The organism is Campylobacter sp. S4:11, from assembly GCF_024723695.1.
GTDB classification, from domain to species: Bacteria; Campylobacterota; Campylobacteria; order Campylobacterales; family Campylobacteraceae; genus Campylobacter_D; species Campylobacter_D jejuni_C.
The window spans coordinates 57,672-100,459 of sequence record NZ_JANQDC010000006.1; the positions used below are offsets into that span (position 1 = coordinate 57,672).

At 28.5% G+C, this 42,788-nt stretch carries 48 protein-coding genes and 1 pseudogene (1 of these 49 only partly in view); 13 read left to right on the forward strand and 36 right to left on the reverse strand.

Annotated elements, in window-relative coordinates; genetic code table 11:
• The 3 genes in view from dnaK to CAMP5053_RS03290 are tightly spaced (at most 22 nt apart) and all read right to left on the reverse strand, a layout consistent with a single transcriptional unit that may run on beyond the window.
• Window positions 1-621, reverse strand: the 5' end (the start) of a protein-coding gene (gene dnaK, locus CAMP5053_RS03280; protein ID WP_337217253.1) for a molecular chaperone DnaK. It extends 1,242 nt beyond the left edge of the window; only the first 621 of its 1,863 coding nucleotides appear in the window; it begins with the start codon at window positions 619-621; its stop codon lies beyond the left edge, outside the window.
• A 22-nt stretch (window positions 622-643) separates the two neighbouring features.
• Window positions 644-1,153: a nucleotide exchange factor GrpE gene (gene grpE, locus CAMP5053_RS03285; protein ID WP_214136024.1), complete on the reverse strand. Its 510-nt coding sequence runs from the start codon at window positions 1,151-1,153 to the stop codon at window positions 644-646.
• Window positions 1,150-1,932: an HrcA family transcriptional regulator gene (locus CAMP5053_RS03290; protein WP_087700643.1), complete on the reverse strand. Its 783-nt coding sequence runs from the start codon at window positions 1,930-1,932 to the stop codon at window positions 1,150-1,152. Before CAMP5053_RS03290 ends, grpE begins: the two co-directional genes overlap by 4 nt.
• 239 nt (window positions 1,933-2,171) lie before the next feature.
• On the opposite strand from CAMP5053_RS03290, the gene CAMP5053_RS03295 reads away from it, so the two are divergent.
• Window positions 2,172-2,303, forward strand: a complete 132-nt coding sequence (locus tag CAMP5053_RS03295; protein WP_256374638.1) for a hypothetical protein — start codon at window positions 2,172-2,174, stop codon at window positions 2,301-2,303.
• On the opposite strand, the gene CAMP5053_RS03300 is transcribed toward CAMP5053_RS03295, so the two are convergent.
• From CAMP5053_RS03300 to CAMP5053_RS03320, 5 genes are read right to left on the reverse strand one after another with little or no spacing between them, the layout of a single operon-like run.
• Complete coding sequence (locus CAMP5053_RS03300; RefSeq protein ID WP_337217254.1) at window positions 2,292-2,921, reverse strand: hypothetical protein; 630 nt, start codon at window positions 2,919-2,921, stop codon at window positions 2,292-2,294. The genes CAMP5053_RS03295 and CAMP5053_RS03300 overlap by 12 nt on opposite strands.
• Entirely contained in the window at window positions 2,918-3,154 is a 237-nt protein-coding gene (locus tag CAMP5053_RS03305; protein WP_337217255.1) for a hypothetical protein, read from the reverse strand. The genes CAMP5053_RS03300 and CAMP5053_RS03305 overlap by 4 nt, the downstream gene beginning before the upstream one ends.
• Window positions 3,138-4,190 carry a DHH family phosphoesterase gene (locus tag CAMP5053_RS03310; RefSeq protein WP_214100374.1) on the reverse strand — a complete coding sequence of 351 codons (1,053 nt, stop codon included), beginning with the start codon at window positions 4,188-4,190 and terminating at the stop codon, window positions 3,138-3,140. Before CAMP5053_RS03310 ends, CAMP5053_RS03305 begins: the two co-directional genes overlap by 17 nt.
• Window positions 4,191-4,199: 9 nt before the next feature.
• Entirely contained in the window at window positions 4,200-6,359 is a 2,160-nt protein-coding gene (gene flhA, locus CAMP5053_RS03315; RefSeq protein WP_337217256.1) for a flagellar biosynthesis protein FlhA, read from the reverse strand.
• Window positions 6,352-6,756 (reverse strand): Rrf2 family transcriptional regulator, encoded by a 405-nt coding sequence (locus tag CAMP5053_RS03320; RefSeq protein ID WP_214125483.1) that lies wholly within the window; start codon window positions 6,754-6,756, stop codon window positions 6,352-6,354. The genes flhA and CAMP5053_RS03320 overlap by 8 nt, the downstream gene beginning before the upstream one ends.
• Before the next feature lie 179 nt (window positions 6,757-6,935).
• On the opposite strand from CAMP5053_RS03320, the gene rpsO reads away from it, so the two are divergent.
• On the forward strand, window positions 6,936-7,208 hold the full coding sequence (gene rpsO, locus CAMP5053_RS03325; protein ID WP_039618506.1) for a 30S ribosomal protein S15: 273 nt from the start codon (window positions 6,936-6,938) through the stop codon (window positions 7,206-7,208).
• Window positions 7,209-7,396: 188 nt separating this feature from the next.
• Here rpsO and CAMP5053_RS03330 read toward each other — a convergent pair whose 3' ends face one another.
• From CAMP5053_RS03330 to ilvC, 5 genes are read right to left on the reverse strand one after another with little or no spacing between them, the layout of a single operon-like run.
• Complete coding sequence (locus CAMP5053_RS03330) at window positions 7,397-8,290, reverse strand: RsmB/NOP family class I SAM-dependent RNA methyltransferase (RefSeq protein ID WP_337217257.1); 894 nt, start codon at window positions 8,288-8,290, stop codon at window positions 7,397-7,399.
• Window positions 8,277-8,663 carry a Holliday junction resolvase RuvX gene (gene ruvX / locus CAMP5053_RS03335; RefSeq protein WP_337217258.1) on the reverse strand — a complete coding sequence of 129 codons (387 nt, stop codon included), beginning with the start codon at window positions 8,661-8,663 and terminating at the stop codon, window positions 8,277-8,279. The genes CAMP5053_RS03330 and ruvX overlap by 14 nt, the downstream gene beginning before the upstream one ends.
• Window positions 8,660-9,427, reverse strand: coding sequence for a DNA-processing protein DprA (locus CAMP5053_RS03340; protein WP_337217259.1), 768 nt, complete (start codon window positions 9,425-9,427; stop codon window positions 8,660-8,662). The genes ruvX and CAMP5053_RS03340 overlap by 4 nt, the downstream gene beginning before the upstream one ends.
• Complete coding sequence (locus CAMP5053_RS03345) at window positions 9,414-10,472, reverse strand: divergent polysaccharide deacetylase family protein (RefSeq protein WP_442863255.1); 1,059 nt, start codon at window positions 10,470-10,472, stop codon at window positions 9,414-9,416. Before CAMP5053_RS03345 ends, CAMP5053_RS03340 begins: the two co-directional genes overlap by 14 nt.
• Before the next feature lie 10 nt (window positions 10,473-10,482).
• Window positions 10,483-11,505 carry a ketol-acid reductoisomerase gene (gene ilvC / locus CAMP5053_RS03350; RefSeq protein ID WP_337217261.1) on the reverse strand — a complete coding sequence of 341 codons (1,023 nt, stop codon included), beginning with the start codon at window positions 11,503-11,505 and terminating at the stop codon, window positions 10,483-10,485.
• 107 nt (window positions 11,506-11,612) lie between these two features.
• On the opposite strand from ilvC, the gene CAMP5053_RS03355 reads away from it, so the two are divergent.
• From CAMP5053_RS03355 to CAMP5053_RS03380, 6 genes are all read left to right on the forward strand, one after another.
• A complete protein-coding gene (locus tag CAMP5053_RS03355; RefSeq protein WP_261544807.1) occupies window positions 11,613-13,553 on the forward strand; it encodes an RNB domain-containing ribonuclease in 1,941 nt (646 codons plus the stop codon).
• Window positions 13,546-14,511: a DNA polymerase III subunit delta gene (gene holA, locus CAMP5053_RS03360; RefSeq protein WP_337217262.1), complete on the forward strand. Its 966-nt coding sequence runs from the start codon at window positions 13,546-13,548 to the stop codon at window positions 14,509-14,511. Before CAMP5053_RS03355 ends, holA begins: the two co-directional genes overlap by 8 nt.
• A gap of 90 nt (window positions 14,512-14,601) precedes the next feature.
• The gene (gene rpsF, locus CAMP5053_RS03365) at window positions 14,602-14,976 is read left to right on the forward strand and encodes a 30S ribosomal protein S6 (RefSeq protein ID WP_012661658.1); all 375 of its coding nucleotides are present in this window, start codon (window positions 14,602-14,604) and stop codon (window positions 14,974-14,976) included.
• 3 nt (window positions 14,977-14,979) lie between these two features.
• On the forward strand, window positions 14,980-15,507 hold the full coding sequence (locus CAMP5053_RS03370) for a single-stranded DNA-binding protein (RefSeq protein WP_087700632.1): 528 nt from the start codon (window positions 14,980-14,982) through the stop codon (window positions 15,505-15,507).
• 11 nt (window positions 15,508-15,518) lie between these two features.
• Window positions 15,519-15,779 carry a 30S ribosomal protein S18 gene (rpsR, locus tag CAMP5053_RS03375; protein ID WP_039618521.1) on the forward strand — a complete coding sequence of 87 codons (261 nt, stop codon included), beginning with the start codon at window positions 15,519-15,521 and terminating at the stop codon, window positions 15,777-15,779.
• Window positions 15,780-15,827: 48 nt separating this feature from the next.
• Window positions 15,828-16,469: a MarC family protein gene (locus tag CAMP5053_RS03380; protein ID WP_087700631.1), complete on the forward strand. Its 642-nt coding sequence runs from the start codon at window positions 15,828-15,830 to the stop codon at window positions 16,467-16,469.
• Here CAMP5053_RS03380 and CAMP5053_RS03385 read toward each other — a convergent pair.
• The 5 genes from CAMP5053_RS03385 to fliW are packed head-to-tail and all read right to left on the reverse strand — an operon-like array spanning window position 16,445 to window position 18,998.
• On the reverse strand, window positions 16,445-16,873 hold the full coding sequence (locus CAMP5053_RS03385) for a hypothetical protein (protein WP_087700630.1): 429 nt from the start codon (window positions 16,871-16,873) through the stop codon (window positions 16,445-16,447). The genes CAMP5053_RS03380 and CAMP5053_RS03385 overlap by 25 nt on opposite strands.
• Complete coding sequence (locus CAMP5053_RS03390) at window positions 16,870-17,598, reverse strand: type II secretion system protein (protein ID WP_087700629.1); 729 nt, start codon at window positions 17,596-17,598, stop codon at window positions 16,870-16,872. Before CAMP5053_RS03390 ends, CAMP5053_RS03385 begins: the two co-directional genes overlap by 4 nt.
• The gene (locus CAMP5053_RS03395; protein WP_337217263.1) at window positions 17,582-17,878 is read right to left on the reverse strand and encodes a hypothetical protein; all 297 of its coding nucleotides are present in this window, start codon (window positions 17,876-17,878) and stop codon (window positions 17,582-17,584) included. The genes CAMP5053_RS03390 and CAMP5053_RS03395 overlap by 17 nt, the downstream gene beginning before the upstream one ends.
• Entirely contained in the window at window positions 17,875-18,603 is a 729-nt protein-coding gene (locus CAMP5053_RS03400; RefSeq protein WP_337217264.1) for a pyrroline-5-carboxylate reductase, read from the reverse strand. The genes CAMP5053_RS03395 and CAMP5053_RS03400 overlap by 4 nt, the downstream gene beginning before the upstream one ends.
• Window positions 18,603-18,998, reverse strand: a complete 396-nt coding sequence (gene fliW, locus CAMP5053_RS03405) for a flagellar assembly protein FliW (protein WP_012661666.1) — start codon at window positions 18,996-18,998, stop codon at window positions 18,603-18,605. Before fliW ends, CAMP5053_RS03400 begins: the two co-directional genes overlap by 1 nt.
• Window positions 18,999-19,175: 177 nt before the next feature.
• Between fliW and CAMP5053_RS03410 the strand changes: the two genes are divergently transcribed.
• Together CAMP5053_RS03410 and lon are read left to right on the forward strand one after the other, a co-directional pair.
• A complete protein-coding gene (locus CAMP5053_RS03410; RefSeq protein WP_214125471.1) occupies window positions 19,176-19,832 on the forward strand; it encodes an outer membrane protein assembly factor BamD in 657 nt (218 codons plus the stop codon).
• Window positions 19,832-22,210 (forward strand): endopeptidase La, encoded by a 2,379-nt coding sequence (gene lon / locus CAMP5053_RS03415; RefSeq protein WP_337217265.1) that lies wholly within the window; start codon window positions 19,832-19,834, stop codon window positions 22,208-22,210. The genes CAMP5053_RS03410 and lon overlap by 1 nt, the downstream gene beginning before the upstream one ends.
• Window positions 22,211-22,226: 16 nt before the next feature.
• On the opposite strand, the pseudogene CAMP5053_RS08625 reads toward lon, so the two are convergent.
• The 11 genes and pseudogenes from CAMP5053_RS08625 to CAMP5053_RS03470 form a co-directional block, all read right to left on the reverse strand.
• Window positions 22,227-22,928, reverse strand: a pseudogene (locus CAMP5053_RS08625) (methyl-accepting chemotaxis protein); the annotation flags it as partial.
• A gap of 687 nt (window positions 22,929-23,615) precedes the next feature.
• Window positions 23,616-24,107, reverse strand: coding sequence for a PAS domain-containing protein (locus tag CAMP5053_RS03425; protein ID WP_214125470.1), 492 nt, complete (start codon window positions 24,105-24,107; stop codon window positions 23,616-23,618).
• An 85-nt stretch (window positions 24,108-24,192) separates the two neighbouring features.
• On the reverse strand, window positions 24,193-24,684 hold the full coding sequence (gene cetC / locus CAMP5053_RS03430; RefSeq protein WP_087700622.1) for an energy taxis response protein CetC: 492 nt from the start codon (window positions 24,682-24,684) through the stop codon (window positions 24,193-24,195).
• 43 nt (window positions 24,685-24,727) lie between these two features.
• The gene (ilvA, locus tag CAMP5053_RS03435; RefSeq protein WP_337217266.1) at window positions 24,728-25,939 is read right to left on the reverse strand and encodes a threonine ammonia-lyase; all 1,212 of its coding nucleotides are present in this window, start codon (window positions 25,937-25,939) and stop codon (window positions 24,728-24,730) included.
• Window positions 25,936-26,304, reverse strand: a complete 369-nt coding sequence (locus CAMP5053_RS03440; RefSeq protein WP_337217273.1) for a CoA-binding protein — start codon at window positions 26,302-26,304, stop codon at window positions 25,936-25,938. The genes ilvA and CAMP5053_RS03440 overlap by 4 nt, the downstream gene beginning before the upstream one ends.
• Window positions 26,305-26,378: 74 nt before the next feature.
• Entirely contained in the window at window positions 26,379-27,551 is a 1,173-nt protein-coding gene (locus CAMP5053_RS03445; RefSeq protein WP_337217267.1) for an MFS transporter, read from the reverse strand.
• Window positions 27,552-27,564: 13 nt separating this feature from the next.
• The gene (locus CAMP5053_RS03450; protein WP_337217274.1) at window positions 27,565-27,987 is read right to left on the reverse strand and encodes a MarR family winged helix-turn-helix transcriptional regulator; all 423 of its coding nucleotides are present in this window, start codon (window positions 27,985-27,987) and stop codon (window positions 27,565-27,567) included.
• A gap of 54 nt (window positions 27,988-28,041) precedes the next feature.
• Entirely contained in the window at window positions 28,042-29,082 is a 1,041-nt protein-coding gene (gene trmA / locus CAMP5053_RS03455; RefSeq protein ID WP_087700617.1) for a tRNA (uridine(54)-C5)-methyltransferase TrmA, read from the reverse strand.
• Window positions 29,083-30,795 carry a Na+/H+ antiporter NhaC family protein gene (locus CAMP5053_RS03460; protein ID WP_261544801.1) on the reverse strand — a complete coding sequence of 571 codons (1,713 nt, stop codon included), beginning with the start codon at window positions 30,793-30,795 and terminating at the stop codon, window positions 29,083-29,085.
• 16 nt (window positions 30,796-30,811) lie between these two features.
• Window positions 30,812-31,558, reverse strand: a complete 747-nt coding sequence (locus CAMP5053_RS03465; RefSeq protein WP_261529677.1) for an SDR family NAD(P)-dependent oxidoreductase — start codon at window positions 31,556-31,558, stop codon at window positions 30,812-30,814.
• Window positions 31,555-32,802, reverse strand: coding sequence for an ankyrin repeat domain-containing protein (locus tag CAMP5053_RS03470; RefSeq protein ID WP_337217268.1), 1,248 nt, complete (start codon window positions 32,800-32,802; stop codon window positions 31,555-31,557). Before CAMP5053_RS03470 ends, CAMP5053_RS03465 begins: the two co-directional genes overlap by 4 nt.
• Window positions 32,803-32,912: 110 nt before the next feature.
• On the opposite strand from CAMP5053_RS03470, the gene CAMP5053_RS03475 reads away from it, so the two are divergent.
• Both CAMP5053_RS03475 and CAMP5053_RS03480 read left to right on the forward strand, forming a co-directional pair.
• Complete coding sequence (locus CAMP5053_RS03475) at window positions 32,913-33,365, forward strand: methylated-DNA--[protein]-cysteine S-methyltransferase (protein ID WP_214125462.1); 453 nt, start codon at window positions 32,913-32,915, stop codon at window positions 33,363-33,365.
• A 1-nt stretch (window position 33,366) separates the two neighbouring features.
• Window positions 33,367-34,245, forward strand: a complete 879-nt coding sequence (locus tag CAMP5053_RS03480) for an EamA family transporter (protein WP_087700612.1) — start codon at window positions 33,367-33,369, stop codon at window positions 34,243-34,245.
• On the opposite strand, the gene truA is transcribed toward CAMP5053_RS03480, so the two are convergent.
• The 7 genes from truA to glmU are packed head-to-tail and all read right to left on the reverse strand — an operon-like array spanning window position 34,199 to window position 40,440.
• Window positions 34,199-34,933 (reverse strand): tRNA pseudouridine(38-40) synthase TruA, encoded by a 735-nt coding sequence (gene truA, locus CAMP5053_RS03485; RefSeq protein WP_261529676.1) that lies wholly within the window; start codon window positions 34,931-34,933, stop codon window positions 34,199-34,201. The two genes, CAMP5053_RS03480 and truA, sit on opposite strands and share 47 nt — an antisense overlap.
• On the reverse strand, window positions 34,933-35,958 hold the full coding sequence (locus CAMP5053_RS03490) for an LptF/LptG family permease (RefSeq protein WP_214100351.1): 1,026 nt from the start codon (window positions 35,956-35,958) through the stop codon (window positions 34,933-34,935). The genes truA and CAMP5053_RS03490 overlap by 1 nt, the downstream gene beginning before the upstream one ends.
• Window positions 35,955-36,704 (reverse strand): prepilin peptidase, encoded by a 750-nt coding sequence (locus CAMP5053_RS03495; protein ID WP_214100350.1) that lies wholly within the window; start codon window positions 36,702-36,704, stop codon window positions 35,955-35,957. The genes CAMP5053_RS03490 and CAMP5053_RS03495 overlap by 4 nt, the downstream gene beginning before the upstream one ends.
• A complete protein-coding gene (gene uppS / locus CAMP5053_RS03500) occupies window positions 36,701-37,369 on the reverse strand; it encodes a polyprenyl diphosphate synthase (protein WP_087700608.1) in 669 nt (222 codons plus the stop codon). The genes CAMP5053_RS03495 and uppS overlap by 4 nt, the downstream gene beginning before the upstream one ends.
• 1 nt (window position 37,370) lies before the next feature.
• A complete protein-coding gene (locus CAMP5053_RS03505; RefSeq protein ID WP_039626453.1) occupies window positions 37,371-37,991 on the reverse strand; it encodes a hypothetical protein in 621 nt (206 codons plus the stop codon).
• Window positions 37,988-39,151 (reverse strand): bifunctional phosphopantothenoylcysteine decarboxylase/phosphopantothenate--cysteine ligase CoaBC, encoded by a 1,164-nt coding sequence (gene coaBC / locus CAMP5053_RS03510; RefSeq protein WP_337217269.1) that lies wholly within the window; start codon window positions 39,149-39,151, stop codon window positions 37,988-37,990. Before coaBC ends, CAMP5053_RS03505 begins: the two co-directional genes overlap by 4 nt.
• Entirely contained in the window at window positions 39,148-40,440 is a 1,293-nt protein-coding gene (gene glmU, locus CAMP5053_RS03515) for a bifunctional UDP-N-acetylglucosamine diphosphorylase/glucosamine-1-phosphate N-acetyltransferase GlmU (RefSeq protein WP_214136183.1), read from the reverse strand. Before glmU ends, coaBC begins: the two co-directional genes overlap by 4 nt.
• A gap of 161 nt (window positions 40,441-40,601) precedes the next feature.
• On the opposite strand from glmU, the gene CAMP5053_RS03520 reads away from it, so the two are divergent.
• Window positions 40,602-42,788: autotransporter outer membrane beta-barrel domain-containing protein (locus CAMP5053_RS03520; RefSeq protein WP_337217270.1), on the forward strand; the 2,187-nt coding region annotated here is incomplete at its 3' end.

Here is a 42,788-nt window from a genome sequence, read left to right on the forward strand (position 1 = left end):
ATCACCAGTTTCAAGCACAGTAACATCAAATGTACCACCACCTAAATCATAAACTACAATTTTTTCACTTTCTTTTTTATCAAGTCCATAAGCTAAAGCTGCTGCAGTTGGCTCGTTGATAATTCTTAATACATTCAATCCTGCAATTTGCCCTGCTTCTTTTGTAGCTTTTCTTTGCGCATCATTAAAATACGCTGGAACAGTAATAACCGCATCTTCTACTTTTTCGCCCAAGAAAGCCTCTGCATCTTCTTTTAATTTCATTAAAACTTTTGCTGAAATTTCTTGTGGAGTATAAATTTTACCTGCTATTTCAATCGCACAAGCTCCATTTCTTTCTGTGATATGATAAGGTAAGCGATTTTTAGCTTCTTTTGCTGCTTCTTCATTGATCATCAAACCCATGATTCTTTTTATAGAATAAATAGTTTTTTCAGGATTAGTCACAGCTTGACGCTTAGCACTATCTCCAACTAAAACTTCACCTTTATCTGTAAATGCGACTACCGAAGGAGTAGTATTTTTACCTTCTTTATTTGGGATAACTTTACTCTCACCTCTTTCATACACACTCACACAAGAATTTGTTGTACCTAAATCTATACCTATAACTTTTGCCATTTTTTATCCTTTTTATTAAATTTTATTTTGCAACACTAACTTTTGCTGATCTAATTACTCTATCATTCATCATATAACCCTTTTGTAAAAGTTGGACGATATGATTGCTTTCATGATCAGCACTTTCAACATGAAACATTGCTTCATGTAAATTTGGATCAAACTCACCATTTGCTTCTATTACTTTAACCATATGCTTTTCAAGTTTTTTCAAAAGCAAGTCTAAAGTGTTTTGAACCCCTTCTTTGATTTTCAAACTTAATTCATCATTAGCTTCTACATTAATAGCCGCCTCTAATGCATCAACTACATCAAGCAAATCTTTAGCAAAACTTTCATTTGCATAAATTGTTGCTGAAATTTTTTCTTTTTCCATTCTTTTTTTGATATTTTCAAATTCAGCATTTGCTCTTAAATAAGTATCTTTTAACTCATTATACTCTGCTTGAAGTTTTTCTAATTCATTGTTTTGACTTTCTGAACTTTCCACTGCTTCTTCTTGCATTTGCTCATTTTGCTTTTCTTCGCTCACGCAGCCTCCTTTATAATATTTAACATTGTTTTAAAATCAGAATACACACTACCGGCAAAAACCACATTAGATTCTTTGCCTAAAAATGTACTCTTAAGCTTTAACCCCATAAAACCCTCTTCAAATAAAGGATCAAATTGCAATTTATCGTTAAAATAAAATCCAATTTGAGGAGATAAAAGCTTAGCAAATTCATCATTTTGATAAATTTGATAAGCTTTACTCTCATTATATCTATAATAAACCATAGCTTCTTTTAGCATAGTTATTTTTTCCAATAACTCTTTAAACTCAACTCTAAAGGCTAAATTTTCAATACTTTTTAGATCAAGCCCTACTAGCCTTTGTAAGAAAACCAGACTATCTTGGCTAAATCTTAAAACCAACTCATTTTGTCCAAAATCAAGTATGATAAATTTATCATTAACCTTGGTAATATCTTGCAAAATAAGCTCATCGCCACCATAAACTAAGGTATAAATTTCAAACTTATCAAGCAAAAACTCTAATAATGCAAGATCGTTAATCACAATCTCATCTTCGCAAAGTTGCTCATACCAATAAGCCTTCATAGCACTAAAAGTTGGTATGCGACCACTGCTAATATGAAGTTGTGTTAATACACCCTCATCGCTTAATTTTTTAAAATAAACTCTTATAGTAGAAGCAGGTATGCTAACTTTATGATTTAATTCATTAGAACCCACAGGATTATTACCCTCTAGATAGGTTTCAATGATAGTTTTTAAAATTAAATCTTTTTTACTATAAGATTTCACTATAAAACCTTAAATTTTTATTTTAGCACTCAATGTTTTTAAGTGACAAAGTAATTATACAACTTTAGTATAATAATGTCAAGTTATTTTTAAATAAAAATATTTAAAATTATTTAGTCTATATAACTAAAGTTTATTTAGTCATTTATATATAATATATAAAAACTTATTTTTCAGTTTTTTTAAAAGAAAAGATAATATAATTGCATCTAGCAATATTTTTTAAAAGGTTTATAATAATGAAAAATCTTACTTTAAGAGAAAAGCAAGATCTTGAAGCATATGTGTTTTCTAATATAGAAAGAAAAAAAATGGCTTTGAGTAGAATTTTAAAGTTATATTACTTAAGATTTTTTAGATTAGTTTTTTAATTTATATTTTCTCATACCCTCTTTTGTAAAAGATAAGTCTTTAAAATCAGGGGATGAGATTAACTCCATACAAGTTTTATCCAAATTTTCCATTCCGCTTACTTGCATACTAGCTTGCAAATTTTCATCTAAATATAAATCAAAAACTACACAAGCTTGATTATTAACCTTGTAAAGAATTTTTCCACCTTTTTTCTCATCTAGTTCATACGCTTGTAATTTATCATTTTTACTCATTTTCTTAATTTCATTTGCAAAAGATTGATGCAAGGTATAATAAATCATAAAATCACGCATAATATTTTTAATATCAGCAATTTCTTTTCTTAGTTTTGATAAATCTTTAGTATATAAACTTATAAATTGCGTATTTAAGTACTCATTTAGACTTTTTTCGCTTAAATTTTCACACAATGGATAAATTTTAACCACGAAAGCCTTATTTTTAGCAAGCACTATATCCACACAAGCTTGTTTGTTTTGTTTGTATTCTAAAAATAAAGCTTGACTTGAGCTTAAATTTAGCGTGTTTTGTTTATTGTAAGCAAAATCACTTAAATCTTCATAGATATTTGCATAAGAAAAAATTCCCGCAAAAAGCAATAATAAAATTTTCATTCAAATAAATCTTTATGATGATTTTTTAAGTGCTCTACCACTTCTAAAATCTCATCAACTCCTTCTTTTTGAGTATTTTGGCAAACCTCATCAATACAATCAATATAAACTCCAATTGCTTTTTCTAATTTTGCTCTTTTTACCCCAGCAAACAAGAGCATTGCTTCTAAAACTATGCTTAATTCATATTGTAAATTTTCTATTTCTTCTTTGAGATCATGATTTGTTTTCATTATTTTCCTTTAATTCTTTGCTTTTAATCAAATCCACAAATTGTGCTTTTATAAAATCATAATTAGAGCTATCTTTATACGCAGCAAACAATCCTCCGCTAGCATTTTTATGCCCTCCCCCATTAACTAAGCTTTTAGCCATCAAACTCACATCGATTTTATTATTTGCTCTAAAGCTTAAGGTTTTTCTTGAACTAAGATCAACAAAAAAATCAAAATCAGGATTTTGCATTAAAAAATCATTTCCAATTACAGAAGTATTGCCTATATTTGAAGTTAATAAACCTTTACTTCCTTTATAAAATACACTAAATTTTTCCTTATTTACACTTAGTCTTTCTACCACAAATTTAGAAATTAAATTGCTTAAGGTGTCATCATTTTCTTTTTTGAAAAAAGATTTTTTTAAGCCATGTAAATCATCATCTAAATTAATATGAGCATTTTTTTGATGAATGTATTTTCTACAAACATCAAAAAGATAAAAAAGATATTTGATATTTTCTTGTGCAAACATTACTCTATTGATTTCTTTTGCTCCAGAAACCATACCAAGCAATACTTTTCCAAGTTCAAAATTCCCATCTTCACTCAACCAAATATCTACTGCATTTACCACATCTACAAATTCTGACAAAGCTTTATTTTCGCCATAACATTTACTAAAAAAATCATAAACAATCTTAGTAGCACATCTTTTATCATCTAAAAAATACCAAGGATATTTTTGCATACATTCTAAGCCACTTTGATGATGATCTAAAAGTAAAAGTTTGATTTTTTTACCTTCTATAGCTTTTTGAAAATCTTCGCATTGACTTAAAGTTAAATTTAAATCCGTGATTAAAATCACAAATTCTTCATTAGGATTTTGCTTTAAATCTTCCTCTATATTTTTAAAAATCACATTAAAATTTTCATTAATCTCTTTACCATAATTAGAATTATAAAAATAACAATTCTTAAAATAAAAATCTAGCACATACTGACAAGCATAGCCATCTAAATCTGTATGTGAAAGATGATAAATTTTCATATTTTTCCTTTATAAATTATCAACTTTTATGATACCTTCTGTTTCAAATTTGGTATTTTCTGCAATCTCAGCAAAACTTAAAACCGTAATATTAATACCAAAATTAGAACAAATATCAGCAATAAATTTTCTAAGTTGTGGCTCAACACAAAGCAAGAAAGGCTTAATTCTTGTATTTGCTACACTTGCAAGTTCAGCTTTTAAAGCTTCTACTAAAGCACCAGTTTGAGCTACATTTATCATTAAATGATACGAACCATCTTTAAACTGCACATGCTCCATTAACTTTGCAGCAGCAGCTGCATCAAAAATATAAAAGCTAATTTGCCCTTTTTCATCTACATATAAATTTGTAATTGCTCTTGCTAAAGAAGCTCTTACATGCTCAATAATCATATCCAAACTCTTGCTTACTTCAGCTATATCACTAATTGATTCTAAAATCGTAAGCATATCTTTAATAGGAATATGCTCTTTAAGTAAAGCTTTTAAAACTTTTTGAATCAAACCTATACTAGCAACTCTTAAACAATCATCTACCACGATAGGATAATCATTTTTGATTTTATCCAATAAATTTTGAACCTCTTGTTTAGTTAAAAGCTCTGAAGCATTAGCTTTTATAAGCTCACTCATATGGGTTGAAATCACGCTTGCTGGATCAATTACAATATAACCATTCAGTGTTGCCTCATCTTTTAAAGATGATTCTATCCACAAAGCATCAGAATTAAAGGCAGGTTCTTTAGTAGCTATACCCTCGATAGGTTCAGTGATAAATCCACTATCCATAGCTAGATATTTATCAGGATAAATTTCAGCACTAGCTATACCCACACCTTTGAGTTTAAAAGTATATTCATTAGGCTTTAATTGTAAATTATCTCTAATTCTAATTTTTGGCATTAAAAAGCCTAAACTTTGAGCTATATTGCGTCTTGTTGATCTAATACGCTCTGTTAATTCACTTTCTGCTAACTTAATAAGTCCATAGCCTAATTCTAATTCTAAAATTTCTAATTTTAAAATATCTGTGATTTTATTTTCTTCTTCTTTTAAAATTTCTTCCTCGCTACGTTTTTGAGGTTTAGCTTGCTCTTGATCATCAGCTTCTTGGGATTTTTTAGCTGAAATTGCATTGATTTGAATTTTACCTTCTTGTACTTGTTTTATCATATAACCAAGTCCTAAAAACACTAAAGCCATAAAGCCCAAAGAAAAATGTGGTAAACCAGGTACTAAAGCAAAAATAAATAAAACAAAGCCTACAATTAATAGTGTTTTGTATTCCCCTAAAAGCTGATTAATAGAACCTTCAGCAAAATTATCCTCATCTTTACTAGCACGCGTGATGATAATTGCAGTTGCTGTTGAAGTTATAAGTCCAGGAATTTGAGAAACAAGTCCATCACCTATTGTTAATATAGTATAAGTTGAAGCACATTCTCCAAGCTCCATATCATGCTGAAAATAACCTATCATAAACCCACCAATTAAATTTACAATGGTGATAATAATCCCAGCAACAGCATCCCCTTTTATAAATTTAGAAGAACCATCCATCGCTCCATAAAAATTTGCTTCAGCTATGATTTCTTGGCGTCTTGCGCGTGCAGTTTTTTCATCAATCAAACCCGCATTTAAATCCGCATCAATAGCCATTTGCTTACCTGGCATTGCATCAAGAGTAAATCTTGCTTGAACCTCAGAAACCCTTGTACTACCTTTGGTTACAACCATAAAATTAATCAAAACCAAAATACAAAAAACAACCATACCTATAACATAATTACCACCAACAACAAATTCTCCAAAACTTGCCACTATATCACTAACAGCAGTTGGACCTTGGTGACCCTCACTCAAAATCATACGCGTTGTAGCAATATTAAGTGAAAGCCTAAAAAGTGTGATAATCAAAATCAACGTTGGAAAAGTCGTTAAATCCGTAGGCTTTGGTATATACAAAGAAATTAAAATAATTAAAACTGAAATTGCAATACTTAAAGCAAGAAAAAAGTCTAAAACTATACTTGGTAAAGGCACTATAATAATTGCTAAAATTGCAATAATTACAGCTACTATAGTTAGACTCTTTGCCTTTAAAATAGGTGTAACAAGCGGAGCAATCCAAGGCAATACTAAGCTAAAAATATCCCTTTTAGCCATTATTTTGAATAATATCCTCTAGAGTAATAGAAACTAAAAAATCATCGATTTTATTTTGAAGTTTCACCAAAATAGGCATAATTTTGCAATTATCTTCTTTTTGAGAAGGACAAATTCCATTGCTACACTCAAATACATTAATAGATTTTTTCTCTACACTATTAATAATTTCTTTTAAAGTATATTCACTTGGCTTTTTAACAAGCATAAATCCACCTTTAGCACCCTTATAAGATTTCAAAAGTGCATCTTTGGCAAGAGCTTGTAAAATTTTTGCTAAAAAACTTTTTGGTATATCCAAAACGTTTGACATAGTATCTACATCTTGTGGTTCTTGGGATTTTGCTATATGAATTAAAGACAATAAAGCATATTCGCTAGCTTTGGTAAATAACATTTGTTCCTTTCAAGTTATAAATATAATATATTATTTTTGGTTATTAATAAAAATTTTTATTATATCAAAAATAAGTATCGATAAATATTAAATTTCATATTTTTTAAAATTCAGCATTTTTTTTGGTTTTTTAGTTATAATTACACCTTTTAATTTAAATACCGCTCAGGAGGTCTATTATGGCTTTAGATTCGGCTAAAAAAGCAGAAATAGTTGCAAAATTTGCTAGAAAAGAAGGAGATACAGGTTCTCCAGAAGTTCAAATCGCACTTTTAAGTGCAAGAATTTCAGATTTAACAGAACACTTAAAAATCTACAAAAAAGATTTTTCTTCTCGTTTAGGTCTTTTAAAGCTTGTTGGTCAAAGAAAAAGACTTTTATCTTATCTAAAAAGAAAAGATTATCAAGCTTACACTAAATTAATCAGCGAATTAAACTTAAGAGATAAATAAGCCTCGTGCTTATTTATCTTTAATATATTTTTATTATATTTATTTACTACTACTTTAATTTAAGCTTTCAAAATTTTGATATTTTATTCACAAGAGTTTCACAATGTGAATTTGTCTTCTAAGTATCTAAAAATAGCACTTTAAGTTTTATAAATAAAAATATTTTTCACATTTAAATTTATTGATTTTTAATGTTTTTTCACTTTTGCTATAAAAAACCCATCTGCATAGTCATCTGGCAAAACTCTTTTAGCAAGTGATAAATCAAATTCATCACTTCTTGAGTAAATAAAATTAACATTAGCTAAATCAAAATCAAGCAATTCTAATTTAAAATTTTCATTTCTTAGTGCGTTTTCTAAAACTGCTTCATTTTCTTCTCTTAAAAATGTACAAGTGCTATATACTAACTCGCCACCATGTTTTAAAGCTAACAATGCTGAATGCAAAAGTTTTTTTTGTAAATTTGCTATCTGCTTAATTTCTTTTGTATTTTTTTGTATTTCAAAACCCATTTTTGCAAAAGTTGAGCAAGGTGCATCAAGTAAAATTTTATCAAATTTCAAAGGACAAGCTTTACCTATAGTACGTGCGTCTTTTAAGAAGCATTTTACAATTTTAACTTGATAATTTTCCATAGTTTTTTTTAAGGTAAAAAAACGTGTTTTAGATAATTCACAACTTGCTAAATAACCCTCATTTTGCATAAAATTAGCTAAATTTAAGCTTTTTCCACCAGGAGCTGCGCACATATCTAGCACATTCTCACCGGCTTTAGCACCTAAAGTTTTAGCACATAAGTATGAAGAATAATTTTGTATATAAAACTTGCCCTCATCAAAAGCTTTCATTGAACTTAATTTGCTTTTGAAAATACTAGGTATTTTATAGCAATATGGATCAATTTTTTCAAATTTTATATTTTCATTATTTAAAATTTCTTCTAGTTTTTCATTATCAACAAGTAAGGAATTTCTAAAAATATTAATATATTTTTCTTGATTAAAACTTTGAAGGATTTGTTCTTTTTGCTCTTTTGTATAAATTTCATCTAAAGCTGTATTTAAATCAAGTAAGGCCATAAAAATCCTTTAAAAATAAATACGCAGCTAAAGAATCAAGTTTGCCATCTTTTTTCTTTAAATTCACCATGCCAAGTTCTTGTGCATTTTTAGAACTAAAACTCTCATCAACAAAAAAAATTTCTTTGTCAAATTCAAGTAAGGATATGAAATACTCTATCCTTTTTCGCATTTCATCTTCACTAGATCCACCTAAAGGAATTCCTACTACTAAAGTATTAATATCATACTCTTTGATATATTTTTTTACCTCATTTGCTGCTTGATTACGATTTTTTCTAATAATAGCTTCAAGTGGCATAGCTATACTTTTATTAACACACAAAGCAACACCAATACGCTTTAAACCTATATCTAATGCTAAAGTTTTCATAAGCAAGCTCTTATTTTTACTCCAGATATTTCTACCAAACCCTCAAGTTCATACTCATAAACTCTATCGCCAAATTTTTTTAAAACTTTTTCTAAATCATCTTCATGCTTTAAAAAACTTAACAAATCATCTTCACTTTGCTCTTGATGAAACTCTCCAAACATTTTTACAAATTCTTCAAAATCATGAATTAAATTTGCTTTTTTTGTAGCTAAAAGTAGATTTGTCCCTTCGCTTTCATTTTTCCTATGAGGTAATACATATATAGGTTTATTCATGCTTAAAGCAAGCCTTGCACTTTGCATAGAACCACTTTTTAAATCAGCTTGAGCTATTACAACAACCTCACTTAAAGCAATGATAAGTCTATTTCTTAGTAAAAAATCATAGGGCTTTGCCTTGTAATTTCCTTCATTTTCACTTAAAGCCAAAGCATTTTCATAAATATTTAAAATTTCATTTGTGTTTGCTTTTGGATAAATCTCATCAAGCCCATTAGCAAATATAGCTATAGTTTGAGGATAAGCTATTTTAGCTGCTTGGATATCCACCCCCAAAGCTCCGCCACTTACCACACAAACCTTAGCTTTTTTTAACAAAGTCACCAATTCAACAAGACAATTTTTAGTATAAACACTCATTTTTCTAGAACCTATAATAGCTACTTTTCTAGCATTTAAAAGCTCTAAATTACCTTTATAATAAATCTTTGAAGGTGGATTTAAAAGATTTTTAAAATCTTCAATATTCTCAATAAATTTCATTTAAATACACAAGCTCAACTGAATTTAACAAATCTTTACTTTGCACCAAAGCTTTAAAAGTCTTTTCTCTTGGGTGACCAATAGCGATAGCAAAACCTTTCTTTTTTGCCTCTTCTACTGCTTGTCTGAGTTGGTTTTTAATATATGCTATATCATCTTCATTATCCAAAAAAACATCTCTAGCTATATAAGGTTGTTCAAAATGACTTACTAAATTTTTAGCTTTAGAATTTCCTATGGTTCTTGAATCCACAAAAATAAAATCATTTTGCTTAAAAGCATTAAATAATTTATCCATAGCCTGCTTATTTGCAGTAAATAAACTTCCTGTGTGGTTGTTAATAAATTTTACTTTTGGAAATTGTTCTTTTACAAAAGCTACGCGCTTGCTTATTTTTTCCATATCATCACTAGGGTGTAAAGTATTTAATTCTGCCTTGTCATATTTTATAGCAGCAAGAGGCAAATGTACCATAAAAAAGTCAAAATCCTTTGCAAACTCAGCTGTATAAGGATGGCGTTTATCAGGTGGAAAAAAAGATGGGATTAACTTTAAATTTGTTTTTTTAAGCATATCTACATGAGTGTGACTTGCCATATCATCTATAATAATTGCTAGACGAGGTTTGCTATTTTTTTGCACTAGGGTTTGAGTTTTATTATCCTCATTTTTATCTGATATATTTTGCTCTTTATTGATTAATTCTTTGCTTGTATTTTGATCTATTACTTCTAAAATTAAAGTTTGATTATCCTCTTTAGTTTGATTTAACTCTATATTTGCAGGGCTTAAGTTTAAAATTTCACTAATATTTTTATCTAAAAATTCTAATTTTTCATTTTCTAAAGTTAAATTTATATCATTAAAACTAAAATTATTTTCTTGCTCTATTGTAGGTGACAATGGTTCTTTTTCAGCTATGGTTTGATTGAAATCTAAAACTTTATTTTCTTCTTTTTTTAAAAACAAAGCTCCAAATGCAAAAAGAAAAATTCCAAATATAACAAGACAAAGTGCTAAAAGCACTTTGTGTTTTTTATTTATAGTTTTCAAATTAGTTTTTATCTTTATCAACTAATTTTTTAGCGCTAATCCAAGGCATCATAGCGCGAAGTTCGCGTCCTGTTTTTTCTATCAAAGAATCATTCATTAATTTACGCTCTGCGTGCATTCTTGCAAAATTTGCTCTTCTTTCTAAGATAAAATCTTTAGCAAAACTTCCATTTTGTATATCTTTTAAAACACCTTTCATAGCCTCTTTAGTTTCTTTGGTAATAATCTTAGGCCCTGTGATATAATCTCCATATTCAGCTGTATTAGAAACAGAATATCTCATATCAGCAATACCACCTTGATAAATCAAATCTACAATTAATTTCATTTCATGCAAACACTCAAAATACGCCATTTCAGGTTCATACCCTGCTTCAACTAAGGTTTCAAAACCAGCTTGGATTAAAGCACTAAGTCCTCCACAAAGTACTGCTTGCTCACCAAATAAATCTGTTTCAGTTTCAGCTTTAAAAGTCGTTTCTATAATACCTGTTCTACCACCACCTATAGCACTAGCATAACTTAAAGCTAAATTTTTAGCATTTTTACTCTCATCTTGGTGGATAGCAATTAAACAAGGAGTACCCCCACCTATACTAAATTCATGCCTTACAGTATGACCTGGAGCTTTAGGAGCTATCATAATCACATCTATACCTTTTGGAGCAACAATTTGTCCATAGTGGATATTAAATCCATGTGCAAATGCTAGAGTTTTACCTGCTTTTAATTCAGGTTTAATTTCTTCATTAAAAATTTCACTTTGAATTTCATCAGGAGCTAAAATCATAATCAAATCTGCTTCTTTAGTAGCTTCTTTTACGCTTTTTACTATAAAATTTGCTTTTTGAGCTTTTGCCCAACTTTGCCCACCCTCTTTTAAGCCTATGATAACATTTACACCACTATCTCTTAAATTCATAGCGTGAGCATGACCTTGAGAGCCAAAACCTATAATAGCTACTTTTTTTGATTTTATTAAATTAATATCACAATCTTTATCATAATAAATTGATACAGCCATTATGCACTCCTAAAATTAAAATTAAAGCAAAGATTATAACTAAAAAATATAAATTTAATCCTTTTATGATAAAATTTAAGTTTTGAAAAATTACTATAAAGAGTCTTATGAAAGAATTATTTAATCAACTAAGCTATGGTCTAAATGCTGATGAAATTACCAATAAAAACAAGCAAATCATTAGAGAATTATTAACTTGTGATATTATTAAATTTTATAAAAACAAGTACTATTTAAAAGATGGCTTTACTTTTGGTAAGATTGATATTTCAGTTAATGGAACGGGATTTTTAGAAAGTTTTGATCCTGCTTTTAAGCGTGATTTGCTCATAGAAAATAAAAATTTAAAAGGAGCAAATTATGCTGATATAGTTGTAGCAAAATTACTCCCTCTTAAAAAAAAGCGTCCAAGTGCTAAAGTTATTTTAATACTTAAAAGAGCCCATGAAACTTCTTTGGTTATAACTAAAAGATACGGCGAAGCAGTCCTTGGAGTAAATATTCAAACAGGACTTACATGTGCCTTAAAAGCCTCTCAAAAATCCTTAAAAGCTCTGCCTTTAGGAACTATTTTAAAAGTAGAAAATCATGATAATAATATCACTGAAGTGATAGGGCATATTGATGATGATTTTGTAGATGAAAAAATTTCCTTAGCACTTTTTAATAAAAATGCAGTTTTTGATAATTTATGTGAAAATGAAGCAAGAGCCTATGGAAATAAAGTTGATGCGAGTATGTATCCATCAAGAAAAGATCTTAGAAATTTAAATTTTTGCACCATTGATCCAATTGATGCAAAAGATTTTGATGATGCAATTTATTATGATAAAAACGAGCATGCTATTTATGTAGCCATAGCTGATGTAAGCGCTTATGTGCATGCTTATAGTGCTATTGATAAAGAAGCAAGATCAAGGGGTTTTTCGATTTATTTTCCTCATATTGCCATACCTATGCTACCAAGAGCTTTGAGTGAAAATATTTGCTCACTAAAACCTAACGAAGATAGATTAGCATTTTGTTTTAAAATAAGTTTAGATCAAAACAATGAAGTGATTAAAGAAGAGCTTTTTGAGGCTATTATCAACTCAAAACGCCGTTTTAATTACGATGAAGTTGATGAGTATTTACAAACGCAAGAAGATTTAGGCGCAATCAATTGGCTTTATGAAGTTTTTAAAATCACTCAAAATTTACGCAAAAAACGATTAAAAAATGCTTGTGAGTTTAAAACCCAAGAGCTAAGAATGACTTTAGATGAAAATAATAAACTCATAAAAACACACCTTGAAAATGACACAGCCTCGCATAATTTAATCGAAGATTGCATGCTTTTAGCTAATAAAGCTGCAGCAAAAATCATTGATATAGGAGTTTTTAGAAATCATTTAAGTCCTGATTATAAAAAAATAGATCAATTGCTAGCTGATCTTTCAACACTTAGCATAGATATTAATCCTAAAAATAATGTCATAGAATTATTTAAAGACATTCAAGTCTTAGCAAATGAGCTAAATATAAGAGAAGAAGTAGATAAACTCATCATCAAAGCACAAAAAAAGGCAGAATATTCTAGTGAAAATGCGGGACATTTTGGCTTAGGTTTTGATAAATATACCCATTTTACAAGCCCTATTAGAAGGTATTCTGATCTTATTTTACACAGACTTTTAAAAGCTAAAATCAACAATGATGAAAAAATGTTTAATTATTTGCTTTTAAATATACAAAGTACTTGCGAGGAATTAAGCTTACTAGAAAGAGAAGCAGATAAGGTTGCTTGGTATTTTATGGATAGAAAATTTGCAAGATGGGCAAAAGAAAATATAAGGAAAAAATTTAAAGCTTTGGTGGTTGAAAATCAAAGTTCATTGCAAGTAAAATTAAATGATGAAATTAAAGGAGCTTTGATTACCATCATAGACTCAAGGGCAAATTTATTAGAAAATGTGGAAGTAGAAATCACTGAAGTAGATATTGTTAGTGCTAAAATTTTTGGTAAAATCACTAAACATTTTAGTTTAGAAAGAAACCAAAATGTATAAAAATCAACTCCAAGGCTTACTTAATAGCAATAATTTTCCTAATTATTTCTTACTTTATGGAGCAGATAATTTCCAAATAGAGCTTTATACTAAATTTATTAAAGACAAATACTCTTTTGATGAGAGTTTAAGATTTTATTTTGAAGAATATGATTTTAAGCAAGCCTATGATTATTTATCTAGCGCTTCCTTATTTAGCGAAAGAAAACTATTAGAAATCAAAACTCAAAAGAAAATCCCAAGTAAAGAACTCAAGCAACTTTTACAGCTTTGTCAAAATTCACAAGATAATTATTTTTTACTTGAAATTTATGATGAAAGCTCTAAACAAAGTGAAGCGGAGAAAATTTTTGCTAATAATTTTTGTAGATTTTATAAAGTAAATTCAGCTAAGGAGGGTATGGAATTACTAGCTTTAAAAGCTAAAGAGTTAAATATCAATATTACTCAAAATGCCCTTTATGCTCTTTTTTATAATTTTAATGAAAATTTATATTTAGCAGCTAATGAGTTAAATAAATTTAGTGGTTTAAATATCGATGAAAAAATCATTCAAGAGCATTGTTATAGTTTAAGCACTATTAGCTTTGAAAATTTTTTTGACAAACTAATGCAAAAAAAAGATTTAAGAAATGAACTTGAAAATATTTTAGAAAATTACAATGAAATAGCATTGATTAATGCCTTATATGCAAATTTTTATAGACTTTTTAAAATAGCTTTACATATTAAAATTTATGGAAATTTAGACTTAAAGGAAATTTTAGGCTATGCCCCGCCTATTTCTGTGGCACAAAATCTTCAAAAACAAGCTCTTATGATCAAAATATCGCAATATAAAAATATCTTTTTAATACTTTGTAATTGCGAATACGAATTAAAAAAGAATTCTAAAATAGAAAAAAAAGAGTTTTTAATCGCAACACTTTTGCAACTTAGCTCCATGTTAAAAAGTTAAATTAAGAAAACTTATGGTAGAATAAAATCCGCATTTTATGCGAAATCCTTGCCTAAAAATTTAGGCTTTATATCCACAAGGAGAAATTAAATGAGACATTATGAAGTTTTATTCATATTAAAACCAACACTTACAGAAGAAGAAGTAAGTGCTAAGTTGGAATTCGTAAAAGAAGTCCTTACAAAAAATGGCGCAGAAATTGAAAGCGTAGTTCCAATGGGAACAAGAAAACTTGCGTACAAAATTAAAAAATACGAAAGAGGAACTTATTTTGTAATTTATTTCAAGGCTCCTACAAATTTAATTGCAGAGCTTGAAAGGGTATTAAGAATCACTGAAGAAGTAATTAGATTTTTAATCGTAAAATATGAAAATAAAAAAGAAATTGCAGCTTGGGAAAAACTAAGCAAAGGTATCAAACAAAATAAAAAAGAAATCAAAGCTAGTGAAAGTACAGAAGGCTAATTAATGTTTAATAAAGTCGTTTTAGTAGGTAATCTTACAAGGGATATAGAAATGCGCTATGCTCCATCAGGTAGTGCAATAGGCTCTTCTGCTATAGCTGTAACAAGAAGATTTAGTACAAATACAGGAGAAAAAAGAGAAGAAACCTGCTTTATCGACATTAGTTTTTTTGGTAGAACAGCAGAGATTGCTAATCAATATCTTAACAAAGGTAGTAAAGTTTTAATTGAAGGTCGTTTAAGATTTGAGCAGTGGAGTGATCAAAATGGACAAAATAGATCAAAACACAGTATTCAAGTTGAAAATTTAGAAATGTTAGGTTCAACCGTACAAAATAGTCAGCAAAACAATTTTGACAATCAAAATTATGGTTATAATCAAAATTTTAATCAACAACAAAGCTTTGATCCTTATGCTCAAGTACAAACCAGAACAAACCCATCAAATACTTATCAAAATCCTCAAAAAGAAACTCCTATGAAGGAAATTGATATTGATAAATATGATGATGACACAGAATTACCATTTTAAAGGAAAAAATCATGGCAGAAAAAAGAAAATATTCACGTAAATATTGCAAATACACTGAAGCTAAAGTTGATTTCATCGATTATAAAGATACAGCATTGTTAAAACATGCTTTATCAGAAAGATTTAAAATCATGCCACGCCGTTTAACAGGCACTAGCAAAAAACACCAAGAAATGGTTGAAGTTGCTATTAAACGCGCAAGACATGTAGCGCTGATCCCTTATATCGTAGATAGAAAAGAAGTTGTTACTAATCCTTTTGAAGGATTATAATTAAATCAATCCCAAGCTTTTTAGCTTGGGAAAATAAAAGGTTGTTTTATGTTTTCAGATATAGAATCTGAAATTTATGTTATTTTGCTTGCTTCTGTTGCTATTATAGCAGTTTTAAATCCTTTTGGAAATCTTCCTCAATTTCTCGCAATGACTGAGGGCTTAGATGCTGATACAAGAAAAAAACTTTTTAGAAATATCATTTATACTGCATTTTGTATTGTTTTAGTTTTTTTACTTTCTGGACCGTTTATCATGAAATATTTATTTAAAATAGATATTAATGATTTAAGAGTTGCAGGTGGTTTGATTTTAATCATTATGAGCACTAAAAACTTACTTTTTACTCCATCAAGTTCTCAATTTCAACACTATCAAGGATTAAGCCATAAAGAATTATTAAAAAAAAGTATAGTGCCAATGGCATTTCCTATGCTAGTAGGCCCTGGAACACTTTCTACTATAGTGGTTATTTCAGAAGATCAAAATTTAGCCATAGCTGTAGCTTCTGTATTACTTACCTTTGCTTTTATTTTTGCCTTGTTCCACTTTTCAGCTACTATTGAAAAAGTCATAGGAAAGCTTGTGCTTTATGTTTTTTCACGCATTGCTTTAGTTTTTATTATGGCTATGGGAGTGAAAATGATAGCTATTGGGGTTCAAACTTACATCCAATCTAATTTAGGATAAATAAAAAAACTTTTTTGTAAAAACACTTCTTCATTTACTGTTTTATTATCATTTAATAAAACACTAATATTTATTGCTACAATGCTTTTTGCATTAGCATTATTTGCTATCAATTTGTATCCTTTACACTCACCTAAAGGATAAGCATAATCAATTCGTATTTTTATATTATTATATTCAAAATTATATTCATCTAAACATTCTTTATCCTCCAAATAAGCTTGATATAAAAAATATTTAGAAAGCTCTTTTGCATCATGGAGTAAAATCTTTCCTTGAGTATAAAGAGTTAAATCTTTCATAATTCTTGGAGAATATGAAGAAATTTTTATTATAAATATCATAACAAAAGAGATAAATATAATAAAAGATATTGTATAAATCATAGCAAAAGATTTTTTCATAAAAACATCCACTTAGATAAACATTCATTTTGACTTTTATCGCATATTAAAACTTTTAGTGCCTTATCATCTTGCTTGAAAATAAGCTTTGAAATATTTTGAGCTAGCAAAAAAGATCGTTTGTTATGATTTAAATCATCTATTTGTATATAAATATTTTCATTTTCTAAATACACCCTAATATAAGCATATAAAATAGTATAAAATCCACTAAAATTCTCATTAATAAAATATATTTTCTCTCTATCGCTAACTAGCACTTTATAAATTTTTGAATTTTTTATATCATAAAAATACATATAATCATTAGCATATATTTTTAACTTTTTTTCACTATGCATATCTTTATAATTACTTAAAATTCCTTTAGAACTTCCATTTTCTACAAAATGCAAATTGCTTTTTGGACTAAAAAAACTTTCATTATTTTCTAAAATAACACCACTAAAATTTAACTTTTTTAACGATATATCATAAAAAATATCATCATTTGCACTCATATAACATTCAAAAGAGCTACTTGTCAATGTCACATTTAAACAAGAATGATAAAATTTTTCCATACTAAGCAAAGTTTGGTTTAAATTTAAAAATACTGTGTTGGAATTTTTAATTTTATAACTATGATTATAAAGATGTATAGCCGGATTGCTTAAGATGGTAATCAATACACCCAAGATAACAAGGCTTAGTGCAAGCTCTAACAAGCTAAAAGCTTTTTTCATCTATAAAAGCTTCTTTGTAGGATAAATCTTTTATTTTTAAAGATTTAAGTTTAAACTCATTACTAGTGTATTCTAAAAAGTTATAAGTATTTATATGTATTTCTTTTGCTTTATATGAAGGAATTTTCTTTAGCAATTCTTTTTCTTCATTAAAAAGGGTTTGATTTTGCCATATAACATTTAAAGATTTATTTGCAAATACAAGATAATAAGATCCAAAAATAAAAGATAAAATTACAATACAAAAAGCAAGCTCTAGGAGACTAAAAGCTTGCTTCATTTATTTAAACTTGCATTAAAAGCTTCAAAAAAGGCACCGCGTAAAGCTCTTTTTTCTAAAGCTTCAATTCCTTTTATAGTTACTCCTGCTGGAGAACAAATTTTTTCTTTAATAATAGCAGGATGAGCATGATTAAACAAAGCACTAAAGCTTTCAAAACTTGCACGAGTAAGCTCATAACTAAGCTCATTTTTTAAACCATTTTTCACACCTGCATTAGCTAAACTTTCTGCTACCAAAGCCAAAAATGCAGGAGCACAACCACTCAAAACCATAGCTATATCAAATTCTTTTTCATTTTGCAAACTTATGGCTTTACCAAAAGTATTTAGCAAAGATAAAATTTCATCTTTAAATAAATCTTTTTCCATTAAATAAGCAGTTGTAGAAGCTTTAAATTCGGCTGCTGTATTTGGCATAATTTTCACATAATTTTGTGCATCAATACAATGAAGCCGCTCAAAAGTAGTGTTTGCTAAAACCGAAATGAGCCACTTTGCCTTGCCTTTTAATTTAACAGCTACTTCTTCTAATGCATAAGGTTTAAAAGCCAAAATAATATTTTTATTATCCATATCAAACTCATCATACGATAATACTTTTAAATTTAAACCACTGGCTTTTTTTAAATCCCTAGCAACAATAACTACTTTATAAGTATCCTCTAAACCTTTAGCTATAGCACTTGCCATAGCACCATTTCCTAAAATATAAATTTCAGACATTATTTTGTTTGTTTAATAAAAGCTGAAATCTTTTCAGACTGAAAATAATTAGGATATTTGCTTGTATCTAAAATCACTTGCACTAAAGAGTTATTATCATAATTCATCACAACAGGTGCTAAAAAATTTACCGTAGATTCTTCTAATGGCTCATTAATAGCCACTATAACAAACACACCAAAATTAGTTTGCTCATTTAAAGCTAATAATTCTTGATAATAATCAGGCACTTCAAAATCATAATCAGGACGGATCATATAAGGATCAATCATCACAAAAGAAAAATCTTTACCATCAAGGCTTTTAAGTCTATAAAAAACCTCGTCTATTTTATAAAAGTTCATATTTTTGGTATCTTCAAACCCTAAAATAGGACATTTAACCTCTAAGTTCATCTTGCCTCCTAAAATCTATTGACTAAGAAATTACAACTCATAAAGCAATTTTAGTTCCAACTTTAAAATTACACTAATTAAAAGTTTTTGAATATAATTTTAGTTTTAAAAATTAACATTTTCATAAACATAAAAACACTATAATTATAAATTATCAAAAATTTATAAGGTAACACTATGAAAAAACTTTTTATTTTTTCACTTATTATTGCGAGTTTATTTTTAGGGGCATGCAGCTCAAAAAAAGCTGAAGATTTATATAATCTAAGCTCAATGGAATGGTATCAACAAATTATAAAAGATTTGCAAGAAAAAAATCTTGAAGCAGCTGATAAACACTATACTTCAATGGCAGCTGAGCATATTGCTGATCCATTATTAGAGCAAACTTTACTTATATTAGCTCAAGCTCATATAAGCGAAGAAGAATATGAAATGGCAAATTTTTATCTTGATGAATACTTAAATAAATTTGGTGATTCAAAAAATGTAGCTTATATAAGATATTTAAAAATCAAAGCCAAATTCGACTCTTTTGCTGTGCCAAATCGCAACCAAGCACTAATGCTAAAAACAATAGAAGAAATCAATGAATACAATCAAAACTACCCTAATGTGCAATATAATGATCTAATTGACACCATGCTTACTAAATTTAATCTTGCAGTTTTTTATCTTGATACAAGTATAGCAGAGTTGTACGAGAAAAAAAATAGAGAGCAAAGCTATGAGATTTATAAGCAAAAAATAGAAAATTCCGATTTTAATAAAATCGATATGATCAAACCAGAACTTCCATGGTATAGAAAAATATTTGAAGAAGGTATAATGTAATGAAATTAGAAAATACTCAAAACTATCCGACAAAACTTCCTGTTCTTGTGGAAGATGAGCTTTTTTTATACCCTTTTATGATAACACCGATTTTTTTAAATGACATGCAAAATATCAAAGCCTTAGATACTGCTTTGCAAAATGAAAGCATGATTTTTGTAGCGCCATCAAAAATTGAAGGTGGGCGTGGTTTTGATGATATTTATGATTGCGGGGTAATAGGGACTATAATGAGAAAAGTTCCACTGCCTGATGGTAGGATTAAAATTTTATTTCAAGGTTATGCTAAAGCTAAGATTATTGAGAAGATCTCAGATGATCCTTTATTTGCTCTAGTTGATTTAATCCACCAAGAACCATTATGCAACACAAAAAAAGAGGCTATCATTGAAGTAGTAAGAGAAAAGGCTAAAGCTTTATCTACTGTGAGTCATTATTTTCCACCTGATCTTTTAAGAACCATAGAAGAAGATGTTGAGCCTAGTAGAATTTGTGATTTGATACTAAATTCTATCAAAATCAAAAAGCAGCAAGCATATGAATTTTTTATTGAAACAAACTTGGAAACAAAACTTTTAAATTTAATTGATCATTTAGCTAAAGAAATTGAAGCAAATAAAATCCAAAAAGAAATCAAAAACAAAGTTCATTCTAAAATAGACAAAGTCAATAAAGAATATTTCTTAAAAGAACAACTCAAACAAATTCAAAGAGAACTTGGAAGTGATATACAAAAAGAAAGTGAAGTAGAAGAATATAATAAAAAATTAGAAAAGAAAAAAGCTTTTATGTATGAAGAAGCTTACAAAGAAATCAAAAAACAAATTCAAAAATATGAAAGAATTCATCAAGATAATTCAGAAGCATCTATGGTGCAAACTTACATAGAGACAGTTTTAGATATACCTTTTGAGCACTCTTCAAAGAAAAAACTTAATTTAAAAGATGTGTCTTCACAGCTTAACAGTGATCATTATGCATTAGAAAAACCAAAAGAACGCATTGAAGAATACTTTGCCGTTAAAGAACTTTTAGAAAAACGCAAAATCAAAGATAGAGATGGTGCTAAAGTTATTTTATGTTTAGTTGGACCTCCAGGTGTTGGTAAAACTTCTTTAGCAAATTCGGTCGCAAAAGCACTAAAAAGAGAGTTGGTGCGCATAGCTTTAGGCGGTTTAGAGGATGTTAATGAATTAAGAGGACATAGAAGAACCTATATAGGAGCTATGCCAGGACGTATTATACAAGGACTTATAGAAGCTAAACAAAGCAATCCTGTTGTTGTGCTTGATGAAATTGACAAACTAAGTCGCAACCATAGAGGAGATCCAAGTGCGGTTTTACTTGAAATCTTAGATCCTGAACAAAATACTAAATTTAGGGATTATTATCTAAATTTCAACATCGATTTAAGTAAAATCATTTTCATAGCTACTGCAAATGATGCAAGCTTAATACCTGCTGCTTTAAAAGATAGAATGGAATTTATAGAGCTTAGCTCTTACACTCCTCAAGAAAAATTCCAAATAGCCAAAAACTATCTCATACCTGATGAAATAAAAAAACATGGACTCAAGGAAAAAGAAATTAGCTTTGATGATGATGCTATAGAATTAATAGTAAATGAATATACTAGAGAATCAGGTGTAAGAAATTTAAGAAGAAAGATTGCTGAAGTTTGTAGAAAATGTGTTAAAAAACTTCTTTTAGAGGAAAATACTAAACACATTCAAATCAATACTAAAAATTTAAAAGATTTTTTAAGCAAAAAAGTCTTTGAAATAGAAAAACATGAAAAAGAAAACAAAATCGGACAAGTAAATGGACTTGCATGGACTGCAGTGGGTGGAGATGTATTAAAAATAGAAACTATTAAAATCAAAGGTAAAGGCGAGCTAACTCTTACAGGAAGTTTGGGTGATGTAATGAAAGAATCAGCAAAAATTGCCCAAAGTCTTATTAAAAATTTAATTGATGAAAAGCAAATTATAGTACCTGAAAATCTTTTTTATAAAGAAAATGAGAGTGTTTACAATCAATATAATCTTCATATTCATGTTCCAGATGGCGCAACACCAAAAGATGGACCAAGTGCAGGCATAACAATTACTACAGCTATTGCTTCTATTTTTAGTGATAAAAAAGTAAGATCTGATGTTGCAATGACAGGAGAGATTGACTTAATGGGTAATGTTTTACCAATAGGTGGCTTAAAAGAAAAATTAATTGCTGCTTACAAAGCTGATATTAAAACGGCCATAATCCCACATAAAAATTACGAAAGAGACTTAAAAGATATCCCAGAGGAAGTAATAGAAAATATGAAAATAATTGGGGTAAAAACTTTAAATGAAGTATTAAAAATAGCTCTTGTGTAAAAAAACTAGAAGCTTATTAAGCTTCTAGTTTATCCATAATCAACTTGCTGTCTTTTTCTAACTCTCTTATATCACTAATAATTGAATCATAATCTTCTTTTGTTATATTTTCTTTTTTAGCTACTTCTATGGCTTTATTTGCAGAATGTTGTATTTTTTCACTTTTAGAGTCCATTTCGCTTTGAGAAATTAAAGGACAGAAAATACTTTTAGCATCTTCATCTTTACATAAAGTAGAAATAGGATCTAAATTTTGAAGTTTCTCTTGTGAACCGTTAAGTGTTAAATATACATCTGATTTATATAAAATATGATCTATTTTCATAGCTGATAAAGTCAAATCAGAAGCAAAATTAACAAATTCTTTTCCTAAATGGGAACTTTTATCCTCTAATTCCCTAAATGCTTCACTAAAATCAGCAATTTTACTATTAGAAGAATTTGCAATATCAAATACCTTTTCACTATTTTCTTGTATAGAGCTAATTTCCTGATTCATTACTTGAATTGCTAAAGTAATCTCACCTGTTGCTTTTTGAGTTTTTTCTGCAAGTTGCCTTACTTCATCCGCAACCACCGCAAAACCTCTACCATGCTCTCCTGCACGAGCAGCCTCAATAGCCGCATTTAGTGCAAGAAGATTGGTTTGATCTGCTATATCTCTAATAACTTCAACAATCGCATTAATGCTTTGAGCATTTGAAGCAAAAGTATCAACAGCGTTTTTACTTTCATCAGCTACCTGCATCATAGAAGAAATTGAATCTTGCAAGTTGCCAACCTCTAGACCATTTTTTTGAGCAGTATCTGAAATAATCTTAATATCACCAAAAACTTCTCTCATTAATTTAATAATCCCGTTTAATGCAGAAGATAAATCATTTAAATTTTTATTTTGACTATTTAAACTTAAATCCATCAATTCTCTCGATAAAGCATTTTTAAAAACAGATTTTCCTGTTTTTTCTATATCATCCAAAGCTTTATTGATAAAATTAATATTATGAACAAAAATTCCTTTTAAACCTTCAGGAATAGCCCTTCTAAAATATTCTCCTTTTTGCGAACAAGCAATAGAAGTATTAATTTCTCTCAAATAAGCTTCTAAACCATCTATAGTATTGTTAAGATTATCCGCAATTTCTTTTAGTTTTTTATTATTGCATTTAATATATACAATTCTTGAATCAAAATTACCATTTTTTAGCTCTCTGCTGAGATGTAAAATTTTATCACTAAATTCCTCTTCCTTTTTTAAGATAAATAAATTGCATATAAGCAACAAAAACAAAACTAAAAAAAATCCAGAGGAAATAAATTCTGTAAAAAACAAAGAAATTCCACAGCCTAACATACTTAAAATAATACCGATAAACATAATATTTTTCATAAAAATCCTTTTTAGTTATTTTTGAATTTCCATCATTAGTTCATTATAAGTCATTCCATAAGATTTCACTATTGTTTCCAACTCTTCAATCCCGGATTTAACACCATTATCCTTTTCTTTCACTAAAAGTATCTTATATATTTCTTCCATTGTCTTAATGGCTTCTGTTTTTGGTTTTCTTCTTACTGAATAATAATTCAAAATACTTCCGTTTGTATCACACGAAGCAGTAACATTAGCAAATACCCAATAATAATCATTATATTTTGTTTTATTTTTTACAAAAGCAAAAACTTCTTTTTTAAGTTGAATGTTATCCCATAAATATTTAAAAACCGTTCTTGGCATATCAGGATGACGCATAATACTATGAGGTTTGTATAAGATTTCATCTATTTTATAATCAGAATATTTCAAAAAATCCTCATTTGCATAAATAATCTCACCTTTTAAATTTGTTTTTGATGTTATCAAAACATCTGATGTTAGAATTTTTTCTACAGACATAATTTGATCTCCTCAGTTTTAATCAAAAAAGAGAGTGATTATATCTTATATACAAACAACAATTTATAAATAAAATTTATAAAAATCACTTTTGAAGCTCTAAGATTAGCTGATTATAACTCATACCATAAGAGCTAACTATTTTAACAAGCTCATCAACTCCAGCTTTTATACCGCCCTTTTCCTCAGCCTCTAAAAGAATTTTATACACTTGCTCTATTGTCGGTATAGCTTCTCTTTTAGGTTTTCTTCTTACTGAATAATAATTTATAATATTTCCTTGCTCATCAAACGAAGCCGTAACATTAGTAAAAACCCAATAATAATCATTTTGTTTGGTTTTATTTTTTACAAAAGCAAAAATTTCTCTCCCATCTTGTATATAATCCCACAAACACTTAAAAACAGTTCTTGGCATATCAGGATGACGCACAATATTATGAGGTTTGTATAAGATTTCTTCCATTTTATAACCTGCATATTTCAAAAAATCATCATTAGCGTAAATAATATCCCCTTTTAAATCTGTTTTAGAGGTTATTAAAGTATCTGGCTCTAAAATTTTTTCTTGCGACATTTTTTTTCCTATTATTTATTTACAAAATATTATATTTTATTTATCATAAAATTTCATTGAAATTAAAACCTTTGTCATAAAGTATTTTTCTAACTAAATCTTGATGTTCCTTTCCTTTAGTTTCTAAGGTAATTGAAATCATCGCATCGCCATATTCAAGCTTGGTTGAAAATCTATCATAGTCAATTTTAACTATATTAGCTTGAGCCTCTTTAATCGCATCACTTAAAGCACTTAAAGCACCTGGTTTATCAATCAAAGTAACGTTGATAAGCATTTTTCTAAATGCCTTAAACAAACCTTTTTCTATGATAATATTTAACATTTGCACATCAATATTTCCACCACTTAAAATCACACCGATTTTTTTATGATTTTTTAAATCTATTTTTTTATGCAAAAGTGCAGCAACTGCTGATGCTCCAGCACCTTCAACTGTGATTTTATGTTTTTCAAGTAAATACAATACTGCATTAGCTATTTCTTCATCATCAACTTGAATAAAATCATCAACACATTCAAGAATAATATCAAAATTAATTTTATTCACATCACGCACTGCTATACCATCAGCTATAGTTCTAACAGCTTTTGAATTGATTATTTTTTTACTTTTAAAACTCTCATACATAGCAGGAGCTCCCTTAGCACTCACTCCGATAACTTTTACAGCAGGATTAATTTGCTTAGCGGCACTTGCCACACCGCTAATCAAACCTCCCCCACCAACTGGAGCCAAAATCATATCTAAATCACTTATTTCATCAAGCATTTCAAGCATTAAAGTACCCTGCCCCGCTATAATACTTTCATTTTCAAAAGGATGAATAAAATTTAAATGATGTTCTTTAGCATAATTTAACGCATAAGCATAAGCCTCATCAAAATTATCTCCTTTTAAAATCACTTTTGCACCTAAATTTTTAGTCGCACTTACTTTTAGCAAAGGTGTAGCTTCAGGCATAACAATCACAGCTTCTATCCCAAATTTTTTAGCACTAATTGCAACTCCTTGTGCATGATTTCCAGCGCTTGCAGCTATTACACCTGCTTGCTTTTGTTCTTTACTTAAATTAGCAATAGCATTATAAGCACCTCTGATTTTATAAGCACCTGTTTTTTGTAAATTTTCACATTTTAAAAAAACATCAGTTTCCAAAAACTCACTTAAAAAAGAAGAGTACACCAAAGGGGTTTTTAATACAAAATCTGCAATTTTTTGCTTTGCTTGATAAATTTTATTTAACTCAATCATGATTTACCTTTTTTATCTAATTCTATTTTAATACAACGATCTTGAACACAATTTATACCAAATTTTTTACATTTTTGCATTATTTCATCGTTAATAATACCAAGTTGCATCCAAAAATTTTTAACATTTTTAGCTAAAAGATCTTCAAAAATTTCATTTGCGTAACTTGCTTTTCTAAACATTACAACCGTGTCGATTTCAAAAGAAATTTCCCTTAAATTTCTATAAACTTTCTCGTTTAAAATAAAATCTTCTTTAGGATAGATGGGATAAATTTTATAACCTAAATCTTGTAAATATTTGCTTACAAAATACGAAGGTTTTTCTTGATTAGGACTAAGTCCTATAATGGCGATATTTTTCATAGAACTTAGTATTTTATGACTATCGCTCAATGCTTTTTCCTTATTTTAAAAAAAGCATTGTATCTAAAATAAAATTAACAAAAAGTTTTTTTAACTATTAATAAATAATATAAAACAAAAGCAAACAAAACAAGTACAGCACAAAGTGCATAGACATTAGCAAAACCTATACTTGGTTCAACAATACCCAACAAATAAGGACTAACTCCTATGCCAAAATCCAAAGATAGAAAAAAAGTAGAATTAGCTAACCCCATTTTTTCTTTAGGAGCTAGTTTGATAGCCAAAGCTTGTGCACTTGAAGTAGCATTTGCATAACCTAGTGCACAAAATATACCGGCGATAATAATCATATAAAAATTTTTTGCAAACGCAAGTAAAAGTAAACACAATATAAAACTAAATAATGAAAAAATTATTACAATATTAGCTCCATGTTTATCAAATACCTTTCCAGCAAGAGGTCTAAAAACTATAGAAAATCCAGCATATATTACAAAAAACATAGATCCAGCAAAGCTTAAATTTAAACTTTGAGTATAAGCACTCATATAAGCTATAATAGCTCCAAAAGGACATGCGATCAAAAAAGTAATCAAAGCTAAATTTAAAACTGATTTTTCAAAATAATTATAAATACTAAATTTTCTTTTTACATGATAATGTTTTTCAAATCTTCTTACTTTTAAAAAAATTGATAAAACTAATGCAAAGATAATACTCACACTTGCAATTAAAAAGCTTAGTTGAAATAAGTTGATAGAGTCAAGTTTTATGGCCAAAAAAGGTCCTAAAGCTGAAGTTAAAACAACACTCGTAGCATAATACCCTATACCAATTCCTCTTTTATTACTAGGTATTATTCTAGCAATAGCTGCCCCACAAGCACAAGAACAAATTCCATAGCAAACTCCAGCTAAAAAGCGTATCAATACCAAAAAATACACATTATAAAATTTCAAATACATTAAATTAATAAAAAGATAAAATAAAAGTGAAAATATAATCACTTTTTTTATATTAATACCATCAATAATAGAACCAAAATAAAGTCTAGAAAGCAAAGCACCTATAACAAAAGCACCCATTATAAGTCCTGCGGTGCTAGTTTGAAGATTTAAAACACCCAAAACATAATCTGTACTAGAAATAGTACTCATATAAAAAACAAGACAAATAACAAAATTTATCCCAAAAATACAGAAAAAATTTACATTAAATAAATTATATTTCTTACTAAGACCCATGAAAAAACCTTTCTTAAATTTTTTCATTGATATAATCAAGTAATTTTAAAAGCACTTCTTGATCTTGTTCATCTAATATATCTAAGATTTCTTTTTCATATTTTCTTATACAAACATTTGCATCAAAAAAAATTTCTTTACCTTTAGCACTTAAAGTAATGATTTTTTCTCTTTTATCATCTGCTTTTAAAAACTCTATATATTCAAGTTTTGCTAATTTAGAAACAACTCTAGAAAGTATAGCTTTATCCATCTGATAAAACTCACATATTGGAGCTAAAGTGCTACAACCATGCTGATTTAAATACACAAAAACCCTCCAATCACTTGATTTTAATCCAAAGGGTTTTAAAATTTCATTGACTTTATAGAGTATTTTTCTATTTGTATAGGTAATTTTTTGAAATAAAATGAGAAATCCTTTATAAAAATTAATTGATTAAATCAACTATTTTTATAATAACAAAGCTTGTATAAATTCTAACTTATACTAAGCTTTTTTTCTTAAATGCACCCCACATTCAAGATGAGGAGTATTGGCAAATTGATCAAAAAAGGCCAAATTTAAAATTTCATGACTTTGACATAAAATTTCAAGATTTTCTTTTAAAGTGATAGGATTGCACGAAATATAAATGATATTTTCATAATTTTTAATAAGTTCAATCACACTTAGATCAAGTCCTGCTCTTGGAGGATCGACTAAAACATGAGATATTTTAAAGCCATCTAAATCTATGCCTTTTAAGCGATTAAATTCCCTTTCTTTTTTCAAAGCTTGACTTAATTCTTCACTAGAAAGCCTTGTAAAAGTTATATTTTCAATAGAATTTAAAACACAATTTTTTAAAGCAAATTCGATATTTTTTTTAGAAATTTCAGTTGCTAAAACTTTTTTAAAGTTTTTTGCCAAAGCTATGGTAAAATTTCCATAACCACAATAAAGCTCTAATAAATCTTGCTTAAAATCAATCTCTACACAAGATGCAACCCATTCAATCATCTTTTCATTGATATAAGTATTAGGCTGGATAAAACAATCATTATTAAACTCATATAAAAATTCATTTGTATTGATCTTTAGAGCTTGTCTTAAATTTTCCCCATTAAATACAAGTTTTCTACCCTTGCTTCTTGCTATGAGCTTGAGATTTAATTTTTCTGCTAATTTTTGTAAATCTTGTGTAATTAGCTCTATATTTTTATGGAAAAGTAAAGTTACACTTAAATCTAATTTTGTAGCTAAAAACTCTACTCCAAAAAGCTTATGTTTTAAATTTTCATTTAGATTATTTAATAAAATAGGCATGTATTTTTGAATTTTTTCATCTGCTATATCAAATTTTTCAATAGGAATTTTTTTCTTATTTTCAAACATTGCATAAGAAATTTTCCCATTTTCATGATGATATATAGAAAATTCTGCCCTAGTTCTATAAGCTTTTAAAGGTGATTTAAAGCACTGAATTTCTCCATCATATAAAGAAGAAAACAATGCTTTATTTAAAGCAATTTTTTCTTCAAAATGCATCTATGCATCTACCTTTTTGCCAACCACAAAAAGTAAAGCTATCATAGCTAAGATTCCAAAAACAAGTCCTAGCCATACATTAAGTCCTAGTGCCACTGGTAGATAACCACAAAGTATACTAATAGCACAAACACTCAAAGCATAAGGCATTTGCGTGCTAACATGAGCTAAAAGATCGCACTTACTCCCCATAGATGAAAGTATCGTGGTATCAGAAATTGGTGAGCAGTGATCTCCAAAAATAGCCCCTGTTAAAACCCCTGAAATATTAATAATCATATATTGGTGTAACTCTGCTCCGCTTAATTCATTATGAACCCCAACAGCCATAGCCAAAGGAATAGCTAAAGGCATTAAAATACCCATAGTCCCATAACTAGTTCCTGTTGAAAAAGAAATAATAGAAGCAAAAATAAAAATTGCCGTAGGGAGCAAGTAAATAGGTGTTTTATCTGAAAATAAATCAATTAAATATTTAGAAGTTCCTAAATCTTTAATCACAGAAGCTAATGACCATGCGCAAAGTAAAATAATCACAGTCATAATCATAGTTCTCCAACCATGAGTCCAAACTGCAATAGCTTCTTTTAAAGTAAATATTTTTCTATACATTCCCAAAATAATAGCCACTATGGTAGCTAAAAGTGCTGCTTGAAATAATACTACAGAAGCATCAGCTGCGCCAAAAGTTTCTCTAAAAGCAAATAGACTAAGTGGTGCTGCATCAATTTGTGCTTTAATACTTGCATCATCTAAGGCGTTATAACCGCTAAAATAAAAACCTATAAATGAAAATACAATCAAAACAGCCAAAGGTATAATAGCATTAGAAGCTTGCAATTTTACATGTTCTTTTGGCTCTAAAACTTTATCTTCTATATTATCAATTTGCTCATGACCATGAGAAAATTTACCCGCTCTGGCTCTAAGTTCAGCTTTTAGCATAGGTCCAAATTCTCTACCTGTGTAAATAGTTAAAATAACAAAAATCAACATAAAAAGATTATAAAATCTATAAGGTAAGGTTTGCACAAAAATTTCAAAAGCATTGATTTCTTCTTTTACTATACCCAAATGCGCAAAAGTTGCATTATCGATTAGATCATATCCGCTACGAATTAAAGAAATTTCAAGTCCTATCCAAGTAGAAATGATAGCAAGACCAGTAATTGGTGCTGCAGTTGCATCCATAATAAAAGCAAGTTTTTCACGGCTTACTCTAAATTTATCTGTCACTGGACGCATGATAGGACCTACGATTAATGAATTAGCATAATCATCAAAGAAAATAAAAATCCCCATACACCAAGTAGCAAATTGCGAGCTTTTTGCTTGCTTAGCTTTAGTAGAAAGCCAAACAGCTACAGCCTTAGTACCTCCTGTTTTTGTAATAAGAGCTACAACTCCACCTATAGTTAAAACTTGTAATAAAATCCCTGCATTACCAGGGCTTGCCATAGCATTTACTACTTTAGAAATAAACCCCGTAAAAGAAGCTATGATAGCATGATAAATGCTATTTTCAATAAGTCCCAACATAAAAGTGCCACTTAATGCACCAATAAATAGCGAAAGCACCACATCTTTAGTAATAAAAGCTAAGATAATAGCTATCACTGGCGGCAAAAGCGTCCAAACTCCAAAAAGTTCTGCATTTGCTTGCGCATCAGCAAGTAACAGTAAAGGAGCTAGTAGTAAATAAAAAATTTTCATATTTTTCCTTAAGTTTTTATATTTTTTCGCTAAAAGTTCCTGCCCATGTTTGAGTTACAGGCATAAGTTCTATTTCATTAATATTAATATGCTCAGGTAAGCTAATGATAAAAGTAATAATTCTTGCTATATCTTCAGCTTTGATATATTTAGTATTTTCATAAACCTCATCAGCTTTTTTAATATCACCTTTAAATCTTACTTCACTAAATTCAGTTTTGCAAAGTCCTGGAGCGATATTAGTTACTTTTATATTACTTCCACGTAAATCCGTTCTTAAAGCTTTAGAAAATTGCGCTACAAAAGCCTTGGTTCCACAATAAACATTGCCTCCATAATAAGGCACATTTGCTGCAATTGAACCAAGATTAATCACATGAGCGTTTTTTGCCTTTCTAAGTAAAGGTAAAGTAGCTCTTGCTATATATAAAAAGCCTTTGATATTAGTATCTACCATGGCCTCAATATCTTCAATATCTAAAGAATCAAACTCATTTAAACCCAAAGCAAGACCTGCATTATTAACAAGTAAAGAAATATTTTGTAAATCTTGAGGTAGATTTTCAATTGCTGTAAAAACTGCTTGTTTATCTCTAACATCAAGCATCATAGGATAAATTTTATCTCCATAAAGTTCTTGTAGTTTTTCTAATCTTTCCTTGCGTCTTGCTATAGCTATAACTTTATAATCAAGCTCTATTAAGGCTTTTAAACTTTCTAAACCAAATCCTGAGCTTACTCCTGTTATTAAAGCAGTTTTCATGGTTGTGCCTTTTCATATAACATCAAATTTTCATTTTCTTTTAAACCAAGTTTTTTTAGAAATTTAATATTTTGTTCTTTTTTTGCAATGATGGCAAAATCAAGTGCATTAAATCCCAAATCATCTATTTCTTTATAATTAGCCTTATAATCTATAAGCAACTTAAGCATTTTTACATCTGCATAATTTGCCCCATGCATAAAGATATTTTTAGAAGTATGCTCAAGTGCACATAAGGTAATAAAATATGGAGTATTGCTTCCCATGCTAGCAATAGAAAGTTTTTCATTATCATTAATATATTTTTGATTTACATTCGCGCCATTTTCAAGCAAAAGTTTAGCAACTTTATAGTTGTTATATTCAACAGCATAAAACAACGGTGTTTTACCAAAAGAATTTTTATAATCAACCACCGCTTCATTTTCAAGCAAAACCTTAACATTTTCTGCATTATCTAGTGCAAAAAATAAAGCAGACTCATAACCTTCATTTATTTTTACACCTAATTTTATAAATTCACTTACAATTTCACTTTCTCTATTATTTAACAAGGCTGATTTAAAACCATTATTTAATTCTAAATTGCTAATTTTTTTAGTATAAATGTATTCTTTAATCTGCTCTAAAGAATTATTTTTATTAGCCACAAATTTTTCAAAATCTGAAATATCTTTAAAAATTTTAGTTTCACCAACTGCCCAGTTTAAAAATTCATTCAAAGCATTACTAGCAAAATAAATCGCACTTGCTTTATCTAAATTAAATTCCTCTTGAAAATATTTAGTTAAAGGGTTGATTGCATTGTTGTATTCTTTCCAAAATTCCTTAAAAAGTTTAAAATTTCCAATACTTTGATAAGCCCAAAATCTAAAATAAGCTTTTAATTTTGCAAATTTTTCTTCAAGCATTATAGGATCTTGTAAAGTTTTCTGATAACCTTGTGGATCAAGTGCAATTTCTAATAATTTAAAATCAAATTTTCTCAAATCGCTAAAATATTCTCCACCCATACAAGCACTATTGCTTCCTCTAATTTCATTAGCAAGCTCATATAATCTTTTTGTGATTTGATGATTTTTTAAAGAAAAAGCGCAATTTAAATCCACTTGAGCAAAATCTTGTGTATTTTTTGGCTCAAATTCTTTGAAAAAATCAACCTTATTTTCCTTAACATACTCACAAGTATAATCCAAAGCTAAAGCATTTAAACTTATAATCAAACTAAATAGTAAAATTCTCAAGTATTTTCCTTGAATATAAATTAAATCACTATTTTAACTAAATTTTTGCTTTAATAACAATTAATTAATTTAAAATTCATACAATGCTTGCTTTTAAAATAAGGAAAAATATGTATCAAAGTTTTTATAAAGCTAGTTTTGCTTATATTCTTTTACAAAGTGATAAAGATAAGCTTATTAATGTTGATTTTACTACATATAAGCCTGATTTTACCAAAGATAAACACGCTATTTTAGAGCAAGCCTTAGAAGAACTAGACCTTTATTTTAACAAAAAGCTTTTTGCTTTTAATACTCCCCTAGCTCTTCAGGGGAGCGAATTTGAACAAAAGGTATATAAAGCTTTAATTAAAATTCCCTATGGACAAACTAAAACATATCAAGAAATTGCTTCTTTTATTAATCATCCAAAAGCTTTTAGAGCAGTGGGCAATGCAAATTCTAAAAATAAACTTGCAATTTTTATACCTTGCCATAGAGTGGTAGCTAAAAATCACTTAGGTGGATATAATGGTGGTTTATTTATCAAAGAGGCTTTACTTAAATTAGAAGGCGTGCTCTAAAATGCCAAGTTTATTACTAGCAAGTTTTATTTGGGCTTTTTCTTTTCCATTAATTGGGCATTTTATCACCTTAGAAATGGATAGTTTTTTTGCAGCATTTGCAAAAGTTTTTTTGTCTTTATTGGTATTTTTACCTTTTTTAAATTTTAAGATAAATTTGTATTTAAAACTAAAACTCATAAGCATTGGAGCTTTGCAGCTTGGTGTGATGAATTTATTTTATTATCATTCTTTTTTATATTTAAGTGTAAGCGAAGTAGCACTTTTTACTATTTTTACGCCTTTTTATGTTGTGCTTTTTTATGGGCTTTTTTCAAAAAATCTTAGATATTTATATTTCATAAGTATTTTTATATGTATTATGGGTGCTTTTGTAGTTAAATTTGATAATATTAACTCTAATTTTTTATATGGCTTTTTACTTATTCAAGGGGCTAATTTAGTATTTGGAGCTGGACAAAGTTTTTATAAAATTTTATTAGAAAAAAATGCAAATTTAAGTCAAAAAGAAGCTTTTTCTTATTTTTATTTAGGAGCAACCAGCATAACCTTACCTGCTTTTTTATTTTTTGGAGATTATAATAATTTACCATCCAATTTAAGCTCTTGGATAGCTTTAATTTATCTTGGCACTATTGCTTCAGGATTTGGATATTTTTTATGGAATAAAGGCTCCACTGAAGTAGATAGCGGGGTTTTAGCCTTGATGAATAATGCCATTATACCTATAAGTATTTTTATCAATATGAGTATTTTTGGAGTAGATGTAGAGCTACTACCTTTTTGCATAGGTACTTTGATCATTCTTTTTTCATTTTTTATACATAAAAAAATCATGCATTATTATAATAAGAAATCTTACTCAAATACAAACCACTAGCAGGAGCTAAAAATCTACAATGAGCTTTTTTAGCATTGATTTGCTCTAAAAGCTCATTTTGGCTCATTTTTCCTTCTAATACTTTTAAAATACTTGCCATCATCATTCTAATTTGTGATCTTAAAAAGCCATTTGCTTCAAAATAAAACACAGTATGATTTTTATAAGTATAAACTCTAGTTTTATACATTTTTCTTATGCTTGTTTTATTATCAGAGCCTTCTTTTTGAAAGAGTTTAAAATCATGCTCTCCTTCAAATAAAAAAGCAATTTCCTTGGCTAATTTAATATTTATTTTTGGATAAAAATACACATAAGAGGCTAAAAAAGGATTATATTTTTCATGACTTATAATATAGCGATATGCTCTTTTTTGCACATCAAAACGCACTTGGAAATTTTCTTGCATTCTTTGAATATGTTTTATATGTATAAATGGGTGTGCAAAATGATTGATTTTATTTTTTAAATATACAAAATCTTTAAAATGTTCTCCTGCTTTGACACAAGCAACTGCATTAAATGCATGCACACCTTTATCAGTTCTTGAAGCAAATAAAGGCTTTTCATAAATACCCAAATGCGACAAGGCCTGCGCTAAGGTATCTTGGACACTAAGCTTATGTGGCTGGGTAGCTGAACCTTGAAATTTAGAACCATCATAAGAAAAAGTTAATTTTAAAAGCATTAATACTTACTTGCAATTTTTGCTTTAAAATAAAACAAAGAAGTAATTAAAAAACTTGAAAAAATCACAGCAATAGCTACAAAAGGTGGATTATAAAAACTAATCAAAAGCGTAAAATAAGCAAAAATAATCACAAAAATTCCAAAATAAGCAAAACCTTTTTCATAACGATAAGTTACTATACCAAAAGAGAGTGCAAAAAGCACGCTAGCTAAAGGAAATAAAGCTATAAGAATATAAATAACAAATTCTTTTGCTTTTTCTTTATTGCTTGTTACATCAGACCAATACCCATAAAAACTTTGAGTATTTAATTCTTTAGAAGAAAGTTTACTTTTAATTAATAAATTTTTAAAACTAGAAATATGCCAATCTTCTTCTTTAATTTCATAAGCCTTTCCTTCATCTAGTTTAAAAGTAATAACCCCATCATTTGTTTCTAACTTTCCTTCTTTAGCTAAAATCACTTGTTCTTTATCTTGTGGGTTTTTCTTTGGATGATACATTATAATATTTTTATAAGTTTCATCAGAATTTTTAGCATCGATAAAAACAAGCCATTCTCCATATCTTTGTCCAAATTCCCCTGTTTTTATACTTACTTTAGCACTAATTTTTTTATAATCTACAAAATTATCAAAAAGTTCAAAAGATATAGGTATAAAAACCAAAACCACCACAAGCATAAAAGCACTTACTAAAGCTGCAATTTTTGCAAAAAAACTTGCTATCATACTTGGAGCTATACTCAAAGCAAACAACACCGTGCTTTCATTTTCCCTAGAAAGTCTATAAAATGCCAAAGTCAAAGCAATGAAAAAAGATATGGGTAAAGTAAAAATCAATATCTTTGGTAAAAGAAAAATATATAATTTGATTAATTCAAAAAAAGTAATTTCAATATAAGCAGTAATTTTAGCAAGTTGTATAAAAAATATAATCGAAACAATAATAAATAAAGTAAAAAATAAAGACAACATTGTGCTTAAAAACTGATTAAGCAAATACTTATAAACTAGTTTCATAATATACTTTCTACACTTAGATTAATCAAAATTCCGCAAAATAAAAAAGGAATCATAGGCATTTGATAATCTTTCTTGGCTATTTTTATAAACATCAAAAGACTTAAAAAACTTGCAATAAATAAAATCAAAAAGCCTTTTTCGTAGCCAAAAATTCCAAAAATCAAAGCTATTATTATAACATCACCTTCCCCTAAACTTTCTAAAATTTCATCTCTTTTTTTAAAATTTTTAATAAAATTAATCACACTTTTTAGTATGAAAATTAACCCCGCCCCAAAACACACTCGAAATAAAAAGCTATCTTGAAAATCCTCTAAATTTAAGCCATTTTGCAAAAAATCAAAACAAAAAGCTAAAATAAATAAAATCCAAAGCCAAAGCTCACTCACTGCTTTTAGATAATAATCCATCCAAGAAAGCGCTAAAAATATAGCTAGCATACAAGCAAAAATTAAAATTTGAAAAACATCTTCGATTAAATAAAAAGCAAAGACAAACAAACACGCGCAAAGAAATTCATTAAAAGGATAAATCAAAGAAATTCTTTCTTTACAAAAAGCACATTTGCCTTTTAAAAATACAAAAGACAACAAAGGAAAAAGATGATAAAATTTCAAAGTTTTGAAACACTTAGGACATTTTGATCTTGGACTTATTGTGCTTTCTTTATTAATCGTTCTTAAAATCAAAACATTGACAAAAGAACCCACGCAAAGTCCCAATAATAAAAAGAAAAATATCATTTACCAAAGGTTCTTTTGCGTTTTTTAAACTCAGTAATGATATTTGCGATTTCTTTTTTAGTAAGTGCAGGAAATAAGGTTTGACTAAAATAAATTTCTGCATAACTTGACTGCCATAATAAAAAATTTGAAATTCTTTTAGCACTCCCTACCCTTAAAAACAAATCTACATCCTCGCTTAAGTCAAGATTTGCTTGTATATTTGCTTCATTAATTTCAAGATTTTTTTCAATCACCTTTTTAACCGCTCTAACTATCTCATCCTTGCCTCCGTAAGAAATAGCTAAATTTACGCATAATCTTGTGTAATTTTTAGTTTGTTCTTGAAAATTTTGTATTTTTTTTAAGGTTAATTCGTCTAAAAGACTTAAATTTCCTATAGCTTTAAAACGCACTTCATTGGCTATAAATTTATTTAAAGATTCATCAAGATATTTATTTAATAGCTTAAAAAGAAACTCTACTTCTTCTTTTGGTCTTTGCCAATTTTCTGTACTAAAAGCATAAAGGGTTAGATTTTGAATTTTTTCATCTATACATACTTCTATGATTTTTTCAACAACTTTAGCACCTTGACTATAGCCAATTTTTTCTAAAAGTCCATTTTTTCTAGCCCATCTTCTATTGCCATCCATTACCACAGCAAGATGTTTTAATTCATTCATTCTATCCCTTTATATCCATCAATCTTTTAAAAACAAACATAGGATTGAGTGTATTAACTACTTCAAATTTAAAATACTCGTTTAAAAAATGTGCTACTTTGGCAAAAGGTGTTTGTATGCGTGTGATTTTACCATTATCAATTATAATTTTTAAAGCACCAAAAATTTCAAAATACAAATACACTTCTAAAATATTTCCATTTTTCTTAGCTTCAAACAAAGCCCTATTTCCCTCATAAACAAAAGGTATATGATAAATTCCTTCAAAAAATGCAAAAAACATTTCCTTATAAATTTCAAACTCATACGCACTTTTACTTTCCATAAGTCTTTGGATGATGAATTTTTTATACCAAGCTTTTTCATCACCTTCTTGCAAAAGCTTTTCTATGAGTTCAGCTCCCTCTTCAAAAAGTCTAATTTTAGGTTTTTTCAACAGATTTTTAAAAGAAATTACACCTTTGTCTTCATAAACTTCAGCTAAATACTCCTCCCCTACTTCAAGTTCTATCATACTTTTTGTTTCAAGCTTTTTAGTGTTTAAAAGCAATACATAGCGATTATATGCGCGTTTTTCTAAAATTTGCATTCTTACAGGTAAGGTTGAGTTGATGATATTCACCAAAGTTTCCTTAATTCTTGTGCTAAAATAAAACCAAGTTTTTCTTTGCTTTGTTTAGAACTTTGAGAGATACTATCTTTAGTGATAAAACAAATGCTATTTTCATCACTTCCAAAGTTCATTTGCTCATTTAAGACATTTAAACACACCATATCTAAATTTTTACTAACTAAAGATTTTTTAGCATTTTCTAAAGCATTTTGCGCATCAAATTCCATTTTAAAGCCTATTTTTTTACCTTTAAAATCTAAATTTTTTAAGATGTCTTCATTCAGCTTTAATTTTAAATTAAGTCCGTTTAAATGCTCATTTTTCTTAATCTTACCCTTGTAAGCCTCAAGAGTAAAATCACTCACAGCAGCAGCCATAATTAAAGCATCAAAATCTTTGTATTTTTGCAATTTTTCTTTTAATTCTAAAGAAGATTCAAATTTTTCTAATTTATAAGGTGTTTTAAACTCTACTGAGCTAACTAACGCCACCTTAGCACCTAAAAAATATAAAGCATCAGCAATAGCCTTTGCCATTTTACCACTTGAAAAATTACTAATACATCTTACATCATCGATTTTTTCTTTAGTACCGCCACCGCTTATAACAAAACTTTTATCTTTAAAAAAATCTTCTTGCATTAGACTTCTTTTTAAAGCATTTATAATGCTATCTAGTTCAGCCAAAGCTCCCAAGCCTTCATCTTTACAAGCTAGAGTTTTAACTATAGGATCAATGATAATATAGCCTTGCTCTTTTAAATTTTTTAAAGATTTTTGAGTGCTAAAATGTAAATACATGTTTGTATTTGCAGCAGGTGCGATTAAAAATGGTTTATTTTTATCTACTGCTATTAAAGTTTGAATAAATAAATTATCTGCTATACCATAGTTTAGCTTATTAATAGAATTTATACTAGCAGGTGCAAAAAGCACACAATCACAAGTCTTGCTAAAGGCTATATGATTATTAGTATTTTGCCAACTTTCATTATCTTCACATAAAATTTCATCCGCTAAAGCTTCAAAACTAAGCCTAGTGCCAAATTTCAAAGCGCCCAAGCTTAGCAAAACTTTAACCCTAAAGCCTTCTTTTTTTAATAAAGAAATCAGCTCATAAGCTTTATAAAAGGCTATGCTTCCACTTACTGCTAGTAAGATTGTTTTCATTTTTTACCTAGTTTTTCATAATAATAATTTTCTACAATCTGAGCATTAGCTCTACTAATATACAAAGAACCTTTTTCTACATTTTTATGCACTGTGCTTCCTGCTGCGATGATTACCTCATCTTTTATCTCAACCGGAGCGATAAATTGCGTATCTGAACCCACAAAAACATTTTTACCTATTTTGGTTTTATGTTTTTTAACCCCATCATAATTACAAGTGATAGTGCCACAACCTATATTAGTTCCCTCATCTATCTCACAATCTCCTAAATAACTCAAATGTCCTGCTTTAACTCCATTTAATAAAGCATTTTTACATTCTACAAAATTTCCTATATGGGTATTTTTAAGCTGACATTTTGGACGCAAATGTGCTAAAGGTCCTACATCGCTATTTTCTACTATACTATCTTCAATCACACTTGAACTTTTAATGATAGAATTAATGATTTTTGATCTTCCTTCTATACGCACATTTTCATACACTTCACACTCGCCTACAAACTCAACTTCATCTGAAATAAAAGTCGTCGCAGGCATGTGAAAAATCACGCCTTGCTTCATCCATTCTTTTTTAATTGCTTCTTGCATAAGATCTTGAGCTAGACAAAGCTCAATTTTATCATTTACCCCCATAAAATCTTGCTCATTTACAAACACCGCATCGATTTCATAGCCCTTTTCTTTTGCTAAATAAACTGCATCGGTTAAATAATACTCTTTAGCTTTATTATCATTTTTTATCAAAGGCAATACTTCTTTTAAAATTTGTGCTTTTATAGCATAAACACCACTATTGCAAATGTTTATAGCAAGTTCTTCTTTGCTTGCATCTTTTGTTTCTACTATTTTTTGAATTTTATTTTCTTTTAATACTATTCTTCCATAACTTTTTGGATCTTTTGCCTCAAAAACAGCCACATTAAAATCACTCTCATTTAAAGCTATTTTTTCCAAATCATCTGCTTTAACTAAAGGCATATCACCACATAAAATCAATACTTTTTCATGCTTACTCTCATAGCCCCTTAAAGCCCCTGCAGTACCTGGAAAATTTTGCAAGTCTTGTTCTAAAAAACGTGTATTTGGAAAATACTCTAAAACAACTTGTTCAACCTTTTCTTTTTGATGAGAAAGCACTACACATACATCATCACTAATCTTATATGCTTGTTTTAAAATATGTAAAATCATTGCTTTTGAGCAAATTTTTTGAAGCACTTTTGGATTTTGTGATTTCATACGCGTGCCAAGTCCAGCAGCCAAAATAAGCACAGAAATTTTCATAATTTACCTTTGTTTTAAAAATTATTGCTTATTTTAACAAGCTAAAGTAAAAATTCTTACCGATCATTGTTTATTTTTTACATATTTTCATTTACTTTAAACTTAAATTTATGGGGGGGGGTATAATGCTTTTTTAATTTAAATTTATAAGGAGTAATCAAATGAAACTTTCTTATCATACAAGTAAAGTTTTAATGGGAGTTAGCATTAGTGCTTTATTAAGTAGTGCTGCCTTAGCACAAGAGGTAAATTCCGGAAATTTACATGATTTTTTTAACTATAAAGATGGAATTTGGAGTTTAGATTCTAAAGAAAATATAGAATTAAAAACAAATCCGAGTATGCTCCAACTATATCCTATCCAAGAAGGTATAAATGGGGCTGGAAAGACAATAAAAGAAATTAATATCAAAACAAGTGGTATTTTAACCATAGGATCTGATTCAGATTGGGTAGATCTAGGTGAAACTTCAACTAATGAAGCACGATATGATTTATATAGTGTTAATTTAGAAGCAAAAGAAGTTATTTTAAATAAAGATCAAACTTCTTTAAAAGCAAATAAAGCTTTTAATATAAAGGGAAATGTTACACTTAATGGTAGCTCACCTATAACAATTGACAATATATACAACGAAGAACTTGATAGACCTGGTTTATTTGTATGGAATGGATATGGCGAAAAAGATGGCTATATGAGCATACAAGGAAATTTAAATGTAAATAATTCTTTTATCGGTATATATGATGCAAATAAAAAAGGTGGTTTAATCTCTGTAGATGGAGATGTAAATATAAAAGATTCGGCTATAGGCATAAGTACAAATAGTGTTTCAAATTTAGGTATAAACAACTATGTAGCTATAAAAACAACAGGCAATTTTAACCAAGATATAGATAAAAACATAGTAACGGCACTATATACTAAAGATATAACGAGCATGCTTGAAACAAGTAATTTACTTCCAAAAAATGTATTTTTTGAAGATACTGATTTGGCTCAATTTACAGATTATAAACTTAGTGTTTCTAATGATGGCAAAAGTCTTTTAATTAGCGGTGGTGCTAATGAAAATGTAAGAGATTTATCAAAAATATTAAAATCTGAAATTGATATTAGAAAAGAAGCTTTAGATAGCTTTAATAATATAAAAGAAGATATTAAAAGAAATGAAAATTTAGAAAATTCTGGATTTGGAACCTACCAAAAACCAGGATATATTGGCGATGATGCTATGCTTGAAGCCATAGCACAAGCAGAAAAAGAACTGCAAGAACAAATTAAAAAATTAGAACAACAAATCCAAGATATACAAGATAATGGTGGAAAATTTGATGGTAGTGATTTAGTTGAAAATATGAAAGATGTTAGTTTAGAAAATAAAAATTTAGCTGTAAATATGCTAAATAGTATTTTAGATTCTAAACTTAGCAATGATGCTATCGCAGCACTCACTCTAGATACCACAGGAAAAAATCTAAACACACTTACCACAAATACAAAAGCAAGTGCAAAAGCTATAGTAAATAATGCTCAAAATTCTTCTGTTAATTCATCTATAGGTGTAGCAAATGACCTAGCAATTGGAACAAGAATAGCAAAACTTTCAAATCCTTATCAAGATAAAGCTTTAGTAGAAAAATTTGCTACAACCCATATAGCAGCACTAGCAAGCGATGTTTATAATTATTATGGAAATTCTTCGTTTAACAATAGCTTTTGGGGTAATGTTTTTGGTGGTGCAAATATCATAGATGGAGATAGTGGTGCTTTATATGGATTTACACTAGGTGCTGATAGAAAAATCAATGATAATGCTTTACTTGGTTTTTACTTTACCTATGCTGATTCAACTATCAAAGATGGTGTTATGGAGCAAAAATCAGATAACTATCAATTTGGTATTTATTCTTTGATTAATCCAAATGATCAATGGGAAATTAATTTAAGAGCTTATGGACAAATTTCTCCAACAGATCAAAGTGTAGCAATGCTAAGTGATTCTAGTAATGCTGATTTTGATAGTAAATTCTTTGGCTTAAGCGCTAATGCTGGTAGAATTTTTAATCCAAATTCATCATCATTATTTATCAAGCCTTTTGCTGGTATAAATTACTACTACGCACACACTCCAAGTTATAAAGAAAGTGGTATGTTTGCAAAAGAAGTTCAAAGCATGACAAATAATTCTATATCTTTAGAATTAGGTGCTGAATTTAGAAAATATATGAGTGAAACATCATATTTATTTGTCACTCCAAAAATAGAACAATATGTAATGAATAATGGAGATGATTATGTAGCTGGATTTGTTGGTTCAAGTTCAAATTTCATCATCAAAGGAAAC

Bases quoted from the DNA above. Each gene is read 5' to 3' on its own strand.
- CAMP5053_RS03295 (WP_256374638.1), top strand. From the start codon at position 2,172: ATGAAAAATCTTACTTTAAGAGAAAAGCAAGATCTTGAAGCATATGTG.
- CAMP5053_RS03300 (WP_337217254.1), bottom strand. From the start codon at position 2,921: ATGAAAATTTTATTATTGCTTTTTGCGGGAATTTTTTCTTATGCAAAT.
- CAMP5053_RS03305 (WP_337217255.1), bottom strand. From the start codon at position 3,154: ATGAAAACAAATCATGATCTCAAAGAAGAAATAGAAAATTTACAATAT.
- CAMP5053_RS03310 (WP_214100374.1), bottom strand. From the start codon at position 4,190: ATGAAAATTTATCATCTTTCACATACAGATTTAGATGGCTATGCTTGT.
- flhA (WP_337217256.1), bottom strand. From the start codon at position 6,359: ATGGCTAAAAGGGATATTTTTAGCTTAGTATTGCCTTGGATTGCTCCG.
- CAMP5053_RS03320 (WP_214125483.1), bottom strand. From the start codon at position 6,756: ATGTTATTTACCAAAGCTAGCGAATATGCTTTATTGTCTTTAATTCAT.
- rpsO (WP_039618506.1), top strand. From the start codon at position 6,936: ATGGCTTTAGATTCGGCTAAAAAAGCAGAAATAGTTGCAAAATTTGCT.
- CAMP5053_RS03330 (WP_337217257.1), bottom strand. From the start codon at position 8,290: ATGGCCTTACTTGATTTAAATACAGCTTTAGATGAAATTTATACAAAA.
- ruvX (WP_337217258.1), bottom strand. From the start codon at position 8,663: ATGAAAACTTTAGCATTAGATATAGGTTTAAAGCGTATTGGTGTTGCT.
- CAMP5053_RS03340 (WP_337217259.1), bottom strand. From the start codon at position 9,427: ATGAAATTTATTGAGAATATTGAAGATTTTAAAAATCTTTTAAATCCA.
- ilvC (WP_337217261.1), bottom strand. From the start codon at position 11,505: ATGGCTGTATCAATTTATTATGATAAAGATTGTGATATTAATTTAATA.
- CAMP5053_RS03355 (WP_261544807.1), top strand. From the start codon at position 11,613: ATGAAAGAATTATTTAATCAACTAAGCTATGGTCTAAATGCTGATGAA.
- holA (WP_337217262.1), top strand. From the start codon at position 13,546: ATGTATAAAAATCAACTCCAAGGCTTACTTAATAGCAATAATTTTCCT.
- rpsF (WP_012661658.1), top strand. From the start codon at position 14,602: ATGAGACATTATGAAGTTTTATTCATATTAAAACCAACACTTACAGAA.
- CAMP5053_RS03370 (WP_087700632.1), top strand. From the start codon at position 14,980: ATGTTTAATAAAGTCGTTTTAGTAGGTAATCTTACAAGGGATATAGAA.
- rpsR (WP_039618521.1), top strand. From the start codon at position 15,519: ATGGCAGAAAAAAGAAAATATTCACGTAAATATTGCAAATACACTGAA.
- CAMP5053_RS03380 (WP_087700631.1), top strand. From the start codon at position 15,828: ATGTTTTCAGATATAGAATCTGAAATTTATGTTATTTTGCTTGCTTCT.
- CAMP5053_RS03385 (WP_087700630.1), bottom strand. From the start codon at position 16,873: ATGAAAAAATCTTTTGCTATGATTTATACAATATCTTTTATTATATTT.
- CAMP5053_RS03390 (WP_087700629.1), bottom strand. From the start codon at position 17,598: ATGAAAAAAGCTTTTAGCTTGTTAGAGCTTGCACTAAGCCTTGTTATC.
- CAMP5053_RS03395 (WP_337217263.1), bottom strand. From the start codon at position 17,878: ATGAAGCAAGCTTTTAGTCTCCTAGAGCTTGCTTTTTGTATTGTAATT.
- CAMP5053_RS03400 (WP_337217264.1), bottom strand. From the start codon at position 18,603: ATGTCTGAAATTTATATTTTAGGAAATGGTGCTATGGCAAGTGCTATA.
- fliW (WP_012661666.1), bottom strand. From the start codon at position 18,998: ATGAACTTAGAGGTTAAATGTCCTATTTTAGGGTTTGAAGATACCAAA.
- CAMP5053_RS03410 (WP_214125471.1), top strand. From the start codon at position 19,176: ATGAAAAAACTTTTTATTTTTTCACTTATTATTGCGAGTTTATTTTTA.
- lon (WP_337217265.1), top strand. From the start codon at position 19,832: ATGAAATTAGAAAATACTCAAAACTATCCGACAAAACTTCCTGTTCTT.
- CAMP5053_RS03425 (WP_214125470.1), bottom strand. From the start codon at position 24,107: ATGTCTGTAGAAAAAATTCTAACATCAGATGTTTTGATAACATCAAAA.
- cetC (WP_087700622.1), bottom strand. From the start codon at position 24,684: ATGTCGCAAGAAAAAATTTTAGAGCCAGATACTTTAATAACCTCTAAA.
- ilvA (WP_337217266.1), bottom strand. From the start codon at position 25,939: ATGATTGAGTTAAATAAAATTTATCAAGCAAAGCAAAAAATTGCAGAT.
- CAMP5053_RS03440 (WP_337217273.1), bottom strand. From the start codon at position 26,304: ATGAAAAATATCGCCATTATAGGACTTAGTCCTAATCAAGAAAAACCT.
- CAMP5053_RS03445 (WP_337217267.1), bottom strand. From the start codon at position 27,551: ATGGGTCTTAGTAAGAAATATAATTTATTTAATGTAAATTTTTTCTGT.
- trmA (WP_087700617.1), bottom strand. From the start codon at position 29,082: ATGCATTTTGAAGAAAAAATTGCTTTAAATAAAGCATTGTTTTCTTCT.
- CAMP5053_RS03460 (WP_261544801.1), bottom strand. From the start codon at position 30,795: ATGAAAATTTTTTATTTACTACTAGCTCCTTTACTGTTACTTGCTGAT.
- CAMP5053_RS03465 (WP_261529677.1), bottom strand. From the start codon at position 31,558: ATGAAAACTGCTTTAATAACAGGAGTAAGCTCAGGATTTGGTTTAGAA.
- CAMP5053_RS03475 (WP_214125462.1), top strand. From the start codon at position 32,913: ATGTATCAAAGTTTTTATAAAGCTAGTTTTGCTTATATTCTTTTACAA.
- CAMP5053_RS03480 (WP_087700612.1), top strand. From the start codon at position 33,367: ATGCCAAGTTTATTACTAGCAAGTTTTATTTGGGCTTTTTCTTTTCCA.
- truA (WP_261529676.1), bottom strand. From the start codon at position 34,933: ATGCTTTTAAAATTAACTTTTTCTTATGATGGTTCTAAATTTCAAGGT.
- CAMP5053_RS03490 (WP_214100351.1), bottom strand. From the start codon at position 35,958: ATGAAACTAGTTTATAAGTATTTGCTTAATCAGTTTTTAAGCACAATG.
- CAMP5053_RS03495 (WP_214100350.1), bottom strand. From the start codon at position 36,704: ATGATATTTTTCTTTTTATTATTGGGACTTTGCGTGGGTTCTTTTGTC.
- uppS (WP_087700608.1), bottom strand. From the start codon at position 37,369: ATGAATGAATTAAAACATCTTGCTGTGGTAATGGATGGCAATAGAAGA.
- coaBC (WP_337217269.1), bottom strand. From the start codon at position 39,151: ATGAAAACAATCTTACTAGCAGTAAGTGGAAGCATAGCCTTTTATAAA.
- glmU (WP_214136183.1), bottom strand. From the start codon at position 40,440: ATGAAAATTTCTGTGCTTATTTTGGCTGCTGGACTTGGCACGCGTATG.